The organism is Bradyrhizobium sp. CCBAU 45389 (assembly GCF_028128625.1).
Taxonomy (GTDB): domain Bacteria; phylum Pseudomonadota; class Alphaproteobacteria; order Rhizobiales; family Xanthobacteraceae; genus Bradyrhizobium; species Bradyrhizobium liaoningense_B.
Map to the genome: position 1 here is coordinate 1 of NZ_LBIY01000078.1, position 53827 is coordinate 53827.

The following is a 53827-nucleotide window of genomic DNA, read 5'->3' on the forward strand; positions in this document are numbered from 1 at the left end:
TCAGCAGTGCCCATATTGCCGAAAGCAAATCCTTGAAAAACACTGGCGTAAACACGTTCTGCCAAAGTAGTGCTAGGCTGTGTAATCATTAAGCGGCTGGCCGCCTGATGTCCGCTCACCCCCTAACAGCGGCGGGAAAGCGGACGTCTCCCGAGGTCGCTGAAGGGGCGGACGCGAAGCAGAAGCAGCGGAACTATTCTTGCGTTCAATCCGACAGAGCGCGAGTGAGGCAAAGGTGTTGCAACGTTCCTTGCACTGATCGTCGCACGCGCTGGGGGCCGTGAATTCGGAGCCGATCGCTCTGCCGAACGAGCGCGATGCCCCTCATGAGTGAGGCAGCCTTGCCAAGGCGTTTTGAGTTACGTTAGCCGCTAGCTACCGGACCGATGCAAAAAGGGATCCACAGACTCGACGAGCGCCAATTGGGCGGCAACGGGCGTGGACTGCTTCTCGGGCGGCAGCGAGCCGACAGAATGGACCGCAAGTCCAGTACCGGCGACAAAGGCCGCTATCGCAATTGCAGCAAGATATTCGATCCTCATGGCGATGGTTCCTCCGTCGACCCCCAGTAACTAACCGGACACGCCGAGAAATGGTTCCGAGAGCCCTATCTAACCCTCGCCTCGGAACGTCCGCTTGCGCGCCGTCCGAAAAGCATCCTCGTCAATCCGTTCGAGCGCGATGAAAGGTCTCCATCTATTCCACGCTGCAAGTTCCTCAATTCGTCGGCTCGGCCGCTCTAATCAATTCCCTCTTCCGCCCAACGCCGTCACGATCAGAAGTCGGGGAACGAAAGCTCCGGTCAATACTTTGGAATCATGAGACCGTCGCTCGCCGTTAAACTACACGGCGCATGTCGCGGATAGCCAAAGGTTCCTATCGCGGGACCCGCTGTTCTCAACAACAAGCGCTCGCACAGATAGCCAAAAGCGGCGGTCTCCGGTTCCATTCCAGAATTGCCAGCCGCGCTCGCGAGCGGGAGAGCTGCGTCAGGGGGGCGCCGATGCTGGCGCTTACCCGAACGAGGCCTCCTATGCGCAACCGCATTGACATAGATCCCAAGCACAGCCGAGCAATTGTTCAAGAGATTGGAGGGAGACTACGCGCGTTCCTGAAGGAAGAGACGGAATTACCGGGGAGCCTTAGAGCGCAAATCGACCGGCTGCGCGAATTGGACGAGCAGTCGCCATCAATCATTCCCAGTTCTGGGCACTGGGACAAGCTTCGCCGTTGAGCCGACCAGGACAGCACGGACGGCCCCACCGAATATGGAGGCGCAATGCCATCGGTGAAGCACCATGCCTCAAATATCTTGAATGAGTACGGTGCGGCGCAATGCGAATTGGTCGGCAAAGCCGTCGCCCTTACCGACGGACAGGCAGGCACCGTCGAGGACGTTTGGCTGGATGAATTGCACGGGCTTCGGATTTCGATCAAGGGCCACGACGGAAGATGGCCGGTCTCAACCATCAAGTTCAGGGAAAACTAGACCTCGGTTCAAATACGGACAGCCCCCCAAGAAGTAGGAACGAACCGCCACCCCGGTACAATTCAGGAACTGCCGCTTGCAGGTCGGCTGCGGGTCAATCTCGACATTCTTGAAGTTGGCCTGCCACGTCCAATCTACCCCCAACTTTCAGACATGTCGCTGCACTGCGCCAACTGAAGTGGCCAACAGGTGACCTCGCAGGCTGGGCCTCTCTTCGCCTACACCTAGACATCTAGTCAACGAACGCGGCCCAGTGGCGATCCTCGCGTATGGCTTTGAACTCCGTACGCAGCATCTGGATCTCGAAAACGCTGAGGCGCAACTTGGCGCGTGCGTCGTCAATCTGGTCCCTCAGCGAGTTGGCCTCGCGCCGCAAGGTGCGATTTTCCAAGATGGCCAATTGGGCCCGTGCAAGCAAGGGATCGAGCATTGGTCCAAGATGAAGTGGTCGCAACTTGGTTCGCCACCACACATGTTAATCAGTCGGATTTTTATCTTCCGATAGATTGAAACCTTGTCGACCGGGCCAAACCTTAGGAGCCGGCGTCGCCAGCAATACGCGCGATTTGGATAGCGCACGTTTGGAGCGCGCCAGCAACTCTTTGGTTAACAAATTGCCAGCCTCAAGTCGGCGCACCATTGAGCGGTATCGCGCAAGCGCCGCAACATAAGTTTCATCAGGGATGAACCTCATCTGCGCCTCACGAGCGCGAGCCGGCGTGGAGCTGTCGCGCGTCAAAGGTGATGCTATTCGGGTGGTTTCAAACCCGGCGATGTCAGCCACTCATTCATATGAGAGGCAGTTTCGGCATGTCGCGCTTTGCGGATGAGTTCGTCGCGGAGAGCGCCGGGCGGATGCAGCTTGGCTTTTTCGCGGAGGCGCTTCGCTTCTTCGGTAAGGCGGGTTTCAAGGGGAAGGGTCTGTTTGAAACGTCGACGCTGCATGACACAACCTCGTGCTTACGGGTCCTAATCCGTAGGGTTCAACAGTTCCAGTCCTAATATGCAGTTGGCTGGGCTTCAGTTCCCTGCGCGAAACGAAATTTTTGGGTATGTCCGTCCCGGGTTATGAGCGCCATTCGGACAGTCGGGCGTCCGCTTCCGGTCTACCCCGATGGAGCCGACAATTTGGCGCGTGGTCCGGACTTCGTGTTTGAGGCCAGCCTTCAGTCGTCCCAAGTAACATCGCAACACTCGCCGCATTGGAAAATGCGGACCGTCTTCCTTGTATGGGTGTCTAGTAGTGTGGCAAGCCAGTGTGCCGGCGCGTTGCAACGAAGGCAGCGGCGGTCCTCCTGGGACGGTTATGGTGCCAACCTATCGCTGTTCAAAGAGTCCATCGTTCGCTCCATTGCGAACGAAACCGTCCGGTGAGCCTTAGTGGCGGTGTTGTTCCTGTAGTTTGCGCTCAAGGGTGTCAGCCATCTTGCGATACTCCTCGGCCATCTCCTCCATAGCTTTGCGAGCCTCATCATTACTGGTAGCGACGGCCTGTCGCTCGCATATTGACTGCAGGTGGCGATAGTCTGGAACCGTTCGATAGTCGGGAGCCATTAGGCCCAAAGCATCACCTGGCCAATCGTTCCCAACGTTTCAACGAAATTGGGCCGCACGCGATCTACCGATCGTCTGTTGTGGGTCAAACGCTACAAAACTCAATGTGAGCAGAATAGGTCCGCTGTCAGGCGGATAGTGTCCGAACGCCTAGACGGGAAGCTCACATTGAGCCCGCGCTCCGAGCTGTGATTCAAACTCCCAAACTGGGGGCTCGAATCATGCGCTACGAACTCACCGACGGGGAGTGGGCTGCCATAAGGCCAATGTTGCCGAACAAGCCGCGCGGCGTACCGCGGGTGAATGACCGCCGTGTACTCAACGGCATCTTCTGGGTGTTACGATCCGGGGCGCCATGGCGCGATCTACCAGAGGCCTTCCCGTATACGACTTGTTACAATCGCTTCGTTCGCTGGCGACGAGCAGGTGTGTGGGCGGCGATTATGAAGGCCTTGGCAGCCGCCCATGATCCCGCTCTGCAAATGATCGACACGTCGATTGCCCGCGTGCATCAACATGGAGCCTGCATCAACCGGAATAAAAGGCAATGCATGGGACGGTCACGGGGCGGATTGACCAGCAAGATTCATGCGGTCGTGGATACAAACGGCCTACCGGTCCGACTTGCGCTGACGCCTGGCGAGGCCCACGACAATCGGCTCGCTGGAAAACTCCTGTCACGTATGAAGCCTGGATCTGCTGGCGGCCGTGGCTACGACGCCGATTGGATTGGAGAACTTGCGATCAAGAAAGGCGCATGGGCCAACATCCCGCCGAAAAGCAATCGCAGCGGACCGATCTGCTTCAGTCCTTACCTGTATCGCGCTCGCAATCGAGTTGAGCGGTTCTTCAACAGGATCAAGCAATGTCGTCGGGTAGCGACACGCTACGACAAACTTGCCGCCAATTACCTCGCCTTCGTCCAACTCGCGTCAATCAGGCTATGGCTCGGCGCTAATGAGTCCACGTCCTAGCCAAAGACCTTCCGCCGCTCGATGAGCGCCAGCACATGGCGATCGAGGTTCGAGCGCTGAGCGGACCACTCTTCCGGGCCGCCTTTGTATTTGAGACTGATCGGCTGAAGCAATGAGACCGGGCGTTTGTCCAGATGGATCAAGTCGTCTTGTCGCGGCAGGCCGGCTTGCCACACCTTTTGCTCAGCTCTTCGTCGCTGTCTTTGCGAGCTCGAGATCGATGGCGCTCACACAGGCCGTAGCCAATGCGTAATCCATGCTCGTGGAGGCCACGTTTTTCACGACCTCGCTAACAAGGCTTTCTTTGGAATAGACACTGGTGGTCTTGAACCTTGCGATCGCCCCGTCCGCGGCCGTGAACTGGGCAACGCACAGGGGTACGAGAACAGACATACGGCCACTGCTCTCCGCCGCGGCTCTCATGATTCTGACGCGCTCGCTCGTGACCCAACCGCCCCAGATGAAACCGACCGTCACGGTCGCGACGGCGCCAAGAGCGATCCCCTGAAGGAGACGGGTTCGCGACTCACCCTGCAACGGGGCGGGAAGTTTCATGCAGGTTGCCTTTCTTGAATGGCTGAATGCGCGTGCAGACGCGGGCTTCCGTCGACGACGCGCCAACCTGTCCAGCATCGAGCGACCGACGAGGAAGAGGTCAAGCGACATCCATAGGCTCAATGGTCAACTTGGACCGACCGCCATCAGGCTACAGACGACGCTACGGCGGCTCATAATCGCCTCACCAAAGCTCCCGGATGCGAAATCCTGCCGACTTCGCCGCAAGCCTTGGAAGCCGGCAAGTAGAAGCTCCGATCCTTAGCTACCTCTTCTTCGCCGGCCCGAAATCCGGCTGCCAAGCAGCCTCTTTCCGGCTCGGCGCCGCCGCGATCACCTTGGTTTTTTCCTTCTTCGGCTTCTTGGCTTCGCGATTGCCGCGTTGCTGCCCCTTGGCCATCCCATCAATCTCCTGTTGGGGTTCGAGTTCGTCCAGTTCATCCGACTGCAGAACGCGCCCACGCGGCGTGCAGACGCGGACATCCATGTAGCCATCGCGAAGCAGCTTTCGCGCGAGGCGCAGCGCGACGGTGGCGCTGCCGCGACCGAGATTGGCGCTTCCATACTCGTTGGTCCCCGTGACCAGGTAAGGCACGCGCGTGGCCTTACCCATGGAGGACGGCCGCAGCACACACCAGAAGCAGAAGAAACAGTGGAACGATCACCGGCGGGACGATCCATTCCGAGGCGCGGAAACGCGGCATCGAATGCTCCTGCAGCTCTGTCGGCGGGAGCGCACGTGACCCTCAGTCACCGGTCGATGCCGTTGAGAAGAGCGGTGATCCGATCATCCTACGCCTGCGGCACACCAATAGCGAGAACTAAAACGACGCGCATGGACGACGGCCGCGCTGCCGCGTCAGCGCGCGCGGCAATGACGAATGTGCTGGCTATTGCCGCACGATGGGCGCATGGTCGTCGCCGCCGGTCGGTGGGGACTCCTCTTGCAAAAAAGGTAGGCGCGCATGACCATCCGCTCGCGGCGAGAGACCGTCACCTTCAGGCATCCGTTCCGAATCCGCGGCATCGAGAGGCTGCTGCCCGCGGGCGCTTACGAGGTCATCACCGATGAGGAGACGATCGAGGGTCTCACCTTTTCGGCCTTCCGCCGCATCGCTACGATGATCATGGTGCCCGCGGAAGACGTCCGCGACTCCATGGAGATGCTCTCGATCGGCTCGGTCGACCTTGCCAATGCGCAGGCTGCGGATGCGAGTGCCACCAATGACTGACCAGCCGGTCGATCTCGACAAGCATCGCGGCATGGCGGCGCAGAAGGCGACTGATCTGCGCCGCGCGCTGGCCGAAGTCGAGGCTCATGTAAGGGAACTGCGTGAGCGGGAAGCCGAACTCGAACACCGCATGATGACGGTGCCTGCCGCTTCGTGGCCAGAGGCCGCTGTCAAGGCGCGACATCTGCTCAACCTCTATGCCGCGAGCCTGCCTGTCGAGGACACGAGGCACCGCGCGCTGGTGGCGGCATTGCTCGACGATTTCGTGCGGCTCTCCGGCGAGGAGTAAAGCGATCCGGCGGCACGTAACGACGAGTTGAAAGAACAATTGTGCCAGGAAGCCACCATGCAGAGGAGTCCATCATGACGCTCACGAGCGGCCACTATATTGGTCACGAGTATGACCGGATGATCGTGCTGTTCTCGATGCGGGACGGCGGCAAGGAAATTCCTTGTGCAATCTCGACCTCCGCGATGGATTACCTCGAGCGCGGCCCGCAGGTCCGTCCCGAGCACCGCGAAGCCCAGTTCCTCCGCTTGCGCGACCGCATCGAGGCGCGCGCGGCCGGCAAGTATCGGGCGGCGGAACTTGAGGGCAATCCACGGGGTATTGTGCTGCGCGGCATCGACTTCACACTGTAGGACTATCGCCCCGTCAGCAAGACGCATCGCACGCTTCGGTCGGCGTTCACGTGTCCCGAAACCGACATTCCATTTGCTAAGCGCGTTCCTTGCTGGTGATCTCCGGCAAAGGCGGCTTGCGCTCCGGAAGCTTCTTCTTCGGGGGCGCTGGCAGCAACCCTTCCCTGATGGCCTGCTTCCGAGCGAGTTTGCGGGCCCGGCGAATGGCCTCTGATTTTTCGCGGGTCTTCCTCTCCGAAGGCTTTTCGTAGGAACGCCGCTGCTTCATTTCCCGGAAGACGCCTTCACGTTGCATCTTCTTCTTCAGAACACGAAGCGCCTGGTCGATATTGTTGTCGCGAACAAGTACCTGCAATTGAAATCCTCGCTTGGCTGCGAACGCGGCAAAACCTGCATGCAGCCGATGGCGCAGGAGTTCGACTGTGGTGATGAGAAAGTGAAGCCGGATTCTTTGCCGGCCTCAAACGAGCTGCGCGACCGGTCACGGAAGCCTAGTTAGGACACGCAGCCTGAGCCTCCCGGTCGGTCAAGTCAATCGACAAGGCCTTATCGTGACGTCGGAAGTTCGATACTGCTCGACGGGACCAAAACCAACCTTGCTGAAACAAATTGGCTGCGCTCCTTGTAAAAGGACAAATGGCGTGTATATTGACTTTATTCGATTAGCCGCTGTGCCTTGTTGAACGCGCCCGCGGGCTCCTTTTCCGAAGACATCGACGAAGTTGAAGGTTACCGCGTGATTGTCACGCGGCTCGCGCTCGTGCGCTTTGGAGAATGAAAATGACGACAGGTACTGTTAAGTGGTTCAACGGCCAAAAGGGCTTTGGATTCATCCAGCCGAACGACGGCAGCAATGATGTGTTCGTTCACATCAGCGCAGTCGAACGGGCTGGCCTCGCCGGTCTCGCCGAAGGCCAAAAGGTCAACTTCGAGGTCAAGACCGACAAGATGCGTGGCAAAGTGAGCGCTGAAAACCTCTCGCTGGCCTGATCTTGTGGCGCCGTTTCACGGATGTACTGAAACGGCCGCCCTGCCCGCTCGATTTCCGGATTGAGCGGGTTTTGTCCGTGGCAAAGCGGGAAGAAAAATGAGCGCCAGGAAATCAGCAGAGCCGTCCCCCGAAGTCACCGCACGCTCCAATCGTAGACGATTGGCTGTCGAAGAGGGCGCGCGGGCATTGGCGGATGTCGAGAGGCAGGCCATTGACGTTCGAACGAATATGGCGCGACTTCGGGAGCTCCGCGAGACGAAGGAAGCCGTCGACGCGGCTTTGCTCCCGTCCTTGCCGGCGGTCGCGCCGAAGAAACGCGGAAGTAAGTTGGCGCGATAGTCTATTCCAGCAACCGTCGATCCGTCGTGCGATCAATCACATTTGGTGGGCCAATCATGCGTAGGGCCAGATCAGACGGCGGCGGAACAATCACTTTTTCTCTTGCGCTCGGCGCAGCGCGGCAGATTTGCAGACTCCCAACGACGTTTCAGACGGATAAGCAAGCCTTTAGCTATCTTCATAAATATCGGACCGAGTTCGAGCAAATGGCGCGGGCACGCCTCGCTTCGGGAGAACTAGAAGACGGGATCGTCGTGCTCTCAATGCTCTAGGTTGAGCTGCTCAAGCACCAACGCTTCTAGCGCTCTCCGCTTTGGCGAAGATTGCTGTGCTGTGCCGCAGAGCTGATCGCCTTGCGAGCTGGTTGGATCCCGAGAGCGCTTGGGCATGATCACGGAATCGGCACCTGACATTTCGAGCATTCGAAGCTGCTAGTCTTTGGGTCATTGCAGATGAAGCCGTTCGGCACATGATCGGCGCGGGTAGCGGCGTCGCCCCTCTTGAAGTCGTAGCCATTCGCCTGTGAGAGGCTCGCCACATCGATCCTTCCACAGCGTGGGCACTGAAGGTCTACCGTCCATTTGTCGCGTCCGGTCACTACGGCGTATCCGGTTTGCCGGGCCAGTACTTCGACTTGGTCAAAATCCAATTCTTGGCGTCTTCGTTGGTTGCGAAGTCCCCGACATGCGAATCCGGCCCATGTCCAGTAACTACCGAAACGAACCAGCGACCGCTTGTCATCACCTTAGCTTCAAACCGAGGGAATATGTCCATAGGCGCAATATGTGCCATGGCTGGGCAAATCGCTAGCCGTAACTCTGGCGCGCGGCATCATTCAAAATAGCGGGTTGGCGCTCAACATCGTGCGAGTGGCGGAGAAAGTGTCAGTCAATCCCTATTGAAAGGATAAAGCATTTTCTACCTTCCCAGACCAAAACTCACCGTTTGAACTACCGCCGGAAAATGGAATTTCACCTCCGAGCGGCGACAAGCAAGTTAGTCATGCGTGAGCAAGCGACGATATTCCGCCGCTTCCGATATTCGCCGCGCCAGCCGGCTTTGTCCAAACTCGAGCCTAAACGAGCGGCCGCCGTTCAGGCGAAAGAATTGAGCGGTGACCCAAGGCAAGAAGACAAGAACCGTTCCGCATACGACGACGAAGGTCATGGTTCGAGCCCCCAGTTTGGAAGCTTGAATCACAGGGGCTGGCCAGACGCAACGATTCCGGCCGATTGGACGCTTACGGGGTAGAAGCGGACAGCAGCCAACCGATAATTTCCGCTGAAAGCGGTCGAAGATGATCCGAAGCGGACTTGCGACCGACTACTCGCTCTGCCGAGGTATTCATCGAGTCGGCGGAACGCCGGTCGGTGGGGACGTTGACTTCACGGCGACGGAATCTTCGCGAGAGCGGGACAGTCACTATCGCGGCAGGAGCGGCGTAACGCCCGCTCAGCCCGCGATCCGGTCCATCCCCTCGCCGCGAGAGTTTCATGAACAAGCCCAAGCCGACATACTTCCGCAATTAGTTGGATTTGAGAGATAAAGTGCAGGCGCTAGATCCTGCGCAAACGGCTCAGGCTCTCGGATGAGCAGTTTACCAACGTCGTTCGCAAGTCGGGCAGCTCAATCTCGGCCGTTACCAAGGAGGCCTCTACGTTCAATGAGGTCTCCGCCTTGAAGTAACGAGCCACCGACGGCTTTACAGGCTGGTTCAAGGCACATCTTGGCGACCGCTGGTACCCTTCGATCCACGCAACAACACGCCGAGAATTGGCCGCGTCCTGATCGCTCAAGGCCGCGATGCGGCAGACGTTCCGATCACCCAGACTTTTGGACCCAACACGCTCATTCGCTTCAGGGGCTCGGCACACGAACTTGTGTGAAATTGACCTCGCTAATTGCTAAGAAGACTGCTACACAGTCGGTATCACCGCGCGCTTCGTGGCTGTTATCGGTGACTGAGGGCTTCGCGCTCCCGCCTTACACCAGGAGAAGGCGGTCATATGTCAAATCCCGACAAATTCGACATTCGTGCGTGGCTCGTGCCACCGTTATTGGTACCGCTCTTTCTCGCACTGCTGGTTGGGTTTGCGGCCGTTCTATAGCGACAAGTCCGTTCAATGGCCGTGCGTTAAAAACACGATGCGGGGCGCTGGAGCCAACTTCAGCCATACAGGAATCTGAAATGGCGAACACCGCGATCATCAGGGATGCCTACGGCGTTCCGGCAATCTTCGTCGGTTCGAAGACAGGCCGGGACGATGCGCCCTTTGTATTCGTGAGGGTCGGAGGCGAGGAGCGCCGGATGCGTTGGTCTGAATGGGATTCTCTTCCGGCCTGGACCGGCGAGACGCCGCCCTGGGCCAGCAAAAGCAAATAGTGACGGGATCTTCAGCATGACGACAACTCGACTTGGCATATGGACGCCAGCGCTTTTGCTGGCATCGGCGCTGAGCGCATCTGCCTTTGCCGCGTCCGCTGTGGCTCCGAATTGTCGTGCGATCGAGAGCGCCAATGCGCGCCTCTCCTGCTACGATGCGGCGTTCCCACCAAAAACCCAAAATCCCGCCGAAAAGGGCGTCGACGCGTTCTCAGGATACAAGGACCCATTCCTTGTGGAAGAAGCTCGAACCGCCGCAAAGCTCAAGAATATTTGCCGCGGATGTTGAACTTCGCCGACCGAGCGGGCGTGTCCGATGAGGTGCGCTCCCATTCACAGGCCAGTCGAATGACGAAAGAAGATGATGAAGATCGCGAGTGCTCCGCCAAAGAAGGCGAGCCCTTCGTTTAGCCGGCGCGGTATTGGACGATAGGGCGGACAGTTCCGCGGATTCCGAGCAGCGCGAGACGCGCAAGCAGCGCCTGCTTGACGGGCCTACAGAATTCAGAGCGGTGCGCGTCGATCGTTCAGGGAAGAGGTCTAGTGATGTCGAATAATTGGGGTCCGTCGCTGTGTACGGGGTGGTTCGACACAAAGCTATGATAAGTCATGGAACATCAGGGTATTGAATACACGGTCGTCCAGACGATCAATCCGCCGGGCTGGAAATGGTCGTTCGAGCGAGATGGTCGGTCTCCCAGAACGGGAATCGCCTTAAACCGAGCAGAGGCTATCAGCGCGGCTCAGCGTGCAATCAACCAATCGCTTAAAGATCAGCAGCACCAACAAGCGCGCTCGGTTTAGAGTCTACCTTTATCTGAATTTGGTCTCTCAACATGTTGCTTCTCGATGCCAATGCGGCATCGATGCATGTGTTTGCAAGGGTCTTCGCCGGGGCGAAAAACTCCCGGAGCGTCGCGGCAAGCTCGCATTGCTGACCAGTCAGCCAGCCACTACGCTCAGAAACTCACAGATAGTTTCTCACAGGGACCGAAACAATGTGCTCGCTATCTTCTCGATAAAGGCGCATTGTCCCCACACCACCGAGCGGCCCTCAGCATCTATCGGTGGTGTGAACGCAAGTTGCGCTCCCGCTCAACCCGCAGCGGAGCATAAGCATGTCGGCTCGACGATCCCCAGCACACTTATCGACATTCGAGTATCGCCTTGCGCAAGAGGCAAACAGTCTGCGCTTACAGGCCAAGGGAATGCCCCTGGGCGTCCGGCGTACGGAACTTTTGCGAAAAGCCAGGCAGATCGATATTGCTGGAGAGATCAACAAATGGTTGACCTCGCCGGGACTGCAGCCGCCATCTTAGATTTGGGCGGAGTTCTTGCCCTCCCTGATGAACTCCCGCATGCCACGCCGAGACTAAGCTTTATCGGGATTTTACTCTCTCCCTCCCGGGGCTGGTAAGCCGCCGCCTGCGCTTCGTTTAAGCGGGCGGCGTTTTTGCGTGAGATGGAAAAGCATTGAGTGCGACGTCCAGCGTCCGATACTGATTTTCATGTAACTTTCCCGGCGAAGTCCGTCATCTCTAGCTTTATCGCTCTTTAGTGGACAGCCCCCGCACGGCCCTGAGCGCGAAACCCTCCTCCGAAAAGCCAGACAGGCTGACACCGGATCGCACATGAGCGAATGGCTGAGATCGCCCGGATTGCAGACGCCGAAGTTCTGGCGCAGCCTGCATAGACGCCGGTTCAGATTGAGCCCATGCTCCTCCCTCAATCGCGAGGGGACATCGTGACCGAGCGACTTATTCAAGCGGGCATTGTCACCATAGGCGCCGTCAACACCGGCCTAATCGTCTGGCTGATACTGATGCTCTAAGGCCGCTTCTCGCCTCCACGTGAACCTGGCTTAGCAACCAACCAACATCATCCCGGTTACATCCGCATCACCGGCCGAGATCGCCGAGGCGTCGGTGACTGAGAGAGACGCGCGCTCCCGCCTTCAAAATGGAGCGGGTCATGGTTCCGATACAACAGCCACCGCGGGAACCGCCAAGCCATTGTCCTCTCTGCGATGGGGTTCCACGACTTTACCTGATGCTCCCCAACACGGCCAAAGGCACCGTGACTTACGTCTATCGCTGCCAAGAGTGCCACAAGCTGATATGGGACGAGTAAGGCGGCCTCAGTTAACGGTCTCTCAACGCTGACTTCCGCTTTTGATGCTGTGGACGGCCCCTCCACCGACGCGAGAGTGCCAAGGTATGGGCGCCGTTCTTGAGGCTCCCACGATTCGGAGGAGCAGCCTATGCAGTCAATTTCGACGGTCGGTCTGGATATCGCGAAGTCGGTCTTTCAAGTGCATGGCGTCGATGCGGCCGGCCAAGTGGTCATACACCGTCAGCTCAAGCGCCGTTTCGTGCTGTCCTTCTTTGAGAAGTTGCCGCCGTGCTTAGTGGGGATCGAGGCTTGCGCGTTATCCCATTATCGGTCCCGTGAGTAGCAGGCATTGGGGCATACGGTGCGATTGATGCCTCCAGCCTATGTGAAGCCGTACGTCAAGCGGCAGAAGAACGACAGCACCGACGCGGAGGCGATTTGCGAGGCGGTCACGAGGCCCAACATGCGGATCATGCCGATCAAGACGATCGAGCAACAGAGCTGTCTGATGCTTCATCGCGTGCGCCATCTCTTCATTCGCCAGCAGACTGCCGTCATCAATTCAATCCGCGCTTATCTAGCGGAGTTCGGGATCGTCGCACCCGTCGGGCGCCGGGGTGTCGAACAGCTGTTGGAAGTCGTCGCCGATCCAGCTGAACACCGACTCCCGGAGGTGGCCCGTGCGTGTCTTGCGGCTCTCGGCAGTCAATTGCGGGCATTGAAGGCTCAGATCCTGAGTTCGACAGGCGCGTTGTCGCCTGGCATCGATCGAACGCGACGAGCAAGCGACTGGATGCGATCCCCGGCGTCGCTCCAGCGCTGGCAACGGCGCTAGTCGGAGCGTTGCCGATGCCAATGCCTTCCGATCGGGGCGGGACTTCTCGGCCTGGGTCGGGCTCGTGCCGAAGCAGAACTCCAGTGGGGGCAAGCTTGGTGGTATCAGTAAGCAAGGCGATCGCTACTTACGCAGCCTGTTCACGGCAGGCGCACTCGCCGTGATCCGGTATGCCAAGATCCATGGCGCGCCGCATCGGCCCTGGCTCACAGCGTTGTTAGCGCGCTCCCACCAAGGTTGCCGCGATCGCGCTCGCCAACAAGCTCGCCAGGATGGCAAAGGAACCAACGCTACAAGGAACCCGCCGCTCTCACGGCGTAAACGCGATCGCAGCCGGATTCGGGTGTGACGTAACGGTTGGAAGGGCGAACAGCACTAATGCAGCGCCGGTCGATCCGGCGATCAGGACGACCCCGTCCTCACCCGGAACGCTGAGAAAGGGGCGGCCCGCCTAGCGTTGCTCAAATCCGGCGGCATCACGCTGGTGCAAAACGCAGACCGTGTCCTTCCGGAAGTGCCCGCGGCCGCCTTGACGTGTTCGCAACCCCAACCTGCCTTGCGGGCACGCCGACGCTGTTCGAAGCTGGCACGGCAGCCCGCCGGTCAGGTCAGGGAGCATCGATTAAGTCAACATCGTAAGCGGCCGCGCTTCAATTCCATGCCAAAGAGTAACTAGTGGATTTCAAAGAGGTTAAAAATCCGGCAGTTCAAGAGCTATCGCCGACTGCCAACCGAAAACGACATTTTTCGTCATCCGCCTACTCAGTTCGAGCAATCGTGTCTGGGACTATCGCAATCGCAAATGAAAGAGGCCGCCAATGAGGCGGCCTCTACTCACCGAGTTCAATGGGTCATGGCAGCCGGTATCGTCTCAATCACGCCGTTGTCGCCACCGCGCACTGTAACGCTGCGCCCAGTCTCTAGAGCGATTTTTCTAGCCACCTTCATAGCGGCATCCTCATCTGTGTATTCGAGCACGATGATGCTGCTTTGCCCCGAGAACGCGGCCGGGTTCGATACGTTGATGACAATCAAAGGCTGCTTTTGGCTCATTGCGGAGTCCGAATGCCAGCGGAGCCACTCCGTCAAATGAGCGGCGTTCTCATCGTTTTGCGCTTTCCTTAGCAATGCCTCTCGCTCGCGACCCGGGGGAGTTGCTTGGCCCGTTGGCGTAGCTCTCTGGCTTCCTCGGCAAGGCGATCTTCAAGCGAATAAATCTGCTTAAACCGGCGTCGTCGCTGCATGGCTCCTCTCTCCAACTGACGATCCTGCCCCGAAAAACGGATTCAAAAAGCACGAGAGGGCCGCAAAGTTCCCGTCTCCTTTTGGCCTGCGGCGAGTGAATGACGTTTTCCATCTCCGAAAAGTGAGACCCGCTGGAAGCCAGCTTTGCCTTTCGCCGCGCGATACTGGTGCCTGAGTAAGCGTTTGCGTTTCTAAGTCGGTGACGGCTTAACACCCATGCCCAAGAATCCCCGCCCGGTGCGCCGATTCCAGATTTCTCGTTCGAGCGAATATGATCGCGGGCTGGTAGAGCGCGCCCGGGAGGTCTTCAAATTGGCGAAGAAGGTTTTGGCGGAGTTCAATCCATCCATTCTGTTGCGCCGCAGTACCAAGCCGCCTTCAGAGGGCCAGTAAGGCCGTCTCAGTCGGCAGCGCCTTCGGCAGTAGTTCGCAACCGTCCTAAGTTGAGTTTGGCAGTGTCCTGGTTCGCTCTGTCGGGAAACCGTATTACGGTGATAAGGTTCGGTTCATCATCGACCGGCCCTCGGCGATTATCGGTGACTGAGAGCACTTCATACTCCTGCCTGACCTTTAGAGCGGTGAGCCATGTGCGAACGATGCATTGAGGTCGATAATCAGAACGCTCGTTACCGGCGCCTTAAGTCCCGCGTCACCGACCGCCAGAACGAAACAGCGGCGGTTCGATTGCTAGCAGATTTGGTGGCCGAAAAGGCAGCGCTCCATCTTCCAGAGTTGTCGAGGGACTCCGAGCATGATGAATGCATCTGAGTGCCGCGAGGCTGCCATGGAGTACAAAGCACAAGCGAAGGATGCAGAGTTTCCACCAAAAAAGCTCCTCTGCTTAAGAGCATCGCGCGGAGCCTAAACGGCTTGGCAAGTCAGCTCGAAATGCTCGACTCTCACGAGAAGGAACATAGGCGAGGCGTTGATGCGCATCAGTTGGCAGCCTCTTTCATGTGCTTTTCCACACCCACGACGCGCGACCCAAGCGATTGACAATTTGGCGAGTTGTCCCGCCAGCGCTTTGATGTGGGCATGTCCCTCACCCGCCGCTGCAGCAAGGATGATCTCCGCCGCGAGACATGGCTGATCTATTTCGGCAATGTCCTGATCGGCTCGATCAGCCGCCGCGCCGGCGTGCCGAATTCATCGCCGCAATAGGGGCGTGCTTAGTCGCCCCAAGTGACATCGCCGCACTCGCCGCACGAATATACGGACCGTCTTTCCATTAAGGGTGTCTAGTAGCGTGGCAAGCCACTGGGACGGGGCGCTGCAGCGAGGGCAGCGGCGGTCTTCCCGAGATGGTAGTGGCGGCAGCTTATCGCTGCTCAAAGAGTCCATCGTTCGCTCCATTGCGAACGAAACCGTCCCCGTTCTTGACCCAAGTTAGAGCCAGAGGATTAGTTCCCCGGAACCAAGCGAATCGCCAACGTCCAGCGCCGCGCTACGGAACCGAATTGGCTAGACTCCTGGTCACAAAGGGAATCCACTGCATCCATCACCGCTCGGCCCGTGGCTTCTTTCGGTGATGAGAACGCCGGTTGCGCTCCCGCCGCACTCGAACAGGGAGCAGCTCCGTGACAGAGCGTTATCTCGCGCAGACACCCTCACTCGAACAACGGCTCGCTCGAGAGGCCGTTCGCCTCCGCATGAAAGCTCAGGGCACGCCGCCCGGCGTCGAGCGCGAGCGCATAATCCGGAGGTCGCGGCAAATCGAGAATGCTTTGCATATCAACGAGTGGCTGCGATCACCAGGATTACAGCCTCTGAGATAACCCCCTGAATCACCCCTCGCCGCATTGTCTCGATGACCATGACCGAGAACGTTGTAGAACGATTCCGTAAGGAAGCCGAGGAGTGCCGCCAACAGGCGGACAAGACGGTCGCCCCCCTCGACAAGGAGGCATGGCTGAGGCTGGCCGCTGACTGGACCAAGCTGGCTGAGGACACAGAGCACCGACGAAGACGCATTTGACGCGCATCCTGCGGAATCTCGGCAAGGAAACCGTCACCTCTATGTCAGCGACGTTCGCAAGGATCCGTACGACCACAACATGTAACGAGCGCTCCCAGCCCCAGCCCTCGTTGCCGGATGTAACGACCCGGGATCCCCGGTGCCGCCGGGCACGCCGGGCGTCACATCCTCCCTTCGAGCCTAGGAGGTCGTGCAATGACCGAAATGTCCGCCCGCATGAAGTCCGTTGCGATGGAACTCCACGAACATTCTCGAGGCGTCGTGCTTCGCTCGCTTGTGATCGGACTGACGGCATTCCTGACCGTCGTCGACATGTTCGCAACTTAAGCGATCCTCCCTTCCCTGACGCGCCACTACGGAGTGACTGGCGGCAATGGGATTTGCCGTCAATGCCAGCACATTTGGCATGGCAATCGCAGGTCTCGTTGTCGGTTTCTTCAGCCCGCATATCGACCGAAGGGGCGGTATCCTTCTCGGCCTGACGCTCCTCGCAATCCCCACAAGTCTGCTCGCAACCGCGCCTAATATCAGCGTTCTTCACGATACTGCGCGTCGCGCAGGGCCTGTGCATTTACCCTGACGCTTGCGTATCTTGGTGAGCAGTGCAGCGCTACGGACGCGGACGGCGCGCGTTTGCCGCCTCCATCACCGGCAACGTTGCCAGCAATCTGATTGGCCGGCTGGCCTCCGCCGCAGTTGCCGACGGTCTAGGCCTGGCATGGGACTTCTATTTCTCCGCGGCCCTGAATCTCTTTGGCGCCGTCTTGGTTTACTTCTCCATGCATCGCGTGCAGCCAATGCAGTAGATGGCGGCAGGCCGCAAGCGAGAACCGGGGGATCGCCAGTGGCACCTCTCGCCATGCTGTTGATTTTTTGAGAGAATTTTTCCAACCGAGCCAAAATCCAATCATTTGAGATCAATGGCTTACAGCGAAACATCCAACTGCAAGAGCGCGTCGGATTGGCGCAGATCGATATCGGAAACGTCGGGGGTTCGAGTCACTGGTCCGCTACATCGCGAAACCCACTATTTCGGAGGCCCTGCTTTCTTATCGGAGAGCAGCCTAACCCGGAACGTTGTGCTCCAGTCAGCCAAAGGCCGCCGTTCGTGCACGATCCATCGCCGGTTCTTCGAATGAATGCGGTACCGACCGTCGCCGCTGCGTGGGCGCTTCTCGCGCCGCCTATGAGGAGGTCACGGACGTCGCTCATGGTTCGGCTCCGATCCTTGCCGAATCCGGCTGGCCTTTCGCAAGCGCGAAAGCGACGGGGAAGGTGTCGGCGGCCAGAGCATCTAGCGCGGTCTGCTCCTCGGCAAGGCGTCGTTCGATGAACTGACGTTCCAGCTCCGACAGCTTCGTCCGAAGCAGCCGTCGATAGCGGTGGATGTTGTTGCGGTGCGCACGGATGCGGGCCAGATCTTCGTCGAGCATCGTCGTCTCTCCTGACGGTCGTCACAGTCCTTTTCGACGTTGAGAAAGCCGGGAAAGAGATTTCCCGGCGCAAAAATATTCTGACGCGACTGGCTGTCAAGACGTCTCTCGCCGCATCTGCGATCCTTCGAAAAAAGCCGCGCAGGGCGCGCCGAGCGGCGCCGGGCTCGCTGCAAAATTTTTTGCGATCGCCCTCTTGAAACAGCCTTTCGTTTTTCTACGTCATTTTTCGCCGCGAGAGCGGTGTGCCGGACGCCTTCAACGGGTCCGGCACGGGCGCCGGATCGGTGTCTTCGGACCTGTCCGAAAAACCCTCTCCTGCGCTCCTTCGTATCCATCTTGCTCTTTGGAGGACTTGGTTATGAGGACCACGTTTGACTTCGCGCCCCTGTGGCGCTCCACCATCGGCTTCGACCACCTGGCCGGCCTCGTCGAGAGCGCGCTCCGCCAGGCGACCGAGGACAACTATCCCCCCTACAACATCGAACGCTCCGGCGAGGACCACTACCGGATCTCGCTCGCCATCGCCGGCTTCGGCGCCGACGACATCACCGTGACGGCCGAGCAGAACGCGCTCACCATCGAGGGCCGGAAGCCCGAGAAGGCGACGAGCGAGTACCTCTATCAGGGCATCGCCGCGCGCCCGTTCCGGCGCGTGTTCAACCTGGCCGACTATGTCCAGGTAAGAGAGGCCTCCTTCCGCGACGGACTGCTGATCGTCGATCTCGTCCGCGAGGTGCCGGAAGCCATGAAGCCGCGCCGGATACAGATCGGGAGCGTCGCCTCTCGCGCCTCGCAGATCGAGCAGAAGACGGCTGCCTGACGCACGGTTGAAGTTCGACGGCGGTACGCGGCGTGCGCAAGCGCGGCCGCGCTCCCAGCCTCATGCATTGAAGGAGAAGAATCCATGGCAATTCGTGATATCATTCCCCGGACGCGGAATCAGGAACTCGCGCCGGCGCGCAGCAATTACGATCCGTTCACGACCCTACATCGCGAGATGAATCGTCTGTTCGACGATGCCTTCCGCAGCTTCGGCGGGACTGGCCTTGCGCCCCTCATGGAGGGGCAATTCGGCTGGCCAAAGATCGAGCTCAGCGAGACCGACAAGGCGCTGACGATCTCGGCCGAGCTTCCCGGCATGACGGAGAAGGACGTCCAGATCGAAATCGCGAACGGCGTCCTGACCATCAGCGGCGAGAAGAAAAGCGAGCGCAAGGATGAAGGCAAGTATTTCTCCGAGCGCTACTACGGATCGTTTCAGCGGCAGATCGCGCTCGAGGACGTCGAGGAGGACAAGGCCGAAGCGTCGTTCAAGAACGGCGTGCTGACCATATCACTTCCGAAGACTGAAAACCCGCGAGCGGGCGTCAAGCGCATAGCGATCAGCACACAGTGAAGACCGCCTCGGGCGGCGGTCCCCGCCGCCCGAGACCGCGGAAAACCGTCCCGACGAAAGGAGCGTTAAGGGAGGCAATCGATGTCCAACGCGAACACGAACACCGGCAATCTCAATCCCCTCTTTCATCCGGCCGCGCACTATGCGTCTCCGGAGGACGTCCTGAACGACAACGAGCTCTCGGCGCCAGAGAAGCGAATCATCTTGTCGTCCTGGGCGTCCGACATGTTCGCCGTCGAATCCTGTCCCGCGCTGCGCGAGATCCCCGGCATGGGCCGCACGATCCGGCTCGCGGACATCCTCGCCGCGTTGCGCAAGCTCGATGGCGAAGACGACGACCCACCTCCACCCGGCGGTGTGCCGATGCGGCTGCGGCGGCCTTGGGCCGCCGCACTACGGAGGCCGATATAACGTTCACGAAGGCAATTCTGACTATGGTGCTCTCAAGCACTGCCGCGGCCTGCTGCCTCTCCTCCTCCCTCGGATTTTGCGGGTGACATCCAAGGCCGACGTCGCTCTCCACAAGCATTCGCTATCGGCTTACGGCTCAATCGCACGCCAGGACGCGCCGGTATCGCCTGTAGACGTAGTAGCAGTCACTCTCCGAGGAATAGCCATCGCGCGAGCGGCCATAGGTGTAGCCGGCGGTGGCTCCGGCAGCATAGGCGCCTGCGGCATAGGCGGCACGATGGCCGTATTCGTATCCGCCATAGCGGCCGTGGTCGCCGAAGCGGTTGTAAGTGACCGATATCGCGCGAGCCGAACCCGGCACCGCCAGTCCGCCGCGACTAGCAGGGCCGACACGCCCGGCCGCGGCGAGAGCACCGCGCGGCGCGGGTCCCTCACCTGGATGAGGCGGCGGGCCGCTAAGGCCACCACGGGGTGCACCGCCTGGGCCTAGCGGAGGACGCCCCGCGAAAGCCGGAGGACCTCCGGCCCCAATTGGCGGGGGCCCGGCCATGGGTGGCGGCGGAGGAAACTGCGCGAACGCCGCATTGGGAGACAACGTCATGGCTGCGAACGTCACGGGGATCGACATTATCATCGGGATCTTGCGGGACATGGTCTTCTCTCTTGTTAGAATTGAGTTTCGAGGACGGGCACCGGCTTGGATGCGGAGATCGCCTCGGCGGCTGGCGTGTCGTGCGCAGGCGCGGCGGGCTCATGCATAGATGAGTGATCGTTGTGATCAGGGTGAATGCGGAACCAGGCCACATACAGCGCCGGCAGGAACAGCAGCGTCAGCAGTGTGCCAACGATGATTCCGCCCATCATCGCGTAGGCCATTGGCCCCCAGAAGATCTCGCGCGCGATCGGAATCAGCGCGAGACTTGCGGCGGCTGCGGTCAACAGGATCGGTCGCATGCGATGCTCGGTCGCCTCCACGACGGCCTCCCACGCTGGGCGCCCCTCCTTCCTTAGATGCTCGATCTGCACGTTCAGGATCACGGAGTTGCGGACCAGGATGCCGATCAGCGCGAGCACGCCGAGGATAGCCACGAAGCCCAGCGGAGCACCGCTCGGCAGCAGGGCCATGACGACGCCGATCACGGCGAGCGGCGCAACCGCGAACACCAGGAACAAGCGATGGAAGCTCTGTAGCTGGATCATCAGCACCGTCGCCATGACGAATAGCATGAGTGGAACGACAGCTACGATCGGCGCCTGGCTCTTTGCGCTCTCCTCGACGGAGCCGCCGAGCTTCACCGAATAGCCGGCCGGCAGCTCCTTGCTGAACTCCGCGACTTTCGGCGCAAGCTGATCCACGATCGTCTTGGGCTGCGTGTTGCCAACGATGCCGGCCTTCAACGTGATGGTGGGAAGCCGCGCGCGCCGCCAGATCGTCGGCTGCTCGAGCTCATAACGCAAATTGGCGACGGCACCGAGCGGCACCGATTGACCGCCGAGCCCGGTCAATTGCAGATCGCGCAGGGTGTCGATGGAAGCACGTTCCAGTTGGTCGCACGTCCCGTGACATTGACGAGATAGATGCTGTCGCGCACCTGGGTAATCGACGTTCCCTCGAGCACGCAGTTCAATGTCGTGGCGATGTCCTCCGAAGTCACGCCGATCGAAAGCGATTTTGGGGTCAAGACGATCTATTCGACCGCGGACATGGCGAAGCCAATCGAAGTCGCCGAGCTGATCGCGCTTGGCGAAACTACTTTCGGCAGCGTGGACGTCCTGATCAACAATGCCGGCATCCAACACGTTTCCCCCATCGAGGAATTTTCGCCCGACAAATGGGATGCGGTCATCGCGATCAACCTGTCCGCCGCATTCCATGCCATCCGTGCAGCGGTTCCTGGCATGAAGAAGCGCGGCTGGGGCCGCATATCACCCGGCCTCGGCTCACTCGCTGGTCGCCTCCCCCTTCAAGTCGGCCTATGTCGCGGCCAAGCACGGCATCTCGGGTCTCACCAAGACGGTGGCGCTGGAGCTCGCCCGATCGAAGATCACCTGCAACTGCATCAGCCCCGGTTACGTCTGGACCCCGCTGGTCGAGAAGCAGATCCCGAATACGATGAAGGCGCGCAATTTGAGGAGGGATGAGGTCATCAGTGACATCCTGCTCGCAGCGCAGCCCACGAAGGAGTTTGTCACGGCCGAACAGGTCGCTTCGCTCGCGCCTTTTTCTGTGCAGCGACGATGCCGCGCAGATCACCGGCACCAATCTTGCGATCGATGGCGGCTAGACGGCCGCAAAGGGCTGCCCGTCGTGTACCGGAGAGCGCCAAACAATCGCCGTCGCCCCCCAACACGGAGTGCAAGATATGCCTTCTGACAGAATTGATGGTCACATTGACGAATCCAGCGGCGATCCGATCGTCCGCTTCGGCAAGCGCGATATCGCTCTGCCCGAGGTGCGAGAAAATGACAGACCGCTCGATCTTGCCGAAAATAAGAGCCTGACGGATGCTCTGCGCTGGTGCGAGCACACGTTCAACGAGGACGTGTTGCCGCCCCGTGCCATGCTGGAGAAGCCGCAGGAGTTCTACGCTTCGGCCAACATGGTTACCCTCGGTGGAGAGCAAGAAAGATTCCGCAGCGAACTCTCGTTCCAGTCCATCATTGGACAGATCGCACTGATCATTCGCTGACGCCGACCGGCGGCAAATCGCATCCTGCGTTGGCAGCAACAACTCAAGACCGCGAACTCCTGAGCTATGGCAGCATCACGTCGCCAAACGCTGGTGTAGCGCTACTTCGAAAAAGACCGTTTGAAAGATCAGCTGCTCAAACGGTATTTCTCGCTAAGTCATTGAAATGGTGGGCGCACCAGGGCTCGAACCTGGGACCCGCTGATTAAGAGTTCAAAACGGGCGCCTCTCCACGATTTCTGAATCTACGCCACGCCACGACAGCGGCAAAGAAGGTCTTTTAATTCTAGGGACTTGTCGCATAGCTTCGCAGTCCAGCGAACCCAGACCTTCAAACACCTCGGCTCGCCAAAACCGTTTGAAAACCGTTTTAGCAGTTCACATCCGCCCCATGACCGACATTCGCATTGCTCTCAGCGACAAAGCCATCGCTCAGCTGCCGACTCCTGAAGGTGGCTGGTATCTGGCTCGCGACACCGAGTTGAAAGGTTTCTTCGTGGTCGTGGGGAAGCGGAAAAGGACCTTCACTGTCCAAGGTGACCTCAGAGAACGGGGAAAGCGGGCCTCTTCCATAAGAGTGTCGATTGGAGATGCCACCGAATTAACTACTCGATCAGCTCGCGCAATTGCCAAGGAATACCTTGCTCAGATCAGCAAGGGACAGCACCCGAAAGCGGGGTTAGACGGAAAGGCCGGGCAAGCCGAGACCGATGGAAATAGTGCCGTTAGGAGCGCTACCCTGAAGCAGGCTTGGCAACGCTATTTGGAAGCCCACCTAATCCGAAAAGGCCGTAGCGAGAAAACGATAAGTGGCTATCGGGATCACGTCGAACGTCTCTTTTCGGAATGGCTTGACACCCCTCTGCTCGATCTCGCGAACGATCCGGCTCGCGTCGCGAAAAAGCATGATCAGCTTACCAGGGAGAACGGTCCCTACATGGCCAATGGGAGCATGCGGACGCTGCGAGCCATCTACAATCATGCTCGGAAGACCAATCGATCGCTGCCGCGCGACAACCCCGCAGATGCAGTCGATTGGAATCAGGAAGAGCGCAGGAACACCGGTATGGGGACCGGCGATTTGAAAGGATGGTTTCTCGAGCTAGCCAATCTAGACAACCCAATCCGGCGCGAATTCCATCTTTTCACATTGCTGTGTGGGTCTAGGCCCACCGCATTGCAGCAGGCTAAGCCCGAACACATCAATTTTCGGCGGCGAACGCTCCACATCCCGACGCCCAAGGGAGGCAGCAAGCGAGCGTTCGACATTCCGCTGTCTCGGGAGATGATCCTGAGCCTCATTCGAGTGCTTCGTTTCGGCAGGCAAATACATCCGTCTCAGGCGCAAGAATGGTTGTTCCCAGCTGAGAGCGCCTCTGGACACCTGGCGGAAACAAAGGAAGATCGAGATATCTTGTCGAAATGGGGCAATGACCTTCGTCAGACATTTCGGACAATTGCCGCCGCTGCTGGCGTTTCCGAATTCGACGCCAAGCTCCTTATGAACCATTCGATCCCTGGTGTGAATGCAGGCTATGTCACTCGACACAAGCTGGTTGAAGACCACCTGCGCAGCCAGCAGCAAGCTATTAGTACGGCTGCGTTTTCTGGTCTCGGTAAGTCGCTCGTAGGACAAGGGCCGTTGTCAGATTGGCTCGGTCACGCGGCAAGCCGACGAGTCGTCAGCCTTTTCCAATTGAAGCCAGCGCCCCTCAGCGAGGAGGAGGAAAGAATTCGGCAAGCAGCCTGATCCAGGCTGCGATCTGATCGAGGCGCCCACTGCGTCCGAACGTAAGCAGCAATAGAAAAGATCAACGAAAACATTGAATCTCGTGCGGGACTGACCACCATTATCGCTATTTGTACATGGGGTTTCGGTGGTCAAACGGTGGTCGAGTGCATCAACCGACTGTTGGAGCCCGCCTGAACAACGGGCGGATATGGACTGAGCATGAGGCCGGGGCGAAGACGGCCGACCTAGCTCGCAAGCACGGGGTCTCCGAAGCGACTAACCGCGGCCGGATGAAAGTTCGGTGGCAGGTCAGATATGATAGTGGATCCGCCGCGCTCACCCATTCAACAAAAACGACGGCTTATCGCACTATTGATTTGCTCTTGTACCACCGTCGATCGGTCGAGGGACATATCCGACCTGCTGAAGCGGGGCGGACACCCATGTGCCTGCAGCAAATGCGTTAGCAGTCACTCCTTGACATCTAGGACCGCAGTCCATCGGTCCAGATGCGGCCGGCGTCGAGTGCAAATCACTGCTCGAGGGCGTTTGCAACTCTCTGGGGCAGACCATTGCCGGGCTAGAAAAGGCTACGCTCCTGCGTTGAAACAGAATGAGACTCCATCTGCCTATAGGCACAGGCAGAGGGGTTCATTTGGCTCGGGTGCGAAACCCTTAAAAGGCGCCGATCGGGTCAAAAATTGCCGGCGACGAGATCGTAAGAGCCCCTGGTACCGCGAACGTACACCTTGGCTGCGGCGGCGCATATCAAGTCCCGATTGGAATCGAACGCGTGGAGAAGGCTCGACTCATCGTAACCGGTATCGGGTTGAATTCGCTTCAGCGCTTCTTCTTCGATAAAAAACGATGCCTCAATGGCGCTATCGTGTCCCCAGAATCGCACGGCACGCCGCGTGCGGTCGTATGAACGGCTATGGTTTGGAAACTCGATCATGTGGCCGGGGCAGATCCGTTGTGGAAAGGGGACTTCCTTGCCTTGCCAGCTCGACGCTATTTGCCTTTTGGACGGCCGATCTGCGACCGCCCTTACGAGCGACGGTGCCAAACCTGGCGCTGGATGAGCGTTGAGGTCCCGCAAACTCTTAGATGGCTACGTGGAAAGCGAACTACAATCCCGTTCGCCCCGGTCACAGCAAATAGTTTCTGCCTGACCTCGCTATTCCGCGGACGGGCACCATATCTTGAATATCACCGCGTGCTTCCCGGCTGTTATCGGTGACTGAGAGCATCGTGCTCCCGCCGCGACCAAGAGGCGGTCAATATGTCAAACATCTCCAAATTCGGACTGCGCGAGTGGCTGGTGCCGCCGGTCCTGCTGCCGATCTTCTTCGCGTTTGTGATCGCTGGTGCGGTACTCATTCAATGGTAGCCGCCCGCGGGCCGCAGCGGCGCAACTCTCTGAAATCATGAAATTACATCTCAACGGATAAAGGGATGCGGCAGCGAGACGGGAACATAAAGGGGCGTGCCCATCATCGGTGCGCACCCACAGCAGCCGTATGCCGGGGAGTCTCAATGACGTTCGGTCCATCACGCATTCCAGTCTTCGTTCTCGTCGTAGAAGACGAGATGGTGCTCCGCAGGCGCGCAGTTGGCATGGTGGAAGACGCCGGCTACACGCCGTTGGAAGCGCTGGATACCGACGAAGCCCTCGCAATCCTGAGCTCCAGATCCGACATCGCGCTCGTTTGCGCCGACATCCAGCTGCCGGGCAGCATGGACGGCATAGGCCTTGCGCACACCGTGCGTAGACGGTGGCCGGCAATCGACGTCATCCTGATGTCCGAGAAATTGAACCCGCCGAGCATCGATCTTCCCCCTTGCAGCGAGTTCTATGGTAAGCCGCTCCAGGCTTGGCAGATCAAAGCTGGTATTCGTAGGATGATCGGCCACGCCCGAGGCGCGTGAGAGGACCCAGCATCGTCCGGCTCTCCGCGTCAAGCGGCCAGCGAGCAAGCTCTCACCTCTCGTCGATCGGCGGTACCATGGCGATCTTCCTCGTCCGGCATATCACGACATATCGGTACCGGCGCGCGGTCAGGCTCGGCCGACATCAATTGATGGCACGCCCGCGCGATAGTTTCGACCAGCGACTGATTGATTTCTCGCTCAATGTGACGCCCGAGCCTTCTGAGGTGAGGTGGCTGCACGATGTCTTCGGGAATTGCGTTGCGCAGGTCGAGTTTGGCTGTGACAGCGACAATTTGCGATTCGAGTGTGTCATCAAGGTCGACCACACGCCGGAGAATGCGCCCGACTTCAGAATTGAGGACCACGCGAAGGACCATCCGTTTGCGTATCAGGCGGAGGAGGCGCCCGACCTGGCACCCTATGTTCAGAGATGGTTCTCAGACCCGGAAGACCATCTCGGCAGGTGGCTGGACACGTTTCTCGTGCGCGGGCCCAGACGTCCTACCGGACAGGTCCTGATGACCCTCAATGAAGCAATCTCGGATGGCTTCGCCTACGACCGCCGCACGGCGCCAGGAACGCAAAGTCCTTCTACGACACTCGAACGCAGGAAGGGCACCTGCCGGGATTTTGCCGTCTTGATGATTGAAGCTGCACGAAGCCTGGGCTTCGCCGCACGCTTTATCACCGGCTATATCTACGTACCGGATCGCGATGGTCCTGTCTGGCTGGGCGGGGGAGCCACCCATGCCTGGTGCCAGATCTACGTCCCCGGCTCCGGCTGGGTCGAGTTCGATCCGACCAATGGAATCGTCGGAAACCGCGATCTGATCCGCGTGGCGGTGGCCAGAGTCCCAAGCCAGGCCATTCCCCTGTTCGGCACTTATTGGGGAGCTCGTGAGGACGAGCTTGGGATGGATGTGGACGTGAACGTCAAAACAGCGTCGGCTCTGTCGTAATGTCGCTCATTGAAGAGGCAGGAACACGCCCCCCGCCAGCGCGTTGGAACTTCCGAACGCCACGCTGTGTTGGCGGCAATTTGTCGACTATGGAGGACACCGAGTGAAGATCCGGGTCGGCTATGAGATGATCTACGACTTTCCGCAGCCCACACCCATGATCATGGTCCTGGGCGTTCATTTTTCTCGGGCATCGGACGTTGTCGTGCCCGATTATCTGACCACCACGCCCTCAGTTGCGATCGTCCCCTATCGTGACGGCTTCGGTAACTGGTGCAGCCGCATCGTTGCGCCAGCGGGTCGAATGCGCCTGGCGGCCGACGGGATCGTTCGCGACTCCGGCTTGCCGGACGTCGTTGTGCCCTCGGCCTCCCAACACGCGATCGAGGACTTGCCGGCAGAGACGATCGTGTATCTGCTCGGCAGCCGCTATTGCGAAACCGACCAGCTGTCCGATGTCGCGTGGAAACTCTTCGAGAAGGTCTCGCCCGGATGGGCTCGTGTTCAGGCGATCTGTGATTTCGTTCACAATCACATCGAATTCGGCTATGAGCACGCGCACGCAACCAAGACGGCCCGGGACGTCTTCAACGAGCGCAAGGGCGTGTGCCGAGACTTCGCGCATCTGGCCGTCACGTTCTGTCGCTGCATGAACATTCCTGCCAGATACTGCACAGGCTATCTCGGTGACATTGGTACGCCTCCCCCTTATGCCCCGGGGGACTTTGCGGGATGGTTCGAAGCCTACATCGGCGGGCGTTGGTATACATTCGATCCACGCAACAACGTCCCCCGGATTGGACGTGTGCTGATTGCTCAAGGACGTGACGCTGCTGACGTGCCGATTACCCAGACGTTTGGCCCCAACACCTTGGTCAGCTTTAAAGTGTGGACCGACGAGATCCCTTCCTGAGGCATGGGATACAGCGAGCTAAACCCTGAATCGCTTCAGAAGAAATGATCGCGGACTTGCAAAACGATTTGAAACTACGAAAGCGAGTTGGGCTTCTGCCGGAACGAATGTCGGTGGCGCAACTTGGTAAGCACGACCGGATGCAAACGTCCCCCAAAGCATCCGAGGAAATAACGGCCTCACTGCGCCCCCACGCTCTGGGGCCGTCTCTTGGGGAAGTCCTTTCTAGTCGCGCTCTCTCAGCACGGGCTTCTCGTGCAACACCGCACTCAACAACGAGTTGTGGACCTCGATGTGGCCGTTATAGCTGATGAGCCCCAATCGTCGAAACTTGTTCATGAAATAGCTGACCCGCGATCGCGTGGTCCCGATCATCTCAGCCAGTGTCTCCTGATTAATGCTCGCGCTGATCGGCTGCGGACTGCCTTCCTTGCCGAAATTCGCGAGCAGCAACAGCAGGCGAGCAAGCCTCCGTTCGCTGGAATTGAATAGCTGGTCGATCAGGTCCTCCTCGATCCGGCTGTTTCGGGTCAACAGATACGAAATGAACAGCTGGGAGAATTTCGGCTCTTCACGGATAGCCGACATCATCGCTTCTTTGGTTATCGACGTGATGACGCAATCTTCCATCGCCGTTGTCGTCGCGATCCGCAGAGGATGACCATTCATGCATCCCTCGCCGAAGAACTGACCGGGCTCGAGAATGGCGACGACTGCCTCCTTGCCCTGCTCCGAAACGACCGTCAGCTTGACCTTGCCGCCTTGAATGTAGAACACCGAGTCAGCAGCGTCGCCCTGCTGAAACACATGCTGGTTCTTGCGAAACGTCAGAATGGCTTTGCCGGCGCCCACCTTGCCGAGAAAATGTTGGGGATCGAACGTGTCCTTGGACGGCTTCGCCACGCGTGGACTCCTTTGAATCGACCAAACTTGTTCGCTTCGATCGGCTGCCAGGGAACGGCGTTCTTGACCAAGCGACGAACGGTTGCTCCTTGCCGGCCAGACCTTGCGGCAGCGGCCCTATTGGGCAGAATTTACTCCCTGATTGTTCGCAATTCTAGGGAAGAGCCACTTTCCAAAGGGCGCGGCTCATTGCGCGCCCATCAGCAGGCATTCTCGGGCGAAGCGACGGTCGCCCTGCGCGTGGCACGACTTTACGATGGAGCATGGAAGTATGCCGACCCGGCGACACGACGCGCTGGTCATAGCTCACCATGGAGTTAGGCAGCGCCCGAACTCCTTGCGGGCCCTGCTTTGCACCCCCTCGCTATTCGACGCTTCCATACCCATATCCTGTGTGTCTGATCGGACCATCGGGCCAATTGAGTGCAACGCCCCGCGACAGGCTGCCGGCCTGAATAGGTCGCCGACAACAGGAGGATTCCATGCCACTTGCGCGCTTTCGAATCGATGAAGGACCGCACACGATGGACGGGCTCCGACTCATTGCACGGGATGGCAACAAGCAGGTCGAGGCATTCATGAGCCGGAAGGTGATGGACGTCTGGGCGGAATCCGTCGAGCATCTTGGAGGACGTCAAAGTCTTTTCCGAGATCAATACAATGCGCTTGGCAGACTGAACCTCCCCGCACTCCAACGGATTGTGCGCGCGAAATACGAGCGAGGTGCCGCGTTCAACCGCCAACATCCCTTCGTGGAGGTCCTGTTCTCTGACATTTCCGAAAGTGGCGAGACCTTGGATCTAAGTGAACTGGTTCGAGAAGCATTGCCCCCGGCATTTCATAGGCTGACCTAATATCCTGAAGGCAGGCAGCGACCGAAGCGTATGCTTCCGGCTCGCCGGCTTCAGCACATTTACTTGCGAGTGAGCAATATTGACCAGCAAGGCGCCAAGCCAGGTTTCAATATGACTTCCGTAGCTCTCGGTGAAGGAAAGTCAGCGCGCCGCCTGGCCATGGTCGATGTCATGTCGTCACTTCTGCGCAAGCGAACAGACAAACAAATCGGCTACAGCGTCTCGCAGCTCGTTCAACTGCGCCATCAGATGCTCCGGTTTGCTCGGTCGCTCCCCCCAGGACCTGACCGAAATCAGCGGCGGCAAATCGCGTCTTCCTTGCGAAGCCTTGCCAGACGCAAGCGGTGAACCGGCTGTCTCCAGCCAGCAAAGTCAAACATTGCAAGGCAAGACACGTTCCTCATGGCCTTTCTGATCCCGCACCGGGGTATCCCACTGAGAGCTCGAACGTCCAAACAGGTCCGTTTCCCCTCTAGGGCTCGCAAACCGGACTGCGCCCCGGCAACTGCGAAAGCTTGCAAGAATGATGAATGATTCAAAGGGGGTCGGATGGCAAATGTAATCGAACGGAATAACGTCCAGGTTCGTGGCGCGGGCGACCGGGCGATGGTCTTCGCCCACGGCTTCGGGTGCGATCAGAACATGTGGCGGTTCGTGGCTCCGGCGTTTGAAAGGGACTTCAGGACGGTTCTATTCGACCACGTCGGCGCCGGCGGATCCGATCTGTCGGCCTATGACTGGGCCAAGTATTCAACCTTATCCGGTTACGCCGACGACGTGGTCGAAATCGGCGCCGAGCTAGGTTTGAAGGATTGCGTCTTCGTCGGGCATTCCGTCAGCAGCATGATCGGCGTGCTGGCGGCGCGACAAGCGCCAGGCATGTTCGGCAAGCTCGTGCTCATCGGCCCTTCAGCCCGCTACATCGACGACGAAGGATATGTTGGCGGGTTCAGTGCCGAGCAGATCGGTGAATTGCTCGCGCTTCTCGAATCCAACCACATGGGTTGGTCAACACAGATTGCGCCGATGATCATGGGCAATCCCGACCGCCCGGAACTCGGTCAGGAGCTCACGAACAGCTTCTGCCGCACGGACCCCGATATTGCCAAAGCGTTCGCCCGTGTGACTTTCACCTCCGACAACCGCAAGGATCTCGCGGAAGTTTCCGTTCCAGTCCTCGTCCTCCAATGCAAGGAGGACATCATCGCCTCCCAGGAGGTCGGCGATTTCGTTGCCCGGAGTATCCCCGGCGGTCGAATGATCGTCCTGAACGCGACCGGGCATTGCCCGAACCTCAGTGCGCCCGACGAGGTCATCGCGGCGATTCGAGCCTTCGTCTCGTGAGCGTCTCCGGTCCAGACTTCGAGGACATGGTCAACAACGCCCCGTGCGGGTACGTCACCCTGCACCCGAACGGTCGCATTGAGCATGTCAACCCGACCTTGCTGGCGTGGAGCGGGCACCCGGCAGACCAGATGGTCGGCAAGCGTTTCACCGATTTCCTGACCATGCCAGGCCGCATCTACTACGAAACTCATATCGCGCCGCTGCTGCGGATGCAGGGCTTCTTCAACGAATTCGCTATCGACATGGTGACCGCTGCCGGTGAGCCGCTCCACATGATCGCCAACGCGAACGAGCGCCGCGATGCGGATGGAAAGCTGCTGCTGATCCGTCTTGCGTTGATCAAGGCGACCGACCGACGGCGCTACGAACAGGAGCTCCTCGCCGGCCGAGAATTGGCCATTGCTGCCGAAAGGGCGACGCAAGAAGTGCTGCTGCTCGAGCACGAAACCTCCGAACTGCGGGAACAGTTCATCGCCGTACTTGGTCACGATCTTCGCAATCCTCTCGCCTCCATCAGCGCCGGCGCGAGACTCCTCGGCCGTACCGTGCAGAATGAGAAGGAGCAGCAGATCGTCGCCATGATGCAGACGACGGTCATGCGCATGGCCTCGATGATCGACAACGTCCTCGACTTTGCACGCGGTCGTCTGGGCGGCGGCATTACCCTGGAATACGATGCGAAAGGACCGCTGGAGCCCGTCCTTGCCCAGGTGATCGACGAACTGAGGCTGGCTTCGCCCGGTCGCGTCATCGAATTCGAGTTTGCCGTCGACGGGCCGGTAAACTGCGATCGCATCCGCATCGGCCAGCTCCTTTCCAACCTGCTCGGCAACGCCGTGACGCATGGCACGGCCAACAAGCCCATCACCGTTCACGCCGAGACGCGAAATGGATTGTTCGAGCTCTGGGTCGCCAATGCCGGTGAGGCTATTCCGCAAACGGTGATGGACAAGCTGTTCGAACCGTTCTTCCGCGGCAAGGCCCGTGCGAGCAAGCAAGGGCTTGGACTTGGGCTGTACATCGCCTCGCAGATCGCAAAGGCGCATGGGGGCGCATTGACCGTCGCATCGACACCCGCGGAGACCCGCTTTAGTTTCTCAATGCCGCTGGCGTAACATGCATGCTGCAATGGCCGCCTTTCGACGGCGCGATCCTCAATCTTCTCCCAAGAGCGACACCGGACTAGCCTTCGAGGACGTGGCCCAAAGCTCTTAGCGGACGCACGCGATCGCTGACGATCTTGAGGATGGCCAGCATCGGAACAGCCAGGATCGCGCCAGGCACGCCCCACATCCAGAACCAGAACACCAGCGACAGGATGACCAGCACCGGGTTCAGCGTGAAGCGTCGGGCAAGCAACATGGGCGTCAGGGTTTCGCCTTCGGCGAGGTGGATGCAGAAGTAGAGGGCCGGCGGCAGCAAGGCCCACCACAAGCTGTCGAAGCTCAACATTCCGGCCAGCAGGAAGATGACGGTGCCTAACAGTGGGCCCAGAATTGGAACGTAGTTGAGCAGGAAGGCCGCGGCTCCCCACAACAGCGGGTCTCCAAGCCCGCAGAAATACATCGCAACCGCCGTTGCAATTCCCACTGCAGCATTCATGGCGGTGATTGTAAGCAGATAGGCAGATATGTCCGCTTCGATCTGCTGGGAGATGTCCACCGCCTGCCTCTTGTCGCGAAAATTCGGGAGGACCTCGACGATGCGTCGTAGAAAGATGTCTCCTGCCACCAGGAGAAAATAGAGCACCAGCACGGTCGTAAACAGGCCGTCGATGACGGCGCGCGTTCCCGCGAAGAGCGCGCCGGTAAGGCCAAGATCCCTGCGGACCGAAACGATTGCACCTTTCCTGTCGGGAGCGTCGGCGACGTGCTCGGCCTGCTGGATGACTTTCTGCAGCGCTTCGATCGGGCGCTTTAGAACGACCAAGTGAGTTTCGAGGCGAGGCAGGCCCTCCGGCAATTTCTCCGCCCAGGTCGCGGCAGGTAGCGACAAGGCTGCCACAAACCCCACGAGCGCTCCCACCACCACCAGGATCGCCAAGAGCGCTCCGATGGCACGGGGGAGACCTATACGCTCGAGCAGATGCACGACGGGGTGCAGAATGAGCTGCAGCACGAAGGCGAGCACCACGGGCAATATGATCGAGCTTGCCACATGCATGGCTGCCAGCACGGCCAGTGTTAGCAGACTACCGAGAAAGAACGTCTGCGGGCTGGACGGCAGCGGCATTTCGATATCGTCGGCCGCCTGCGGTGGCGAGGCAGCCGGTTCCGGTACGCCGACATTCTGCCCCGGGGACCAGGGGGGCTCATGCGGCAACTTTGACAGCGAGACCACGACGCTTTTCTCCATCCCGATCAAGGGGCCTGCCCCAACCCGCTGAGTCAGCTTCGCACCGGTCGGAAGGGCGCGATGCGGCTGCAGGAGCCTCTAGCCGGATAAGCAGTCGGTCCGGCTGGACGGTTCGGCCGCGGCGGGCCTCTTCGCCAACTGAAGAATGAGAACACGTGGCCCCGCCGGAGCGTTCCTAGGCGCTCGCGAACCGGTGCGGTGCATTCCCGCCAATGTCGGTCGCAGCAGCGGCTTCATCGATGGCCGCCATCAACCGAGCCGTGGCAGACTGTTGGATCATGTGCCCTGCCCCAGCGACGCGGTGCAGCTTGCTGTGAGCGATTTCGCCGTGAAGTCTGACCGATTGCTTGTTGATATCGATGAGGCGATCCTCATCGCCGGCGATGATGATGGTTGGCATCTTGAGTTGATCGTAGCTCTTCGACGACTCGAATGCAGCGGGGATCATCAACGTTGCCTCCGCCGCGCTGGCACGCATCTGTGACGGTCGCAACGCCAGCTCCTTGGGGAAGCCGACGAACTTGTCAGGGACTGGCCGCGGACCGAACATCTTTCGCAACATGGAAGGCCACAAGAGGCGGCTGACGATCGGCGAGATCGTGTGACTGATCGCATCGCCCATCCCGGGTATCGAAGACATCGAAGATGCCGCCGAGTCAGCACGAACGGTTGGAAAATAGTAGCCTGATGCGAGCACCAAAGCTTCGACAAATGACGGATGTCTTGTCGCCAGCGCAAGAGCGACCGCCGCACCCCATGAATGTCCAAGCACGATCGCCCGCTGAACGCTCAGCCGATCAAGCGCCTTTCTGAACAGATCGGCCTGGGCTTCCGGGGTCCATATCACGTTCCGCGGCCGCGAGCTGTGTCCGAATCCGGGGCGGTCGAATACGATCACCCGAAACCGGTTGGCCGCCAGGTCGATCAAGCCGCTGGATTCAAAATCCTGGATCATGCTGCCGTTGCCGTGCAGGAGCACAAGCGGACGGCCGTTGCCGCGTTCCACGTAGTGCAGTCGGACGCCATCGATCTCCAAGAACTGCCCGCGAGGCGGGTTATCGCGTTCCGCTTTCTTGGCGACTCGCCCATTTACGATCGCCATGGCCCCGAGGAGGGAAGCTGCCCCTGCAAAGGCCGCAAGCGCAAGATGTCGCCGCAAGGGAGTGGTGTAGTCAGACTGGAGCGAGGGCGAGCGTGTTCGCGGGAGTTCCATGTGCAGTACCTCTGGTGGTCTGCACGATGCCTCAGGGAGATTGAGAAATGTTGCAGGCTATCGTCAACCGTCGGTGCCAAGTCTTCGTTCCAAACGTACCTTGGAGCGCATCGTTGTCGCTGTCGCCGGTTCAAGTCACTCCCGATTGATTGCCCCCAGCGCGCTGGGGGCAAGAAATGATCGCGTGGAACATGTCGACGTTGGTCTTGTTCAACCTTGTTACTCTTGCCAAGAAAGCGACTGGATCAATGGCAAACAACAACAACAGAAGCCCGGATGAAAAGCAGCCCGGCGAAAATCCGGAAGGTAAGTATCACTACAATCCGGGAAACATGGCGGGGAAAAAGCCCGGTGACGCGGAGCAGACTGACGAAAATCGAACGCTCCCGTCTCCGCGCAAAGAGAAGCCCGCCGAATAGGGCCGACAACGCCCGCGACTTTGCCTTTTCGAAGAGCCGCGGAAAGAACCTGAGGACCAACTGAGACACCCTTCCGAGAATCGACTCATCGCAAGACGCGCGTCCCACGATGAGCCATCCCGGGTGGATGGCGCGAGCTGAGGGGTCAGTTATCGCGCCACAGACCAACACGACAACCTCAGGACGGGAGAGTCGTTCCTGTCAGAGCCTGGCGGCGGCAAAGCTTGTGCCCTCTGTCTGCTGTCTGCACTCTGGGACGCAACTCGGCTGCCAGCCCCTGATGCCGGCATATATGTTCTTTTGCGGCATGCCGTCGGTCTCAGGGAGCCGCTTGCCACGCTTCTGCGATTCAATGGGACTTCCGATGAAAAAGCCAGTTCACTCAGTTGACGAGCCAGAGCCGAAAGCGCCACGTGCTGACAGACCGCCAACGGACGGATTTGTGGTCATTGTCGACGGGCACTTCAAGTCGAAGTTTGATACTGCGGAAGCTGCGGAGTCGTCGGGTCGCACACTTAAATCGACTTACCCGAAGCTCAAGATCGAAATTTACGACGCCGTGACAAAGGTGCGAACCTTCTTGGGCTGAGAAGTCAACGCTCCAGCGATCCTCATCAGGAGCGAAACGGCCTCTGTGAGGAAAGAGCTCGCGTGCCGGATTTTTGCCAGTTCACATTGGTCTTACATGCGGTCGCCCGGCGCACAATCCTACGTTTTCATTCAAGATCTGAATTTTTGACGGCCACGAGAGGCGGAACGGCCAAGTAGGAAGCGACCGATGCGAACAGGAGTTCGTGAGCGCGATCGACGATATCATCCAAGAAAGTCGTCTTCGCGAACATCACGCGGGCCTCCGCCAGCAATTGGCCGCGAGTCGGCATGTTGGGCAGATGCATCTCCACGCGAGGATACCCCTTCAAAACAACGTCCCTCGGGAACAAGTCGGTCTGATGGACTGATGATCTGATCGCCAGTGCGATGCCCTCGGGATTGAAACGACGAACAAGTTGCTCGGCTGTCCGCCTGATGACACGAGATCCCAAGCGTTGCTCGTTGCGGAGAACCTGCTCCGGCGGCGTCTTCAAGTTCCAGACGATGCCGAGCCGGGATAAGGCCACCAGAATATAATAGGTTACGTCGATCTCCCACCAACGAAAGCCTTGCTTGGCGCTGCTTTGGTAGGCGTGATGATTGTTGTGCCACCCCTCGCCCATCGTAAACAGAGCCAGAAGCCAGTTGTTGCGGGAGTTATCACCCGTAACATATCTCTTTTGGCCGTGAACATGTGCAAGGGAGTTGATGCAGAACGTTGCATGATACAGGAGCACTGTGCTCCAGAAGAATCCGACCACGAGTCCCGACCACCCGGCAATGAGGAAGCAAAGACCTGCCGTCACGATCGCAGGCAAAAGCTCCAGTTTATGAAGCCACATCAACTCGGGGTAGGACGCAAAGTCCGAAACCTTCGTCAAGTCGGTCGCATCATGCTGGCGATGGAAAATCCAGCTGACGTGGCTGTAAACGAAGCCCTTTTGGCTTGGCGAATGCACGTCTTTCTCCGTATCGGAGTAAAGATGGTGATGTCGATGTTTCGCAGCCCACCAAAGTACGCTTTTTTGGGAACTGCTTTGGGCGAGGAACGCAAGAGCGAACTGGAACGTTCGGCTCGTTGAGTAGGCTCGATGCGAGAAGTACCGGTGATACCCAGCAGTGATCGCGAACATGCGTAACCAATATAAGACGATGCACATCGCAACCGCTGGCCACGAGACGCCCGACCATGTCGCCAGGAGGCAACCGGCGTGGATCAGCAGAAACGGAAGGACCTGCGGGTATATGATGTCGTGTTCCTGATCCGCATGAATATGGGTAGACACTCTGACGACCTCAGCGGTTTGGCATGGGGCCCGTCAAGCAGACACATCATCCGCCGCGGACAGGGCCAACGTAAAATAGGTGCGGCCCGTCTCGGGCGAGGGATAGCCATTGACGAGAAGCTTCCAGGATTTGATTTCCCATATGTCGCCCGGCTTCGACTCTCGAAGGACTTCACCCGCCAGCTTTACGGCCTCTTCCTTTGCAGCATTTAGGTCGGCAAGCTCGGTGCCGTGGTGATCGAGACCAGCCTTGCCGTCCATAATGTGAAAATGATAGCGCGGCATGGGACGCTCCTTCATTTTGGCGGGGAGCGCGTGGCATCTCTCAGTCTCCGGATCGCCTGATGGTCACGGGAGATAGGCGACAATACTCGCCATCCCACTCCGTTCCTAGAAGAACCGCTGCTCACGGAACCCGGCTTAAATCGTCAAAAAGGAACAGACTCAGGGACAGCAACGATGCTAATTTGTGGAACTGAATTCGAAGGCTCTTTCAAGTGTCTGCGGCCAATGTAAGGAATACTCACCCGCTGATCCGCAAGCTGGAAACTGTCTTCCCGCTTTCTGACGAAGAGCGGAAGGCGATACTGGCGCTCCCGATCGATCAGAGGGTGATCGAGGCCCATCAGGACATCGTACGCGAGGGGGATCGCCCGAGCCGATCTTTCGTCATTGCCGATGGCGTGGCTTGCGCCTTCAAAATGACAGGCGAGGGCAAGCGCCAGATCCTCGCATTCCACATCACGGGCGACATGCCGGACCTTCAGAGCCTGCACCTGCAGACGCTGGACATCAGCATCGGAACGATCACGGCTTGCAAGGTCGGCTTCATTCAGCACGAGGATCTGCAGCGCCTGTGCGAACGCCAAGCCCGCGTCGCGGCGGCCCTCTGGCGTGAAACACTTATCTATGCGGCGATGTTCCGCGAATGGATCACCAATATCGGACGTCGGCAGGCGCTAGGCCGGGCAGCGCATTTTATGTGCGAATATATCGTCCGTGCGCGAGCCATGGGCCTTGTGGAAGATTACTCATGCGAACTGCCGATCACGCAGGAAGAGCTTTCCGATGCCATGGGCCTTTCGATTGTTTACGTCAACCGCGTGCTCCAGGAGCTGCGCAAGCTGGGTTTGATCAACCTCGAAAGCCGGCACTTGACGGTGCTTGATTGGACCCGGCTCCAGGAAGTCGGAGACTTCGACGCGGGATACCTCCACCTGCCGAAGACGGCCACGTAGCGTTACGCCCCTTCGTCAAACGGCGGCGCGGACGGATGAACAGAGGGCCGCCCATGAACCTCTTCGACCATCTGCCATCCCAGAGACAGCTCTAGGGCAGGTTGGAATTCTGCACTCATTGAAGAATGCGGCAGCCGGAGAGTCATCGTTCGTCTCATCTGCGCCACCGATTAGCTGACAGCCGGACGCCCGAGGGAACAAAGGGGTGAGGAGGCGGCTTGAGTTGGGCGGCAGAACCAGGAGACTGGGAGCCGCGAAGAAAAGCCGTTCGGTGTAACGCCCGAGCGGCTTTTGTTTGATGGCGCATCTCTTGTGAAGTCGCTTGGCTGCCGCAATCGAGAAAGCCGATCCCAACCACGACCTGGGAACACTTCGCCCCCAGCCGGTTTAGTTCCGAGCAGCATTTTGCGATGCGGTTCTTTAACACTCACGCGAATCGGATTTGGCATGGCCTCCGTCACAGTAGGGCTGAACAGATACTTCACATTGATCGAGCGTTCAGTGCCCACGAAAGTCGGGACTTTCATTCGCTGGCTGCGGGAGCCATCCAAACTCTGGATCCGGATCATCGTTGCGGGGGGACTCATTCTCGGGGGCATCTTCAGCTTCTTGCCCCTCTTCGGCCTCTGGATGCTCCCCCTTGGACTTCTTCTCATCGCGCAGGACATGCCGATCCTGCAAAAACCTCTCCTCGCCGTGTTGCGTTGGATCGAGATGAAATGGAAGCGGCTCAGGCGACGTTTCAGAACGAGGCCGCGGCCAATTGTGGCGAAGCAACCGGAATGACGCGACCGCTCCGCCCGCGGCTCTCCGTATTTGGAACGTTGTGGTTAAGCCGGGCTTGGTCCGGCAGGAGGTCATCATGACCAAGACATCAGACCACGGCATCATGCGCGTCCGCGGAGAAGATCAGCCGGCAGACAAGGAGCGGGCGCAACTGGCTCAAAAGATTGAGCTCGGCCATACACCGCCCGTGATCAAGGAAGAGGCGAACGACCGGGACTGAACGCAATGATCGTGAGCCGGCGCGCGGGGCCTGCCAGCAGGATCCGCGCGCAACATCATGCTGCTTTCTGATGCTGCTCGAACGCAGCGACCTCCCGTTCCTTCATTCGGGAGCCGGTAATCCGGGTGTGGACAGCCATTCGCTGATTTGAGCCCCGGTCTCCGCCTGCCGAGCTTTGCGGATGGTTTGTTCCCGCTCAACACCTGGCGGAAGCGATTTTGCCTTTTGACGAAGGGCTCGCCCATGCTCGGCAAGGCGTTCTTCAAAGGAGGTGGTTTGGTTGATTCGGCGTCGCTGCATAGCGTGCTCCTTTTCCCAGGGAAGGCGGGAGCGCGACAGCGTTCTCATCACCGACAGATACCGAGGGCCGCGCGGCGATGCATCAAGCGTAGCAATTTAAGGTGCGACGCGCTGGTCAATATTGATCAGGTGGTAGAAGCTGGTGAGACCCGCGCTCGGCGCCCGCAGGATCAACGCCCCCACAGGAAATGCGAAGCGCGCGAGCACAGATGGGCATCGGAGCGACGCCGGCGCCAAAGGCGTTCAGCAACCCGTTGTGCGGACAAACGCTCCTCACGATCAGGCAGCAAGCTCTCGGAGCGTCGAGATGATCGCCTCTGACGGGTATGGCTTGCGGAAGAATCTTGCCCCATCGGGTAGCTCAGAGCCTTCGACCAGATGGGCGGAGACCACAAGGAGCTGGATCGGTGGCCATCTTTCGCGAACGGCTTCCACGAGCCCAATCCCGTCCATCGAGCCAGGCATCCTGACATCCGTAAAGACCACGCAGACATCCTGTCGGGTTTCAAGAATCTTGATGGCCTCATCGGCATTGCCGGCAAGGAGCGGATGCAGCCCCGCATCCTGGACGATGTCGTTCGCCATCAAGAGGAGCATCGGTTCGTCCTCGACGATCAAGATGCAACTGCCGCGAGGAGAGCTTTGCTCTGGCATATCAGCTCTTTCTAATGCAGGAGACGCCACCCGGTCGGATATCAAGCGATGGCAGCAGCCGACGTTCCGAATGGCCGATTGTTTCTGAGCAGTCTTTGCATCGACAATGCGGCTGACGGTTCCAAGGGTTCACCATGAGGCGCCGCCACTTCCGCCGAATGAGCGTGGAAGTCGCCCCGTCGGCAATGTGCGTCTGGCGACCCTGCCCGCCCATCGCCGCAGGGTGAGCGCGTCGAACGCCACCACCCCTTCCCCTCAGAGCATGACCGTCACCTGCGAGGCAGTCGGATCGAAAAGCACGTGCCTGTTTCTTCGTTGGATGCCACAGAGATCTCGCCGCCATGGGCTTCGACGATCAATTTTGCGATGTAGAGGCCAAGGCCGAGGTGGGTACTGTGCTCTGGCGGACTTCCGTCATCGTGGCCTCGCGTCCAGGATTGGAAGATTGATTTTTGCGCTTCAAGCGGGATTGAGGAGCCGAGATTGTGCACGTTGATGGTCACAGCATCGGGATCGTTACCTGCGACGGTCACTGTGATGGGCGTCGCTACGTCGCCATAATGGACCGCGTTGCCCATCAGGTTGGACAGCACCTGTCCCAGGCGGGCGCGGTCGCAGGAAACCAACGGATCGCCCTTCGTCGCGACTTGAAGTTTCCTATCTGCGTTGACGGCGCGAAACTCATCCGCGATTTCCTGGCACAGAGCCGCAACGTCGTTCTCGGTCTTTGTAACGGGGATTTGAGTGCCGAAGGACGAGCGTGTGAGATCGAGCAGATCGTTCAGAATTCGCGTCGCCCGCCCTGCGGCCAGCTTGATCTCCGAAACAACCTTGGCCTGCTTCGCGTCGGTTGTCCCCGATCGCTCCATCCACTGAGCGCCCATTGAAACGGCGCCGAGAGGATTGCGCAGGTCGTGGCCGAGGACGCCCAGAAACAGGTTGCGCGAGTCATTTATCGTCTTGGTATAGTGGGCCACCGACTCCGTCACGGCCTGATCGATCGCTTCATTGAACCGCGTCAAGTCCTCAATATCGGTGTCCGCAAGGCTTCGATGATGAGCAACCCACTGCTTGACGACGCTTGCGCGAAGCGCCCGGTATTCCGAGATCATCTGGTCGATGTTAAAGCCGTCGGCCAGACGCAGAGCGGCATGGAGCTCAGCCGCGCTTTGAGAAAAGGGGCTATCTTTCGGGCCGTCGCCTCGCGATTTATCAAATCGCTCCCGCGGGGTTTGTGCGGTTTCGAGGTCGTCCGCCACAAACCTAAGAAGATCGAAGATATGATCTTCCAGAGCCAACTTCGTCATCCGATCGCTGGCCGGTGACAGAGTTCGAGCGAACTCCGTCCATTCCTTCACGATCGGAGCCTGGTTCTGTCGAATGAAGTCAGCCAGGCGTTCGTACTTTGGCCGCTCAGTGGAATTGCTCAAAGCCGCCCCCAAGTACTCAAAGCCGCCCCCAAGTAGATGACGCGAGCCCTAGATCGAGCAGGCACAAGCCCGCTGCTCGCGAATGCCGTGCCCTTCCGAAGCGCCGAGCCTAGAGTATAGCCACTGGCTCCCGAGCTGTCACAACTGGCTCCGCCAGCGGGGAGAACCGCGCGACTTTGCGGCCGGAACCTGCGGTACAACGGTCGTTTTGCACTTGCCCTACAGGACGCGGGGATATCGGAAAGCGATCGTTCCACTCACGTCGCGGGCAGGACCCGGCGCACCTCTGCGTCGATCTGTGCGGATGCAAGCTAGCACCACCATATTGGCCTAGGGGAACCGGCTTCAATGCTTGGTGCTCGAGTTCCGATGGACTATCGAAACGCAGAACAGCTGTTCGGTGCTCGAGCGCACTTCCACTGCCAAATCCGCCCGCTTGCTTGGGAAGACGGATTCCTGGGCGATTCCAGTCAAGGTTTGCATTGCTTTGACTTCGGCGGCTTTCAGATTGGGAAGGGGTAGACCTTCCTCGTCTGCAAAGAAATCGCGACCACTTTGGATGTCAAAGAAATACCGATTCATGGAGCGCTCCAGATTGAACACATATTAGTCCCGCCAATCGGTGCGTCGCTTGCCTGAAGACTCGGACATCGATGCGGCTGTCGTCCTGTCACACGATCAGCCTCAACTGTTCGATCTGTCCCGCCGGACCTTGCGAAATTCTTCGGGACCTTTCATCAGCCTGCTCTTCCGGCTTGCCCTGTCTTCGGATGTCGCACCCGTATCGGCCAGCCGGTCGAGCGCGTCAGAGGCAAGCTCCTTTGCGCGGATCCGAGGGCTCTCACGATTCGACTCTGGAGATTCGCGCATAGGCCGATCACGCAGCCCTTCGAGCGCCGTCTTCACCAGCAGTTGTACCGCTTCTGATCGGTTAGGCCTCTGCTTCTGGCTGAGCGCCCATGCGTCAACCTGGTCGAGAAGCTCGGGCGTCAGCCGAACCGCCCGTCCTTGCTCAGCTGTCCCCGCTGACGTCTTCCGCGGAACTGCTTTTGACCTGGACATCTCTGACATCATTGATTGGAGGGCGATAACGGCGATGCCGCGGGAGGAGAGGCGGGAATCCGGCCATTTTCGCTCCCGCCTCCAGCTAATGACCGCGGTCGCTTAGGGTTCCAGTGAACTCCTGCCACGACGGCCCGCTCATCGCACAGCTCCTTGCGCTGTTCTCAAACACGACCAGGGAGCGACGAAGTGCAATTGCCTTCCGGACCATTGCGACGGCAGCGCGTCTGACAGATCGACCGATTGATATCATCTCTGCCTGAAGGACAGCGTGCACCTCCGGAGCTGCAATAGCCACAACTATCTCGACCTGGCAGGGAGCGGACAGACCTTCGATTTGATGCTCGCGAGCCCCGATTTCACTGGCTATTCCCTGCTACGAAGCGCAGCGTCATCCGAACGAAGAGGCTGGCCTTGAACGGAAGCACGTTCAGCAGCGAAACCGGTTTTGCAGAAGGGCGCCGTATGACGGATGTCACCAAGGAAGCCCTGGATGGTGCCGCCGCGCGGCATCTCTCTGCTGGCTTCAACTTTCGTGCCTATACGCCGGACAAGATCGCGTACGATCTTATTCGTTGGGATGAGGAGTTCAGACACGCCAATTACACTCAACTGGTCGTAGCCGTGACGCTCTGGCAAAGTAGTTTGTCTGGCTAGCGCAAAGCCAAGAAGGCTCGTCGCGCGGCCTGAACGTGCGGTCGAAGCAGAGCGCAACGTCATTTACACGGTCAATCCGAAGATATAGGGTATGGCTAGAGGTTGGCAGATGCTCACCTTGAAGCTGCCCAGGAAGCAGCGACCTCCGAGGTCGCCGCGCGTCGTCGTAGTAGCAGCTCACGTGCCATTGGAAGGCGCAATCATAAAACTGGATTTTACCAACGTGCGTCAGCAGCGCCGGTGCACGTCCTCATGCGCTCACGAAAGGCAACCATCATGAAGCTTCCTGCAATATTACAAGGCGAGGCGCGGACCCGTTTCCTTCAAGGAATTGCTTTCGGCGCGGTGGCGACCATGGCGATTGGATTTGCCTGGGGCGGTTGGGTCACCGGGGAGTCCGCCAGGGTCATGCGGGTCTCGGCGGAGACCAGTGGCCGGATGTCCGTTCTGGTACCGCTGTGTGTCGCTCAGTTTACAGCCGCGGACGGCGCTCTCGCGAAGTTCAAGGCGACCGGCCCTTATTCCAGAGAAAACGTCGTCAGCGAATTCGTGAAGAGTGTGGCGTCCACGAGCATGGACTACTCATTCGCCAAGGCTTGCGCCACCGGCATCGAGACGGAGATTGCCAAGACAGCGGCCAAGACCTGATTCCCATTCGGGAGGACAACAGATAGGGCCAGTCGCCCTCGATCGGGCGATCGTCTTTGACCACACCATGCGGGATGGATTCTGCATTCTGGCGGGAAGCTGTTGGACGATTGGCACCTTGTTCAAATTGCCGCCGGCGCCATAAGCCGCAGCAAAGTCATTATTGAGGCAATGTCCGTTTGGACGCCCGAGAAGACTGAGCGAACAAGCCAAGGCAGACGCTGACAACGACAATTTACAATCCACCACACTATGGCGGCCTGGCCGATACGGCGCTGGTACCGAAGCCCGCGACAAGTACGACACGCTTTTAATCTTCATCACAGAGCCAAGGACGAGTGCTAGGCTCTCCCCATCGCCTTGTGGCGAGATGGTCAAATTTGCTCAGATTCGGTACCGCCGTAGATGTTAACAAAACCTGTCACCGCGAGGCCCTAGGCATTTATCGGTGATGAGAACGCCATCAGTCGCTCTCGCCTGCCTGCTCGTCCTATAAACCGGGAGACGGTGATGCAAAATGGGGCCGGACCTCTTTCAGAGGCTGAACTGACGATCGTGGAGCGTTATAAGCTCGACGCGCTTGAGGACATGGACGTTCCCGAGATCCTCGATTTTCTTGAAGAAATCGAGGACGAGATCAGACGACGGGGTGCCCCCGAGGGAGCGACCGATCGAGAGTAGCAAAAACAATGACTTACCGGACCGACCAATTTGCCCTTTGTACCAATGAATTGTGCGACATATCCAATCGTCGATTTACCCAAACGCTCTGACTGGGAGCGGCTTGATGTTCAACGTCGATCTCCGCACGGTGGCAGACCGCGTCCAACTCTTGGTGAACGCAATCAACGGCGGTGACCCACGTACCAGTGGCGAAATTTTTCGCACGGGACGCACAAGCCACGTGGCTCATCACTGAAGTCGATCCAGACGAGCCCGATCGCCTCTTCGGATTGTGCGACCTCGGTCAGGGGTGCCCGGAACTCGGCTACGTCTTATCTTATTCGATCTGTCGCCTGAGGCAGTTCGTGGGGATCTCAGGGAGTGCGTTTCCTGGTCCGGCGCCGCGTCTGTCCCGCGGCCTTCAAGCTGGCGGGTAACGTCGGCGGCACGTCATCCCGGCGTCCGTACTCGAACACAATCCCCGGCGGAGACTCGAACCTTCCTTGATGCCGTCGACGTTCACCCCAAGACGCTTGATCTTGTCGTACAAGGTCTGCTTGGGGAGGCCGAGCAGCGCAGCTGTTGTCTGGACGTCGCCCTGCTTGCGGCGCAATGCATCCTCGATGATCAATCGTTCGATGTTCTCGAGCTGGCGAGGCAACGAGACGTCCGCGCCGCCAAGGCCGGATTTGTTGATCGTCTTGCCGTCGAGCACACCCAACACGAAACGGTCGGCGGCATTGCGAAGCTCGCGCACATTTCCCGGCCATGCATAAGCCAGCAGAACAGACGTCGTCTGCTCGTCAAGGATGGGCGCGTCGCGCTCGAACCGCCTGGCAGCTTCGGAGAACCATGGCGGCGATCTGATCCTGGTTCAGGGCCACAGTTCGCCCGGCATCTATGCGCGCGCCTTTCTCGAGGGGCGGCTCAGCGAGAAAACACACCGGCGGAGTTATCCGGAATATCGGACGGCCGCCGCGATGCGTCGCCGACGCCATTGACACGTTCGTCGCCATGTCGGGAAGGTTTTTCAGAGGCTGCGAGAGCGCCGACGCGATCAGATGTAGGCGTGCACCGCCTGCTAAGTATTGGCAAAAACCCGCAGGCGCCGTCTTGCACCAGCTTCCGCCGATCTTCCGAACAAACCTGATTCCGAACCCGCGTCCCGGAGATGGCAGGGTCCTCAACTCGCGCCAGCAGCCTCGGTCCGCTAACTCTTGGGGTACAGCGCAGAAATCGCGGGTTGCCGTTGCCAGGGAAGCAAATCGAGCCCGACATCCTTGGCGTGTTCCAATTTGATGGGCCCATCTGAAGAGCGGCGTCGCAAGGCAAGGCACTTGCCCCTGACTGCGGTTTGATGGCCCCTCACGCAGAAACTGCGGTCAAGACAAAGATCGGCACCAAAATGGCCGGCGCTGATTCCGCTCCCTCGTTGTGAGTCGCGCTCCCTAGCCGAAAGCAGCAACCGTGACCCGCGTGCTTGATCCGCGTTTGCGTCCATCCTTTGCCGCAGCGGGTAAGGCTTGCAGTTATCGTCCCGGCAGAGCCGTGACTTCTCGGGGCGGCTTGATCCGCAAGAACGGATATGCCGCCAGTTCTTTCGAATGCCGCGCGAACATATCGACCCGTCTGCTCGTAAACTCCGTAATGACGCCGAAAAATTCAGTTGGTGACCTGATCGTCGCAAGTCTCAGGCTGAATTCAAAAGCGAATTGCGCGTTGGCCCCGGCTATCTCAAGAAGCTTCGCTTGATACGCCTGCATGTTTGCTGTCGGTAGAGCAAAGCCTTTCGTTGGATCGCTATCCGTCATTCCCTGGCTGCGGTCACCTACTAAGGCATCCGCCTCAGGCTCAATGATGGGAACCTGGTGTTTAGGATCATCATGAAGCTCAGGAGGCGGTTCGACCGAGTCTGCCGCAGCAGAGTGAAGTGAATTGTCTTTCGGGCTTCTAACAATGGCCTGCTTGTTCCGTTGGGCCCGCGCGGCCATTTTCGGGTTGCGGGCGCGCTTTGCCGCTGTCGCCGCTTTGCGTTTGCTCATCTGACGCTCCAAGAAAATGGGGGTGCGACCACAACGGTCATTTCCGAAAGGACAACAGGCTCTGTGACGTGGCGTTCCAAGCCCGTGCACTGTTGGTCGCATGAACTAAGATAAATCGCACGTTCTCTGAGCCGCCCCGAGAAGCCAGACTACCCACCGAGCGAATGCTCGAGGAAGAAGCGCAGCATTTCCCTCGTGGCATCCGGCCCTTGCGGGTCAGTGTAGGACCCGGCGGGGCTGCCGCCTGACCATGCGTGTCCGGCGCCATCGATGTTCCAGTGTTCGGAAGTCGCCCGACCGGCCCCGTCGATCAGGACGGTGCGAGTATAGGCATGGCCGTGGGGTACGCGTCCGCGCAGCACCCTCATCGTCGGCCTCGTTGCCCTGGCGGCCTGCTCGATAATCTGATCGCCATTCTTTGGATGCACCGTTGTGTCGCGATCGCCATGGAAAACGATGGTCGGCACAGAAGTTTTGCCGTCCGCAATTGCCTTGGAGCCGCCTCCCTGCCGCATGGCGACGAACGCGGAGGGAAGGTCGCTGGCGGCCCCACACGCCAGGCCTGAATGAATGCCGACGGCCGCGTATAGGTCGCTATACGTGGCGCCCATGATGGCAGCGGCGGCCCCACCGGCAGAGAGACCCGCGACGTATACGCGCTTCGGATCGATCGGATGGTCGCGCATGATCTGGCGGGTAATGCCGGCGATCATCGAAGGCTCGCCCTCACCGCGGCGCTGGTCACCGGTGCGAAACCAGTTCCAGCACTTCGACTGGTTGGCTCCGCTCGGCTGCTCAGGATAGACCACGAAGCAATTCTGCTCTTCCGCCAGGAAGTTCATCCGGGTGCCGGCCGCGAAATCGTCGGGCGACTGGGTGCAGCCATGAAGCATGACGATCAGGGGAAGCCGTTGTCCCTGGCAGCGGCTCGGGATGAACAGCTTGTAGGTCCGGCTTCCCGCGGCGTTACTGAAGGTACCGGCGATAAACCGTGTGCCCTCGGGCACGATGTCCGATGGCGACAGAGGAGCGCGCGTAATCGGACTTCGCAGGCCAAGCCCGGAAAAATCCCGCATTCCGTCGAGCGGTAAGGAGCGTCTGCGTCCCTGACCAGAGCGGGCCGGCGAGGCCTGCGGAGCTTCCCGCTCCTCGACGACGTCGGCCGTGGCGTCGATGGTAAGCGGATCGAGCCGCGAGAGCGGAGCCTGAGAGGCGCTGCGCGACTCCGGTCTTGGAGCGCTATCGCCCTGGAGCATGCGCTGCAGCAGCGCGGTGGCCTCGACCAGTTGGCCGGTACGCGTGAGGCGGGTTGCTTCGCGGACTATGTCTTGATTCAGCATCGTTCACCTCGTTCTGTCGGCGAGAGCGGCCTTGACCGCGGGAGTGGCGTGTAGGGCCCCCAGCACCGAAACCGACGCGATCGTGGCGCGCGCCAACTCGGGAGTGACGTCCTGGGCGATGGTGGCTAAGCCCAAAACATTGATCTGCAGCATTTCGCCGGCGCGCCGCGCCGCTTCGAGATCCTCGCGTGTGTAGTTGCGCAGCCCGAGGTCCAAGTTCTTCCGGGCCGTGGATTGTCTGACGACCTCTACGTGTCGCTCGAGCTGGTTCCGGATTGCTGTCCGGATGAAATCGGTCCTGTTCGAATAGAACCCTTCCTGCACCATGAGATCGACATGACCGAGGTCGACATAGCCAAGGTTGATCGTGATCTTCTCGGTGTCGGGGGCCTTGGGTCGCAGCTCGTGTGTATTTCCGGCCATAGTGAAACATCCCTGCACCATCCGTCTGGATGGTGTGTGGATGTAAATAGATGCTCCCGGGCGCCTTTCAAGGGGTGGAGCCATCCAATAAACCAGGAGCTCGCGCAGGCGGGCCGTCTCGTGGAGCGTCAGACAAATTCTGGCGAAACTCGCCTCCCCTGTCTTCGCAAGCCCGATGGCCCAGTTCGTTAAAAAAAACAGAAACAGGTTCGTCGTGCTCCCACGTCGCGGGCAAACCAAAATAGAAAGCACCCTTAACCTTCTGAGTGACATGCTCAATGTCGCTCACCTTCCGCTTCCCGTGTCGCCGGATGGCCGGCTGCCCACGTTCGCTGAAGTGACCGGCTTTGATGCTGCATCAGCGTGGGCCCCGCCTTACGCCAGGGCAACAAGCGTTTCTCGGCGAGCTCGCTGTCCGCTTCGCAGTGGTCAGTGGCCGGCTCAGCTACCAGCACAACTTCACAACAACGAGCCCCGCGAGATTGAAGTTCTCGAGAGCGCCGCTTTCACCGATTTCCTCGACAAGTCCGAACCGCTCTGGGCCGACCTGTACGGTTGGAGAACCAACTAGGCGTCATTCCGGAGCCAAGGGCGGCAAACTCAGGATCACGGCCTCGCCATCGATCACAAACCTCTTTTGCCGGTTCCTCAGCGCGGCCTCAGCAGGCCATCCAGAGTGCGGATGGTGACCATCTCACCGCAAGAGCAGCGGGCGTTCCCGTCCGGCCGTTGAGTCGGCAACGGCAGAGCCAGCCTGTGCATGCAGTTCTTCCAGGCGGTCCAGTCGCGCTAGCTGCGCCAAGCCTCGTAATCGATCTCGGACCGCGTTGCCAGCCACCTCTGCCATGCCGCCTCGAAGCCGGCGCGGGACCTTGTCGAACGTCTCGTTAATGCCGCCGCGGTGCTTCCTGGGCTCGATCCCTGGAAGCCGCCACCGTGGCTCACATAGGCAGAGCCGCCCTAGGACGTGCGGCGCGAGTAGGGGGATAGCAACAAAGTATGGCTTTGGCTGTTCACATGCATGGAAGCGCATCTTCTGCAGGTCACTACTGACGATGGCGAGTGCCGGTTTTGGTTAGCAGCCGGTACGGAAGAAGAGGCCGTTCAGCTCGTCTTGGATGCCATCCCTGAGGGATGGACCGCCAAACTAATCGATCGCGGGGGCACCGCCCGGGAGCAAGCTTCAGCGCTCGGCCTGACTGTTGGGCTCGCGCCAGGAGAAGCCCGCGAGGTAAGCAGAGGAATCGGGCTTAGCTGATACGCAGGCACTTCTCCGCCGCCGCGATCTGCGATCGGGGAAACTGACCAGATGAATTTTGAAGGTTTAGCCCACAAGGAGCGTCAGATGAGCGAACGACGTGAGCTATATCGTGATACCAACGGCGACGCTTGGTTTCTGGGACGCGAGCCGGCCAATGGACATGCTTTCATCATTCATCAGCCAAATGCGCCTTCTGGCGGCCGACTGACACACATTGAACTCGGCGATTTCTTGCGAAGTGAGCCGAAAGGACCCGAGCACCAGGCCCTTCTGCGCCTGATAGGTACGCTAGTGAACGTGCCACCGTACGCTTAGGGCGTACCAGCAGCGTTAGAGCGGCCTAGCACTCACATATACGGGCTGTTCTCTGAGACCATAAGCAGAGACGGATCGGATATCGGCACACCTTGCAGGTCAATCGAGGCGTTTGAAAGGATCTGCGTGCAGATACGTGCCATCAAAGTAATTGACGCCAAAGCGTCGATCACCAATCCAACGCTCTCTCCGCATTCGAATCTTCCTGAGCAGAGTTCGTGGCGGCCAACGCAAGCATTGACTAGCTGTTCCTATGGGATGCAAACGCTCCCTCACGCTTGGTGGCTGAAAACCTCAGTAAGGAAGAGCAGCGAATGGCCGGCGCACACGAAAATTGAGGGTCGGGGCGAGACGGGCCTTTCCAAGCCTCGCGCCATTTCGGAACAAAGATCCAAGAAGCCGTCTGCCCACCAGAAAGAGAGGGCCGCCCGGAGGCGGCTAGTTTTTGTCTTCTCTTCTGCTTATTTTTTGAGGGCGTCAGCGGCGTCCCGCGCTGCATCCTTCACATCTCCCGCCGCATTGTGGGCAGATCCCTTGGCCTTGTCGATCTTGCCTTCGGCTTCCATGTCCTTGTCGCCAGTGAGCTTACCGGCACCTTCTTTGATGGCGCCTTTTGCCTTGTCGGCAGCGCCCTTCACATGTTCGCGGTCCATGATCGTGTCCTTTGCTGCTGGGAGAGCACACAACGAAAGCGTTGCGCAGTGGTTCCTCCTGCGGAGGCCCGCTTAAGGCCGCCGGCGTCGGACGCCTCGGCATATTGAAGGCAAGCCACCACTAAATTCTCGTCGCCTGGCGGGCCGTTCTAACCGACTCGTGCTCTTATGGGGCGCGCCGGCCGGTCGCCGAGTGCGCGCAAGCGGATGGTCAAAATTGCTCAGACCTGGTCTGCCACAAGTGTTAACAACGCCCATCACCGTCCGGCTCATGGCTTTTATCGGTGCTGAGAACGCCAATTGCGCTCCCGCCTAACCGAACAGCGAGCACCATGTTCAAGCAATCATCGATATTTCAATACCGCTTAGAGGACGAGGCAATTGACTTGCGCAAGCAGGCTGAGGGTATGCCTCATGGCGTTCGACGCGACGAGCTTCTACGGATGGCCAACCGGATCGATAACTCGGTTATCGTCAATAAGTGGCTGGATTCACCAGGTCTGCGCGCTCCGACATAAACCTACCAGCGCAGAGAGGCCGCCTCAGTTGGCGGCGTTTGGCCTTACGAGCCTGACATAGGTGGCGAACACCAGCCCGCGCGCGGAAGCGATTACCGCATGACGGCAGTCGGCCTGCGGCAGAAACTCGAATAGTTCACTAGCGGGAGCCGAAACAAGTGCTCGCTATCCAGCACCGAAAGGCGCACTGTCCGCCATCGCGCGGCCCTTAGCAATTACGGTGATGTGAACGCAAGTTCCGCTCCCGCTTGACCCGCAGCGGAGCATCAAACATGGCGGCTCGACGGCCCTCACACTAATCATCGACACTCGAATATCGCCTCGCACAGGAGGCGATCAATCTCCGCCTAGTCTACAGGTCAAGGAGTTGCCCGTTGGCGTTCGCCGCGCAGAGCTCTTGCGAAAGGCCAGGCACATCGATGTTGCAGGAGAGATCAACAGGTGGTTGACCTCGCCGGACTACAGGCGCCACCTTAAGCTTGGCTCTCGTTCGCGTGATGAACTTCTACACCCCACGAAGAGACCAACCTATACCGGGATTTTACAGTCTCCCTCCCGGGCTGGTAAGCCGCCGCCTGCGCTTTATTTAAGCGGGCGGCGTTTTTGTTCTCAGGGGCCAAACGACCTCATCTCCTGCGGTTGCCCTACCACCGGCCAAGGCCCAGTCATAGGCGCCGGTGGTTGACAGACGGGTCCCAGCCTACGGTCGGTAGCCATGTGCGACGACGATCTGTTACTTCCATCTATGTGCCGATGCGACGTCCCTGGCGGGACATCACCCGGGACGCGCTGCGCCGCTCTCATGCGCTTTGGAAATCGAGCCCGAAATGAAATCGGGCCGCTGATGCAGGTCCGTTCTCATGCGCTTAGTCTTCTACCACCTTAGTCTTTCTTTCTTCGGCTTCTTGGCTTCGCGATTGCCGCGTTGCTATCCCTTCGCCATGCCGTCAATCTCCTGTTGCGGTTCGAGTTCGTCCAGTTCATCCGACTGCAGAACGCGCCCTCGATCAACGTCGGCAGAAAACGATAAGCTTTTCATACTTTCTTTAGCAAATCTCGACCGACTCCGCTTTGGTGAACTCTCTTCAGGGGGGCTTACCTTTGCGGCTGGGGAGCGTAAGCAATCTTCTTCAGTGCCTTGTTCGCATCACCGCGACCTTGATAAGTGCCGAGCAACTCGCCCTCGTCGTCAATTTCTTCAACCCGACACAGGGTCCAGCGCTTGTCTTTGCCCTGCGCGATGCGGAACGCACGACCGTTGCGGCGACAATAGAATGCTTCGGATCTCTCGATTCTGGTCCACGCACAATCCGCGCCCAACAGAAACCGCTGTTCCAGCCTTATTCGCTCTTCCTCTCTCCAGCGCCGATAGCTTTGCTCCTGCTCCGTTTCTAAGCCTGTCTTCCTCGCGCTCGATGCGCTCCTGCAACGCTCCAATGATCGCGCGCATCTCGGTGCCGTTTCCCTTGTCTGACTGACACAATGCGACACAGCCATTTCTGAGTTCGTCCTTGGGATAACTTGTATGTGGTTCTTCCCAAATAGCGCGCAGACTCTGCTCCACATCCGTTTTCGTCAACGGCAGGCCGGGTAACGTATTCAGAAACGCCTGGAGGTCCTCGACGGGTATCCAGATGGAGCCGCTGCCTGTGCGGCCTCTTCTCGCCGACTCTCCCCACTTCTTCCACACGGAGCTTGCTCCATCCAGCGCTTTCACAATCTCGCGCGATACCTTGTGAACGCTATGCGGCTCACGCAGGTGCTTCAAGGATGGGCTTTTTACGTAATCAAACAAGATAGAGGCGACGGCGTAGTGACGATCAGCGTTCATGCGGAGCTCTCGTCATTTTAATGCAACAGCAAGGCAAGTTACGCGGTGCGGCTCAGGCAACTCTCAACAGGCTAACTCGATAACACCATTAGGTTCACGGTTCTGGGGATGCTCCGGATCGATGCCATTGAGAACCCGCCGCTTAACGGCGCGCCAGATGGTCTGGCATAGCTCCGCCGCAGCTTTCGATGCCTGAGTGCAGATTGGCTCTTCGGTGACCAGCCCACGCACCGACATGGATCTGTGCCCAGATTGAACACATACTCATTAAACGTAGCACCGATGAAGTGCCGGGCTAAGTGTGGATGGCGGACTACTTCGCCCTCCCACTGTGGTGGACTGCTCGGCGCTATGGTGCTTCGCATTCGCGCCACCCTTCCCGACAAGGGGAGGGCGAGAACCACGCTGGCAAGAATGAAGGCGATAGGGCTATGCGCTGCATGCCCCCTAAACGCATTTTGGGAGCTTTTTGTTGCTATGCACCGTAGGAACGGATCGCCAGCCGCTTCCGTTACCCATCATGGAAAATATACGCCCACAAGACGAAAATATACGCCCACAAGACGAAGACCCGCGCGAGACGCCGCTGGATGATCCGCGGCAGCAGACTGACGCCCCCCATCACAAGCAGACAAATGAACCGTGGAAGGGCAATCCTGAGAAGGATCAACTCCCTCCTGACCGGCCGGACATCGATCTGGAGAATGGCAGGAGAGCAACACCCATCAGTCGAGAGTAGCAGTATCATGTATCGTACCCGCGAATATCTTGAGTGCGCCGAGAACTGCGCGCACCTCGCGGAGCAGGCTCGGACGGCCCCCGCCGCGCGCCGCTATCAACGCATGGAGGCGGCTTGGCGCGCGCTCGCCGAGGAGCAGCAGTGGCTGGACGGGGAGATTCCGCCGGTAGGCAGACCAAATTCATCCGCGCTACACTCGCACTCATGACGCGCACAATCCGCGCTTGCTGCCAATAAGGAATTGCTTCGTCGGCGGTAGCCCAACCTGACTTTCATCGTGCGCT

General features: G+C 59.1%; 64 protein-coding genes and 4 pseudogenes. 39 read left to right on the forward strand and 29 right to left on the reverse strand.

The window, feature by feature from the left end; translation table 11 throughout:
• Positions 1–371: 371 nt before the first annotated feature.
• Complete coding sequence (locus XH79_RS10635; RefSeq protein WP_212337746.1) at positions 372–542, reverse strand: hypothetical protein; 171 nt, start codon at positions 540–542, stop codon at positions 372–374.
• Between the two features lie 737 nt (positions 543–1279).
• Here XH79_RS10635 and XH79_RS10640 point away from each other — a divergent pair.
• A complete protein-coding gene (locus tag XH79_RS10640; RefSeq protein WP_212337745.1) occupies positions 1280–1489 on the forward strand; it encodes a PRC-barrel domain-containing protein in 210 nt (69 codons plus the stop codon).
• 232 nt (positions 1490–1721) lie between these two features.
• Here the strand turns inward: XH79_RS10640 and XH79_RS10645 are convergent, their stop codons facing one another.
• Genes XH79_RS10645 through XH79_RS10655 form a run of 3 tightly spaced genes read right to left on the reverse strand, consistent with a single transcriptional unit; the run spans position 1722 to position 2434 of the window.
• Complete coding sequence (locus XH79_RS10645; RefSeq protein WP_271581672.1) at positions 1722–1919, reverse strand: hypothetical protein; 198 nt, start codon at positions 1917–1919, stop codon at positions 1722–1724.
• A gap of 45 nt (positions 1920–1964) precedes the next feature.
• Positions 1965–2183 carry a hypothetical protein gene (locus XH79_RS10650; protein WP_212337744.1) on the reverse strand — a complete coding sequence of 73 codons (219 nt, stop codon included), beginning with the start codon at positions 2181–2183 and terminating at the stop codon, positions 1965–1967.
• Between the two features lie 53 nt (positions 2184–2236).
• The gene (locus XH79_RS10655) at positions 2237–2434 is read right to left on the reverse strand and encodes a hypothetical protein (protein WP_212337743.1); all 198 of its coding nucleotides are present in this window, start codon (positions 2432–2434) and stop codon (positions 2237–2239) included.
• Positions 2435–3264: 830 nt separating this feature from the next.
• Here XH79_RS10655 and XH79_RS10660 point away from each other — a divergent pair.
• On the forward strand, positions 3265–4017 hold the full coding sequence (locus tag XH79_RS10660) for an IS5 family transposase (protein WP_212337742.1): 753 nt from the start codon (positions 3265–3267) through the stop codon (positions 4015–4017).
• Here XH79_RS10660 and XH79_RS10665 read toward each other — a convergent pair.
• From XH79_RS10665 to XH79_RS10675, 3 genes are all read right to left on the reverse strand, one after another.
• A complete protein-coding gene (locus XH79_RS10665; protein ID WP_212337741.1) occupies positions 4014–4160 on the reverse strand; it encodes a hypothetical protein in 147 nt (48 codons plus the stop codon). The genes XH79_RS10660 and XH79_RS10665 overlap by 4 nt on opposite strands.
• 40 nt (positions 4161–4200) lie before the next feature.
• A complete protein-coding gene (locus XH79_RS10670) occupies positions 4201–4572 on the reverse strand; it encodes a hypothetical protein (protein WP_212337740.1) in 372 nt (123 codons plus the stop codon).
• A gap of 265 nt (positions 4573–4837) precedes the next feature.
• Positions 4838–5185 (reverse strand): hypothetical protein, encoded by a 348-nt coding sequence (locus XH79_RS10675; protein ID WP_271581673.1) that lies wholly within the window; start codon positions 5183–5185, stop codon positions 4838–4840.
• A 352-nt stretch (positions 5186–5537) separates the two neighbouring features.
• Between XH79_RS10675 and XH79_RS10680 the strand changes: the two genes are divergently transcribed.
• From XH79_RS10680 to XH79_RS10690, 3 genes are all read left to right on the forward strand, one after another.
• Positions 5538–5804 carry a hypothetical protein gene (locus tag XH79_RS10680; RefSeq protein WP_212337739.1) on the forward strand — a complete coding sequence of 89 codons (267 nt, stop codon included), beginning with the start codon at positions 5538–5540 and terminating at the stop codon, positions 5802–5804.
• A complete protein-coding gene (locus XH79_RS10685; protein WP_212337737.1) occupies positions 5797–6093 on the forward strand; it encodes a hypothetical protein in 297 nt (98 codons plus the stop codon). The genes XH79_RS10680 and XH79_RS10685 overlap by 8 nt, the downstream gene beginning before the upstream one ends.
• Positions 6094–6167: 74 nt before the next feature.
• Positions 6168–6446 (forward strand): DUF1488 family protein, encoded by a 279-nt coding sequence (locus XH79_RS10690; protein ID WP_212337735.1) that lies wholly within the window; start codon positions 6168–6170, stop codon positions 6444–6446.
• Positions 6447–6522: 76 nt separating this feature from the next.
• Here XH79_RS10690 and rpsU read toward each other — a convergent pair whose 3' ends face one another.
• Positions 6523–6801: a 30S ribosomal protein S21 gene (gene rpsU / locus XH79_RS10695; RefSeq protein ID WP_212337733.1), complete on the reverse strand. Its 279-nt coding sequence runs from the start codon at positions 6799–6801 to the stop codon at positions 6523–6525.
• A gap of 425 nt (positions 6802–7226) precedes the next feature.
• Between rpsU and XH79_RS10700 the strand changes: the two genes are divergently transcribed.
• From XH79_RS10700 to XH79_RS10710, 3 genes are all read left to right on the forward strand, one after another.
• On the forward strand, positions 7227–7436 hold the full coding sequence (locus tag XH79_RS10700; RefSeq protein WP_061019979.1) for a cold-shock protein: 210 nt from the start codon (positions 7227–7229) through the stop codon (positions 7434–7436).
• A gap of 97 nt (positions 7437–7533) precedes the next feature.
• Positions 7534–7776 carry a transcriptional regulator gene (locus tag XH79_RS10705; protein ID WP_245003407.1) on the forward strand — a complete coding sequence of 81 codons (243 nt, stop codon included), beginning with the start codon at positions 7534–7536 and terminating at the stop codon, positions 7774–7776.
• A 56-nt stretch (positions 7777–7832) separates the two neighbouring features.
• On the forward strand, positions 7833–8048 hold the full coding sequence (locus tag XH79_RS10710; RefSeq protein ID WP_245003406.1) for a hypothetical protein: 216 nt from the start codon (positions 7833–7835) through the stop codon (positions 8046–8048).
• 724 nt (positions 8049–8772) lie between these two features.
• On the opposite strand, the gene XH79_RS10715 is transcribed toward XH79_RS10710, so the two are convergent.
• On the reverse strand, positions 8773–8943 hold the full coding sequence (locus tag XH79_RS10715; protein ID WP_212337731.1) for a hypothetical protein: 171 nt from the start codon (positions 8941–8943) through the stop codon (positions 8773–8775).
• 522 nt (positions 8944–9465) lie between these two features.
• Between XH79_RS10715 and XH79_RS10720 the strand changes: the two are divergent.
• From XH79_RS10720 to XH79_RS10750, 5 genes and pseudogenes are all read left to right on the forward strand, one after another.
• A pseudogene (locus tag XH79_RS10720) lies at positions 9466–9662 on the forward strand (transglutaminase family protein); the annotation flags it as partial.
• Between the two features lie 302 nt (positions 9663–9964).
• Positions 9965–10159 (forward strand): hypothetical protein, encoded by a 195-nt coding sequence (locus tag XH79_RS10725; protein ID WP_212337730.1) that lies wholly within the window; start codon positions 9965–9967, stop codon positions 10157–10159.
• Between the two features lie 16 nt (positions 10160–10175).
• A complete protein-coding gene (locus XH79_RS10730; RefSeq protein WP_245003405.1) occupies positions 10176–10448 on the forward strand; it encodes a type VI secretion protein in 273 nt (90 codons plus the stop codon).
• Between the two features lie 320 nt (positions 10449–10768).
• A complete protein-coding gene (locus XH79_RS10735) occupies positions 10769–10963 on the forward strand; it encodes a hypothetical protein (protein ID WP_212337729.1) in 195 nt (64 codons plus the stop codon).
• A gap of 1456 nt (positions 10964–12419) precedes the next feature.
• Positions 12420–13384, forward strand: a pseudogene (locus XH79_RS10750) (IS110 family transposase); the annotation flags it as partial.
• Positions 13385–13949: 565 nt separating this feature from the next.
• On the opposite strand, the gene XH79_RS10755 reads toward XH79_RS10750, so the two are convergent.
• A complete protein-coding gene (locus tag XH79_RS10755) occupies positions 13950–14159 on the reverse strand; it encodes a hypothetical protein (RefSeq protein ID WP_212337728.1) in 210 nt (69 codons plus the stop codon).
• Between the two features lie 408 nt (positions 14160–14567).
• Between XH79_RS10755 and XH79_RS10760 the strand changes: the two genes are divergently transcribed.
• From XH79_RS10760 to XH79_RS10780, 4 genes and pseudogenes are all read left to right on the forward strand, one after another.
• Positions 14568–14744 carry a hypothetical protein gene (locus XH79_RS10760; protein WP_271581674.1) on the forward strand — a complete coding sequence of 59 codons (177 nt, stop codon included), beginning with the start codon at positions 14568–14570 and terminating at the stop codon, positions 14742–14744.
• Positions 14745–15386: 642 nt separating this feature from the next.
• Positions 15387–15512: a hypothetical protein gene (locus XH79_RS10765; protein ID WP_271581675.1), complete on the forward strand. Its 126-nt coding sequence runs from the start codon at positions 15387–15389 to the stop codon at positions 15510–15512.
• A 646-nt stretch (positions 15513–16158) separates the two neighbouring features.
• The gene (locus XH79_RS10775) at positions 16159–16326 is read left to right on the forward strand and encodes a hypothetical protein (RefSeq protein WP_212337727.1); all 168 of its coding nucleotides are present in this window, start codon (positions 16159–16161) and stop codon (positions 16324–16326) included.
• Between the two features lie 195 nt (positions 16327–16521).
• A pseudogene (locus XH79_RS10780) lies at positions 16522–17126 on the forward strand (MFS transporter); the annotation flags it as partial.
• Positions 17127–17534: 408 nt separating this feature from the next.
• Here XH79_RS10780 and XH79_RS10785 read toward each other — a convergent pair.
• Positions 17535–17759, reverse strand: coding sequence for a hypothetical protein (locus XH79_RS10785; protein WP_212337726.1), 225 nt, complete (start codon positions 17757–17759; stop codon positions 17535–17537).
• Between the two features lie 361 nt (positions 17760–18120).
• Between XH79_RS10785 and XH79_RS10790 the strand changes: the two genes are divergently transcribed.
• From XH79_RS10790 to XH79_RS10800, 3 genes are all read left to right on the forward strand, one after another.
• Complete coding sequence (locus XH79_RS10790; RefSeq protein ID WP_212337725.1) at positions 18121–18582, forward strand: Hsp20 family protein; 462 nt, start codon at positions 18121–18123, stop codon at positions 18580–18582.
• An 84-nt stretch (positions 18583–18666) separates the two neighbouring features.
• Positions 18667–19158 carry an Hsp20/alpha crystallin family protein gene (locus XH79_RS10795; protein WP_271581677.1) on the forward strand — a complete coding sequence of 164 codons (492 nt, stop codon included), beginning with the start codon at positions 18667–18669 and terminating at the stop codon, positions 19156–19158.
• An 81-nt stretch (positions 19159–19239) separates the two neighbouring features.
• Positions 19240–19569: a hypothetical protein gene (locus XH79_RS10800; protein WP_212337723.1), complete on the forward strand. Its 330-nt coding sequence runs from the start codon at positions 19240–19242 to the stop codon at positions 19567–19569.
• A 136-nt stretch (positions 19570–19705) separates the two neighbouring features.
• Here XH79_RS10800 and XH79_RS10805 read toward each other — a convergent pair whose 3' ends face one another.
• Together XH79_RS10805 and XH79_RS10810 are read right to left on the reverse strand one after the other, a co-directional pair.
• Positions 19706–19930: a hypothetical protein gene (locus XH79_RS10805; protein ID WP_245003402.1), complete on the reverse strand. Its 225-nt coding sequence runs from the start codon at positions 19928–19930 to the stop codon at positions 19706–19708.
• Positions 19931–20235: 305 nt separating this feature from the next.
• The gene (locus XH79_RS10810; RefSeq protein WP_433996625.1) at positions 20236–21075 is read right to left on the reverse strand and encodes an efflux RND transporter permease subunit; all 840 of its coding nucleotides are present in this window, start codon (positions 21073–21075) and stop codon (positions 20236–20238) included.
• A 147-nt stretch (positions 21076–21222) separates the two neighbouring features.
• Here XH79_RS10810 and XH79_RS10815 point away from each other — a divergent pair.
• The 3 genes and pseudogenes from XH79_RS10815 to XH79_RS10825 form a co-directional block, all read left to right on the forward strand.
• A pseudogene (locus XH79_RS10815) lies at positions 21223–21854 on the forward strand (3-hydroxybutyrate dehydrogenase); the annotation flags it as partial.
• Between the two features lie 78 nt (positions 21855–21932).
• A complete protein-coding gene (locus tag XH79_RS10820; protein ID WP_212337719.1) occupies positions 21933–22259 on the forward strand; it encodes a hypothetical protein in 327 nt (108 codons plus the stop codon).
• Between the two features lie 391 nt (positions 22260–22650).
• Entirely contained in the window at positions 22651–24009 is a 1359-nt protein-coding gene (locus XH79_RS10825; protein WP_211434225.1) for an integrase arm-type DNA-binding domain-containing protein, read from the forward strand.
• Positions 24010–24685: 676 nt separating this feature from the next.
• On the opposite strand, the gene XH79_RS10830 is transcribed toward XH79_RS10825, so the two are convergent.
• Complete coding sequence (locus XH79_RS10830) at positions 24686–24946, reverse strand: DUF1488 domain-containing protein (protein ID WP_018642512.1); 261 nt, start codon at positions 24944–24946, stop codon at positions 24686–24688.
• A 581-nt stretch (positions 24947–25527) separates the two neighbouring features.
• Between XH79_RS10830 and XH79_RS10835 the strand changes: the two genes are divergently transcribed.
• From XH79_RS10835 to XH79_RS10845, 3 genes are all read left to right on the forward strand, one after another.
• Positions 25528–25920, forward strand: a complete 393-nt coding sequence (locus XH79_RS10835) for a response regulator (protein ID WP_211434226.1) — start codon at positions 25528–25530, stop codon at positions 25918–25920.
• 77 nt (positions 25921–25997) lie between these two features.
• The gene (locus tag XH79_RS10840; RefSeq protein ID WP_211434227.1) at positions 25998–26882 is read left to right on the forward strand and encodes a transglutaminase family protein; all 885 of its coding nucleotides are present in this window, start codon (positions 25998–26000) and stop codon (positions 26880–26882) included.
• A 103-nt stretch (positions 26883–26985) separates the two neighbouring features.
• Complete coding sequence (locus XH79_RS10845) at positions 26986–27795, forward strand: transglutaminase-like domain-containing protein (RefSeq protein ID WP_211434228.1); 810 nt, start codon at positions 26986–26988, stop codon at positions 27793–27795.
• 225 nt (positions 27796–28020) lie between these two features.
• Here XH79_RS10845 and XH79_RS10850 read toward each other — a convergent pair whose 3' ends face one another.
• A complete protein-coding gene (locus tag XH79_RS10850) occupies positions 28021–28698 on the reverse strand; it encodes a Crp/Fnr family transcriptional regulator (RefSeq protein ID WP_271581678.1) in 678 nt (225 codons plus the stop codon).
• Positions 28699–29180: 482 nt separating this feature from the next.
• On the opposite strand from XH79_RS10850, the gene XH79_RS10855 reads away from it, so the two are divergent.
• From XH79_RS10855 to XH79_RS10865, 3 genes are all read left to right on the forward strand, one after another.
• The gene (locus tag XH79_RS10855) at positions 29181–29552 is read left to right on the forward strand and encodes a hypothetical protein (RefSeq protein WP_014493191.1); all 372 of its coding nucleotides are present in this window, start codon (positions 29181–29183) and stop codon (positions 29550–29552) included.
• Between the two features lie 549 nt (positions 29553–30101).
• Positions 30102–30896, forward strand: coding sequence for an alpha/beta fold hydrolase (locus tag XH79_RS10860; protein ID WP_211434230.1), 795 nt, complete (start codon positions 30102–30104; stop codon positions 30894–30896).
• A 26-nt stretch (positions 30897–30922) separates the two neighbouring features.
• The gene (locus tag XH79_RS10865; RefSeq protein WP_041953572.1) at positions 30923–32014 is read left to right on the forward strand and encodes a PAS domain-containing sensor histidine kinase; all 1092 of its coding nucleotides are present in this window, start codon (positions 30923–30925) and stop codon (positions 32012–32014) included.
• Between the two features lie 67 nt (positions 32015–32081).
• Here XH79_RS10865 and XH79_RS10870 read toward each other — a convergent pair whose 3' ends face one another.
• Complete coding sequence (locus XH79_RS10870; RefSeq protein ID WP_036043687.1) at positions 32082–33254, reverse strand: AI-2E family transporter; 1173 nt, start codon at positions 33252–33254, stop codon at positions 32082–32084.
• Positions 33255–33429: 175 nt separating this feature from the next.
• Positions 33430–34467 carry an alpha/beta fold hydrolase gene (locus XH79_RS10875; RefSeq protein WP_211434231.1) on the reverse strand — a complete coding sequence of 346 codons (1038 nt, stop codon included), beginning with the start codon at positions 34465–34467 and terminating at the stop codon, positions 33430–33432.
• Positions 34468–34643: 176 nt separating this feature from the next.
• Here XH79_RS10875 and XH79_RS10880 point away from each other — a divergent pair, with 176 nt between their 5' ends.
• Positions 34644–34886 carry a hypothetical protein gene (locus tag XH79_RS10880; protein ID WP_081493884.1) on the forward strand — a complete coding sequence of 81 codons (243 nt, stop codon included), beginning with the start codon at positions 34644–34646 and terminating at the stop codon, positions 34884–34886.
• Between the two features lie 716 nt (positions 34887–35602).
• Here XH79_RS10880 and XH79_RS10885 read toward each other — a convergent pair.
• Positions 35603–36763 carry an acyl-CoA desaturase gene (locus XH79_RS10885; protein ID WP_211434232.1) on the reverse strand — a complete coding sequence of 387 codons (1161 nt, stop codon included), beginning with the start codon at positions 36761–36763 and terminating at the stop codon, positions 35603–35605.
• A 33-nt stretch (positions 36764–36796) separates the two neighbouring features.
• Positions 36797–37048, reverse strand: a complete 252-nt coding sequence (locus XH79_RS10890) for a DUF6894 family protein (RefSeq protein ID WP_036003776.1) — start codon at positions 37046–37048, stop codon at positions 36797–36799.
• 212 nt (positions 37049–37260) lie between these two features.
• Here XH79_RS10890 and XH79_RS10895 point away from each other — a divergent pair, with 212 nt between their 5' ends.
• The 3 genes from XH79_RS10895 (at position 37261) to XH79_RS10905 (ending at position 39007) form a co-directional block, all read left to right on the forward strand.
• The gene (locus XH79_RS10895; protein ID WP_271581679.1) at positions 37261–38001 is read left to right on the forward strand and encodes a Crp/Fnr family transcriptional regulator; all 741 of its coding nucleotides are present in this window, start codon (positions 37261–37263) and stop codon (positions 37999–38001) included.
• Positions 38002–38448: 447 nt separating this feature from the next.
• On the forward strand, positions 38449–38787 hold the full coding sequence (locus tag XH79_RS10900) for a hypothetical protein (RefSeq protein ID WP_211434233.1): 339 nt from the start codon (positions 38449–38451) through the stop codon (positions 38785–38787).
• Positions 38788–38863: 76 nt separating this feature from the next.
• Positions 38864–39007: a hypothetical protein gene (locus tag XH79_RS10905; RefSeq protein ID WP_157785226.1), complete on the forward strand. Its 144-nt coding sequence runs from the start codon at positions 38864–38866 to the stop codon at positions 39005–39007.
• A gap of 102 nt (positions 39008–39109) precedes the next feature.
• On the opposite strand, the gene XH79_RS43270 is transcribed toward XH79_RS10905, so the two are convergent.
• The 4 genes from XH79_RS43270 to XH79_RS10925 all read right to left on the reverse strand — a co-directional run bounded on the left by XH79_RS43270 (position 39110) and on the right by XH79_RS10925 (position 41973).
• Positions 39110–39307: a hypothetical protein gene (locus XH79_RS43270; RefSeq protein WP_014493179.1), complete on the reverse strand. Its 198-nt coding sequence runs from the start codon at positions 39305–39307 to the stop codon at positions 39110–39112.
• 279 nt (positions 39308–39586) lie between these two features.
• Positions 39587–39925: a response regulator gene (locus XH79_RS10915; RefSeq protein WP_100213765.1), complete on the reverse strand. Its 339-nt coding sequence runs from the start codon at positions 39923–39925 to the stop codon at positions 39587–39589.
• Between the two features lie 305 nt (positions 39926–40230).
• Positions 40231–41391, reverse strand: coding sequence for a sensor histidine kinase (locus XH79_RS10920; protein WP_271581680.1), 1161 nt, complete (start codon positions 41389–41391; stop codon positions 40231–40233).
• Between the two features lie 345 nt (positions 41392–41736).
• Complete coding sequence (locus tag XH79_RS10925; RefSeq protein ID WP_036043705.1) at positions 41737–41973, reverse strand: DUF6894 family protein; 237 nt, start codon at positions 41971–41973, stop codon at positions 41737–41739.
• Between the two features lie 894 nt (positions 41974–42867).
• On the opposite strand from XH79_RS10925, the gene XH79_RS10930 reads away from it, so the two are divergent.
• The 4 genes from XH79_RS10930 (at position 42868) to XH79_RS43275 (ending at position 44858) form a co-directional block, all read left to right on the forward strand.
• A complete protein-coding gene (locus XH79_RS10930; RefSeq protein WP_249131485.1) occupies positions 42868–43110 on the forward strand; it encodes a hypothetical protein in 243 nt (80 codons plus the stop codon).
• Between the two features lie 276 nt (positions 43111–43386).
• Positions 43387–43758: a hypothetical protein gene (locus XH79_RS10935; RefSeq protein WP_231088645.1), complete on the forward strand. Its 372-nt coding sequence runs from the start codon at positions 43387–43389 to the stop codon at positions 43756–43758.
• A gap of 510 nt (positions 43759–44268) precedes the next feature.
• Positions 44269–44439 carry a hypothetical protein gene (locus XH79_RS10940; protein WP_157785228.1) on the forward strand — a complete coding sequence of 57 codons (171 nt, stop codon included), beginning with the start codon at positions 44269–44271 and terminating at the stop codon, positions 44437–44439.
• Positions 44440–44627: 188 nt separating this feature from the next.
• Positions 44628–44858, forward strand: a complete 231-nt coding sequence (locus XH79_RS43275) for a DUF2958 domain-containing protein (RefSeq protein ID WP_370157884.1) — start codon at positions 44628–44630, stop codon at positions 44856–44858.
• Here the strand turns inward: XH79_RS43275 and XH79_RS10950 are convergent.
• The 4 genes from XH79_RS10950 to XH79_RS10965 form a co-directional block, all read right to left on the reverse strand.
• Positions 44843–45289 carry a helix-turn-helix domain-containing protein gene (locus XH79_RS10950; RefSeq protein WP_442869946.1) on the reverse strand — a complete coding sequence of 149 codons (447 nt, stop codon included), beginning with the start codon at positions 45287–45289 and terminating at the stop codon, positions 44843–44845. The genes XH79_RS43275 and XH79_RS10950 overlap by 16 nt on opposite strands.
• 661 nt (positions 45290–45950) lie before the next feature.
• Complete coding sequence (locus XH79_RS10955; protein WP_211434493.1) at positions 45951–46463, reverse strand: Phasin protein; 513 nt, start codon at positions 46461–46463, stop codon at positions 45951–45953.
• A gap of 149 nt (positions 46464–46612) precedes the next feature.
• Complete coding sequence (locus tag XH79_RS10960) at positions 46613–47803, reverse strand: extracellular catalytic domain type 1 short-chain-length polyhydroxyalkanoate depolymerase (RefSeq protein ID WP_271581681.1); 1191 nt, start codon at positions 47801–47803, stop codon at positions 46613–46615.
• A gap of 3 nt (positions 47804–47806) precedes the next feature.
• The gene (locus tag XH79_RS10965; protein WP_036003746.1) at positions 47807–48226 is read right to left on the reverse strand and encodes a CopG family transcriptional regulator; all 420 of its coding nucleotides are present in this window, start codon (positions 48224–48226) and stop codon (positions 47807–47809) included.
• 1309 nt (positions 48227–49535) lie between these two features.
• Between XH79_RS10965 and XH79_RS10970 the strand changes: the two genes are divergently transcribed.
• Positions 49536–49802: a hypothetical protein gene (locus tag XH79_RS10970; protein WP_248879326.1), complete on the forward strand. Its 267-nt coding sequence runs from the start codon at positions 49536–49538 to the stop codon at positions 49800–49802.
• A 461-nt stretch (positions 49803–50263) separates the two neighbouring features.
• On the opposite strand, the gene XH79_RS10975 is transcribed toward XH79_RS10970, so the two are convergent.
• Both XH79_RS10975 and XH79_RS10980 read right to left on the reverse strand, forming a co-directional pair.
• The gene (locus XH79_RS10975; protein WP_028170261.1) at positions 50264–50455 is read right to left on the reverse strand and encodes a CsbD family protein; all 192 of its coding nucleotides are present in this window, start codon (positions 50453–50455) and stop codon (positions 50264–50266) included.
• Between the two features lie 1716 nt (positions 50456–52171).
• The gene (locus XH79_RS10980) at positions 52172–52804 is read right to left on the reverse strand and encodes a hypothetical protein (protein ID WP_249163003.1); all 633 of its coding nucleotides are present in this window, start codon (positions 52802–52804) and stop codon (positions 52172–52174) included.
• Positions 52805–53550: 746 nt separating this feature from the next.
• Between XH79_RS10980 and XH79_RS10990 the strand changes: the two genes are divergently transcribed.
• Entirely contained in the window at positions 53551–53751 is a 201-nt protein-coding gene (locus tag XH79_RS10990) for a hypothetical protein (RefSeq protein WP_014493160.1), read from the forward strand.
• The last annotated feature ends 76 nt before the right edge of the window (positions 53752–53827 follow it).

Bases quoted from the DNA above. Each gene is read 5' to 3' on its own strand.
- XH79_RS10635 (WP_212337746.1), bottom strand. From the start codon at position 542: ATGAGGATCGAATATCTTGCTGCAATTGCGATAGCGGCCTTTGTCGCC.
- XH79_RS10640 (WP_212337745.1), top strand. From the start codon at position 1,280: ATGCCATCGGTGAAGCACCATGCCTCAAATATCTTGAATGAGTACGGT.
- XH79_RS10645 (WP_271581672.1), bottom strand. From the start codon at position 1,919: ATGCTCGATCCCTTGCTTGCACGGGCCCAATTGGCCATCTTGGAAAAT.
- XH79_RS10650 (WP_212337744.1), bottom strand. From the start codon at position 2,183: ATGAGGTTCATCCCTGATGAAACTTATGTTGCGGCGCTTGCGCGATAC.
- XH79_RS10655 (WP_212337743.1), bottom strand. From the start codon at position 2,434: ATGCAGCGTCGACGTTTCAAACAGACCCTTCCCCTTGAAACCCGCCTT.
- XH79_RS10660 (WP_212337742.1), top strand. From the start codon at position 3,265: ATGCGCTACGAACTCACCGACGGGGAGTGGGCTGCCATAAGGCCAATG.
- XH79_RS10670 (WP_212337740.1), bottom strand. From the start codon at position 4,572: ATGAAACTTCCCGCCCCGTTGCAGGGTGAGTCGCGAACCCGTCTCCTT.
- XH79_RS10675 (WP_271581673.1), bottom strand. From the start codon at position 5,185: ATGGGTAAGGCCACGCGCGTGCCTTACCTGGTCACGGGGACCAACGAG.
- XH79_RS10680 (WP_212337739.1), top strand. From the start codon at position 5,538: ATGACCATCCGCTCGCGGCGAGAGACCGTCACCTTCAGGCATCCGTTC.
- XH79_RS10685 (WP_212337737.1), top strand. From the start codon at position 5,797: ATGACTGACCAGCCGGTCGATCTCGACAAGCATCGCGGCATGGCGGCG.
- XH79_RS10690 (WP_212337735.1), top strand. From the start codon at position 6,168: ATGACGCTCACGAGCGGCCACTATATTGGTCACGAGTATGACCGGATG.
- XH79_RS10700 (WP_061019979.1), top strand. From the start codon at position 7,227: ATGACGACAGGTACTGTTAAGTGGTTCAACGGCCAAAAGGGCTTTGGA.
- XH79_RS10705 (WP_245003407.1), top strand. From the start codon at position 7,534: ATGAGCGCCAGGAAATCAGCAGAGCCGTCCCCCGAAGTCACCGCACGC.
- XH79_RS10710 (WP_245003406.1), top strand. From the start codon at position 7,833: ATGCGTAGGGCCAGATCAGACGGCGGCGGAACAATCACTTTTTCTCTT.
- XH79_RS10715 (WP_212337731.1), bottom strand. From the start codon at position 8,943: ATGACCTTCGTCGTCGTATGCGGAACGGTTCTTGTCTTCTTGCCTTGG.
- XH79_RS10725 (WP_212337730.1), top strand. From the start codon at position 9,965: ATGGCGAACACCGCGATCATCAGGGATGCCTACGGCGTTCCGGCAATC.
- XH79_RS10730 (WP_245003405.1), top strand. From the start codon at position 10,176: ATGACGACAACTCGACTTGGCATATGGACGCCAGCGCTTTTGCTGGCA.
- XH79_RS10735 (WP_212337729.1), top strand. From the start codon at position 10,769: ATGGAACATCAGGGTATTGAATACACGGTCGTCCAGACGATCAATCCG.
- XH79_RS10755 (WP_212337728.1), bottom strand. From the start codon at position 14,159: ATGAGCCAAAAGCAGCCTTTGATTGTCATCAACGTATCGAACCCGGCC.
- XH79_RS10760 (WP_271581674.1), top strand. From the start codon at position 14,568: ATGCCCAAGAATCCCCGCCCGGTGCGCCGATTCCAGATTTCTCGTTCG.
- XH79_RS10765 (WP_271581675.1), top strand. From the start codon at position 15,387: ATGTCCCTCACCCGCCGCTGCAGCAAGGATGATCTCCGCCGCGAGACA.
- XH79_RS10775 (WP_212337727.1), top strand. From the start codon at position 16,159: ATGACCATGACCGAGAACGTTGTAGAACGATTCCGTAAGGAAGCCGAG.
- XH79_RS10785 (WP_212337726.1), bottom strand. From the start codon at position 17,759: ATGCTCGACGAAGATCTGGCCCGCATCCGTGCGCACCGCAACAACATC.
- XH79_RS10790 (WP_212337725.1), top strand. From the start codon at position 18,121: ATGAGGACCACGTTTGACTTCGCGCCCCTGTGGCGCTCCACCATCGGC.
- XH79_RS10795 (WP_271581677.1), top strand. From the start codon at position 18,667: ATGGCAATTCGTGATATCATTCCCCGGACGCGGAATCAGGAACTCGCG.
- XH79_RS10800 (WP_212337723.1), top strand. From the start codon at position 19,240: ATGTCCAACGCGAACACGAACACCGGCAATCTCAATCCCCTCTTTCAT.
- XH79_RS10820 (WP_212337719.1), top strand. From the start codon at position 21,933: ATGCCTTCTGACAGAATTGATGGTCACATTGACGAATCCAGCGGCGAT.
- XH79_RS10825 (WP_211434225.1), top strand. From the start codon at position 22,651: ATGACCGACATTCGCATTGCTCTCAGCGACAAAGCCATCGCTCAGCTG.
- XH79_RS10830 (WP_018642512.1), bottom strand. From the start codon at position 24,946: ATGATCGAGTTTCCAAACCATAGCCGTTCATACGACCGCACGCGGCGT.
- XH79_RS10835 (WP_211434226.1), top strand. From the start codon at position 25,528: ATGACGTTCGGTCCATCACGCATTCCAGTCTTCGTTCTCGTCGTAGAA.
- XH79_RS10840 (WP_211434227.1), top strand. From the start codon at position 25,998: ATGGCGATCTTCCTCGTCCGGCATATCACGACATATCGGTACCGGCGC.
- XH79_RS10855 (WP_014493191.1), top strand. From the start codon at position 29,181: ATGCCACTTGCGCGCTTTCGAATCGATGAAGGACCGCACACGATGGAC.
- XH79_RS10860 (WP_211434230.1), top strand. From the start codon at position 30,102: ATGGCAAATGTAATCGAACGGAATAACGTCCAGGTTCGTGGCGCGGGC.
- XH79_RS10865 (WP_041953572.1), top strand. From the start codon at position 30,923: ATGGTCAACAACGCCCCGTGCGGGTACGTCACCCTGCACCCGAACGGT.
- XH79_RS10870 (WP_036043687.1), bottom strand. From the start codon at position 33,254: ATGGAGAAAAGCGTCGTGGTCTCGCTGTCAAAGTTGCCGCATGAGCCC.
- XH79_RS10875 (WP_211434231.1), bottom strand. From the start codon at position 34,467: ATGGAACTCCCGCGAACACGCTCGCCCTCGCTCCAGTCTGACTACACC.
- XH79_RS10880 (WP_081493884.1), top strand. From the start codon at position 34,644: ATGATCGCGTGGAACATGTCGACGTTGGTCTTGTTCAACCTTGTTACT.
- XH79_RS10890 (WP_036003776.1), bottom strand. From the start codon at position 37,048: ATGCCGCGCTATCATTTTCACATTATGGACGGCAAGGCTGGTCTCGAT.
- XH79_RS10900 (WP_211434233.1), top strand. From the start codon at position 38,449: ATGGCCTCCGTCACAGTAGGGCTGAACAGATACTTCACATTGATCGAG.
- XH79_RS10905 (WP_157785226.1), top strand. From the start codon at position 38,864: ATGACCAAGACATCAGACCACGGCATCATGCGCGTCCGCGGAGAAGAT.
- XH79_RS43270 (WP_014493179.1), bottom strand. From the start codon at position 39,307: ATGCAGCGACGCCGAATCAACCAAACCACCTCCTTTGAAGAACGCCTT.
- XH79_RS10925 (WP_036043705.1), bottom strand. From the start codon at position 41,973: ATGAATCGGTATTTCTTTGACATCCAAAGTGGTCGCGATTTCTTTGCA.
- XH79_RS10935 (WP_231088645.1), top strand. From the start codon at position 43,387: ATGAAGCTTCCTGCAATATTACAAGGCGAGGCGCGGACCCGTTTCCTT.
- XH79_RS10940 (WP_157785228.1), top strand. From the start codon at position 44,269: ATGCAAAATGGGGCCGGACCTCTTTCAGAGGCTGAACTGACGATCGTG.
- XH79_RS10955 (WP_211434493.1), bottom strand. From the start codon at position 46,463: ATGAGCAAACGCAAAGCGGCGACAGCGGCAAAGCGCGCCCGCAACCCG.
- XH79_RS10960 (WP_271581681.1), bottom strand. From the start codon at position 47,803: ATGCTGAATCAAGACATAGTCCGCGAAGCAACCCGCCTCACGCGTACC.
- XH79_RS10965 (WP_036003746.1), bottom strand. From the start codon at position 48,226: ATGGCCGGAAATACACACGAGCTGCGACCCAAGGCCCCCGACACCGAG.
- XH79_RS10970 (WP_248879326.1), top strand. From the start codon at position 49,536: ATGAATTTTGAAGGTTTAGCCCACAAGGAGCGTCAGATGAGCGAACGA.
- XH79_RS10975 (WP_028170261.1), bottom strand. From the start codon at position 50,455: ATGGACCGCGAACATGTGAAGGGCGCTGCCGACAAGGCAAAAGGCGCC.
- XH79_RS10980 (WP_249163003.1), bottom strand. From the start codon at position 52,804: ATGAACGCTGATCGTCACTACGCCGTCGCCTCTATCTTGTTTGATTAC.
- XH79_RS10990 (WP_014493160.1), top strand. From the start codon at position 53,551: ATGTATCGTACCCGCGAATATCTTGAGTGCGCCGAGAACTGCGCGCAC.